This window comes from Acinetobacter sp. YH12218 (genome assembly GCF_013417925.1).
Classification (GTDB): domain Bacteria; phylum Pseudomonadota; class Gammaproteobacteria; order Pseudomonadales; family Moraxellaceae; genus Acinetobacter; species Acinetobacter amyesii.
On sequence record NZ_VPDB01000013.1, the window covers coordinates 1 to 57,671 of the forward strand.

At 40.3% G+C, this 57,671-nt stretch carries 50 protein-coding genes, 1 tRNA gene, 1 other RNA gene and 2 pseudogenes (1 of these 54 running past the window's edge); 21 read left to right on the plus strand and 33 right to left on the minus strand.

Going from position 1 to position 57,671, the window contains the following annotated elements:
* On the plus strand, window positions 1-122 hold a 122-nt coding region (locus FTV03_RS05615; protein WP_180005585.1), incomplete at its 5' end, for a zinc ribbon domain-containing protein.
* A gap of 242 nt (window positions 123-364) precedes the next feature.
* On the opposite strand, the gene prpF is transcribed toward FTV03_RS05615, so the two are convergent.
* Complete coding sequence (gene prpF / locus FTV03_RS05620; protein WP_180040408.1) at window positions 365-1,555, minus strand: 2-methylaconitate cis-trans isomerase PrpF; 1,191 nt, start codon at window positions 1,553-1,555, stop codon at window positions 365-367.
* A gap of 329 nt (window positions 1,556-1,884) precedes the next feature.
* Between prpF and FTV03_RS05625 the strand changes: the two genes are divergently transcribed.
* From FTV03_RS05625 to FTV03_RS05640, 4 genes are all read left to right on the plus strand, one after another.
* Window positions 1,885-3,273, plus strand: coding sequence for an amino acid permease (locus FTV03_RS05625; protein ID WP_078189974.1), 1,389 nt, complete (start codon window positions 1,885-1,887; stop codon window positions 3,271-3,273).
* Window positions 3,274-3,346: 73 nt separating this feature from the next.
* A tRNA-Arg gene (locus FTV03_RS05630) sits at window positions 3,347-3,419 on the plus strand.
* 538 nt (window positions 3,420-3,957) lie between these two features.
* Window positions 3,958-5,499 carry an outer membrane protein transport protein gene (locus FTV03_RS05635; protein WP_180040410.1) on the plus strand — a complete coding sequence of 514 codons (1,542 nt, stop codon included), beginning with the start codon at window positions 3,958-3,960 and terminating at the stop codon, window positions 5,497-5,499.
* A gap of 305 nt (window positions 5,500-5,804) precedes the next feature.
* The gene (locus tag FTV03_RS05640; RefSeq protein ID WP_180004312.1) at window positions 5,805-6,956 is read left to right on the plus strand and encodes an OmpP1/FadL family transporter; all 1,152 of its coding nucleotides are present in this window, start codon (window positions 5,805-5,807) and stop codon (window positions 6,954-6,956) included.
* Window positions 6,957-7,028: 72 nt separating this feature from the next.
* Here the strand turns inward: FTV03_RS05640 and thrH are convergent, their stop codons facing one another.
* Window positions 7,029-7,646 (minus strand): bifunctional phosphoserine phosphatase/homoserine phosphotransferase ThrH, encoded by a 618-nt coding sequence (gene thrH / locus FTV03_RS05645; RefSeq protein ID WP_078189978.1) that lies wholly within the window; start codon window positions 7,644-7,646, stop codon window positions 7,029-7,031.
* Window positions 7,647-7,846: 200 nt separating this feature from the next.
* On the opposite strand from thrH, the gene FTV03_RS05650 reads away from it, so the two are divergent.
* Window positions 7,847-8,581 (plus strand): phosphoadenylyl-sulfate reductase, encoded by a 735-nt coding sequence (locus tag FTV03_RS05650; protein WP_168379034.1) that lies wholly within the window; start codon window positions 7,847-7,849, stop codon window positions 8,579-8,581.
* A 167-nt stretch (window positions 8,582-8,748) separates the two neighbouring features.
* Window positions 8,749-10,128, plus strand: a complete 1,380-nt coding sequence (locus FTV03_RS05655; RefSeq protein WP_168379035.1) for a wax ester/triacylglycerol synthase family O-acyltransferase — start codon at window positions 8,749-8,751, stop codon at window positions 10,126-10,128.
* Between the two features lie 311 nt (window positions 10,129-10,439).
* On the opposite strand, the gene FTV03_RS05660 is transcribed toward FTV03_RS05655, so the two are convergent.
* From FTV03_RS05660 to FTV03_RS05685, 6 genes are all read right to left on the minus strand, one after another.
* Entirely contained in the window at window positions 10,440-10,613 is a 174-nt protein-coding gene (locus tag FTV03_RS05660; protein WP_168379036.1) for a PA1571 family protein, read from the minus strand.
* Window positions 10,614-10,755: 142 nt separating this feature from the next.
* A complete protein-coding gene (rng, locus tag FTV03_RS05665) occupies window positions 10,756-12,210 on the minus strand; it encodes a ribonuclease G (RefSeq protein ID WP_111885603.1) in 1,455 nt (484 codons plus the stop codon).
* Between the two features lie 42 nt (window positions 12,211-12,252).
* A complete protein-coding gene (locus FTV03_RS05670) occupies window positions 12,253-12,819 on the minus strand; it encodes a Maf-like protein (protein ID WP_180040412.1) in 567 nt (188 codons plus the stop codon).
* Window positions 12,807-13,298, minus strand: coding sequence for a rod shape-determining protein MreD (gene mreD / locus FTV03_RS05675; protein ID WP_180040414.1), 492 nt, complete (start codon window positions 13,296-13,298; stop codon window positions 12,807-12,809). The genes FTV03_RS05670 and mreD overlap by 13 nt, the downstream gene beginning before the upstream one ends.
* Window positions 13,285-14,142, minus strand: a complete 858-nt coding sequence (mreC, locus tag FTV03_RS05680; protein WP_078189984.1) for a rod shape-determining protein MreC — start codon at window positions 14,140-14,142, stop codon at window positions 13,285-13,287. Before mreC ends, mreD begins: the two co-directional genes overlap by 14 nt.
* Before the next feature lie 16 nt (window positions 14,143-14,158).
* A complete protein-coding gene (locus FTV03_RS05685) occupies window positions 14,159-15,205 on the minus strand; it encodes a rod shape-determining protein (RefSeq protein WP_180004320.1) in 1,047 nt (348 codons plus the stop codon).
* Between the two features lie 133 nt (window positions 15,206-15,338).
* Between FTV03_RS05685 and gatC the strand changes: the two genes are divergently transcribed.
* Genes gatC through gatB form a run of 3 tightly spaced genes read left to right on the plus strand, consistent with a single transcriptional unit; the run spans window position 15,339 to window position 18,658 of the window.
* The gene (gatC, locus tag FTV03_RS05690) at window positions 15,339-15,653 is read left to right on the plus strand and encodes an Asp-tRNA(Asn)/Glu-tRNA(Gln) amidotransferase subunit GatC (protein ID WP_078189985.1); all 315 of its coding nucleotides are present in this window, start codon (window positions 15,339-15,341) and stop codon (window positions 15,651-15,653) included.
* A 51-nt stretch (window positions 15,654-15,704) separates the two neighbouring features.
* A complete protein-coding gene (gatA, locus tag FTV03_RS05695; RefSeq protein ID WP_180040416.1) occupies window positions 15,705-17,183 on the plus strand; it encodes an Asp-tRNA(Asn)/Glu-tRNA(Gln) amidotransferase subunit GatA in 1,479 nt (492 codons plus the stop codon).
* Window positions 17,183-18,658: an Asp-tRNA(Asn)/Glu-tRNA(Gln) amidotransferase subunit GatB gene (gene gatB, locus FTV03_RS05700; RefSeq protein ID WP_180040418.1), complete on the plus strand. Its 1,476-nt coding sequence runs from the start codon at window positions 17,183-17,185 to the stop codon at window positions 18,656-18,658. Before gatA ends, gatB begins: the two co-directional genes overlap by 1 nt.
* A 102-nt stretch (window positions 18,659-18,760) precedes the next feature.
* On the opposite strand, the gene FTV03_RS05705 is transcribed toward gatB, so the two are convergent.
* Together FTV03_RS05705 and FTV03_RS05710 are read right to left on the minus strand one after the other, a co-directional pair.
* Window positions 18,761-19,315 carry a hypothetical protein gene (locus FTV03_RS05705; protein ID WP_180040420.1) on the minus strand — a complete coding sequence of 185 codons (555 nt, stop codon included), beginning with the start codon at window positions 19,313-19,315 and terminating at the stop codon, window positions 18,761-18,763.
* A 448-nt stretch (window positions 19,316-19,763) separates the two neighbouring features.
* Window positions 19,764-20,156 (minus strand): lysozyme inhibitor LprI family protein, encoded by a 393-nt coding sequence (locus FTV03_RS05710; RefSeq protein ID WP_180040422.1) that lies wholly within the window; start codon window positions 20,154-20,156, stop codon window positions 19,764-19,766.
* Window positions 20,157-20,393: 237 nt separating this feature from the next.
* Between FTV03_RS05710 and FTV03_RS05715 the strand changes: the two genes are divergently transcribed.
* The gene (locus FTV03_RS05715) at window positions 20,394-21,296 is read left to right on the plus strand and encodes an NADP-dependent oxidoreductase (RefSeq protein WP_180040424.1); all 903 of its coding nucleotides are present in this window, start codon (window positions 20,394-20,396) and stop codon (window positions 21,294-21,296) included.
* 92 nt (window positions 21,297-21,388) lie between these two features.
* Here the strand turns inward: FTV03_RS05715 and FTV03_RS05720 are convergent, their stop codons facing one another.
* The 4 genes from FTV03_RS05720 to sbmA all read right to left on the minus strand — a co-directional run bounded on the left by FTV03_RS05720 (window position 21,389) and on the right by sbmA (window position 25,565).
* The gene (locus FTV03_RS05720) at window positions 21,389-21,835 is read right to left on the minus strand and encodes a hypothetical protein (RefSeq protein WP_180040460.1); all 447 of its coding nucleotides are present in this window, start codon (window positions 21,833-21,835) and stop codon (window positions 21,389-21,391) included.
* Between the two features lie 147 nt (window positions 21,836-21,982).
* Entirely contained in the window at window positions 21,983-22,828 is an 846-nt protein-coding gene (locus FTV03_RS05725) for a hypothetical protein (protein WP_180040426.1), read from the minus strand.
* A 96-nt stretch (window positions 22,829-22,924) separates the two neighbouring features.
* Window positions 22,925-23,902 carry a hypothetical protein gene (locus FTV03_RS05730; RefSeq protein ID WP_180040428.1) on the minus strand — a complete coding sequence of 326 codons (978 nt, stop codon included), beginning with the start codon at window positions 23,900-23,902 and terminating at the stop codon, window positions 22,925-22,927.
* 466 nt (window positions 23,903-24,368) lie between these two features.
* Window positions 24,369-25,565, minus strand: a complete 1,197-nt coding sequence (sbmA, locus tag FTV03_RS05735; RefSeq protein ID WP_180040430.1) for a peptide antibiotic transporter SbmA — start codon at window positions 25,563-25,565, stop codon at window positions 24,369-24,371.
* Between the two features lie 459 nt (window positions 25,566-26,024).
* On the opposite strand from sbmA, the gene FTV03_RS05740 reads away from it, so the two are divergent.
* Window positions 26,025-26,219, plus strand: coding sequence for a hypothetical protein (locus FTV03_RS05740; RefSeq protein ID WP_180004283.1), 195 nt, complete (start codon window positions 26,025-26,027; stop codon window positions 26,217-26,219).
* A 151-nt stretch (window positions 26,220-26,370) separates the two neighbouring features.
* Here the strand turns inward: FTV03_RS05740 and FTV03_RS05745 are convergent, their stop codons facing one another.
* The 5 genes and pseudogenes from FTV03_RS05745 to ssrA all read right to left on the minus strand — a co-directional run bounded on the left by FTV03_RS05745 (window position 26,371) and on the right by ssrA (window position 32,697).
* On the minus strand, window positions 26,371-29,334 hold the full coding sequence (locus tag FTV03_RS05745; RefSeq protein WP_180040432.1) for a type I restriction endonuclease subunit R: 2,964 nt from the start codon (window positions 29,332-29,334) through the stop codon (window positions 26,371-26,373).
* Window positions 29,335-29,547: 213 nt separating this feature from the next.
* Window positions 29,548-30,168, minus strand: a pseudogene (locus FTV03_RS18155) (restriction endonuclease subunit S); the annotation flags it as partial.
* Between the two features lie 30 nt (window positions 30,169-30,198).
* Window positions 30,199-30,699, minus strand: a pseudogene (locus FTV03_RS18160) (restriction endonuclease subunit S); the annotation flags it as partial.
* Window positions 30,699-32,267, minus strand: a complete 1,569-nt coding sequence (locus FTV03_RS05755) for a type I restriction-modification system subunit M (RefSeq protein WP_180040436.1) — start codon at window positions 32,265-32,267, stop codon at window positions 30,699-30,701. The pseudogene FTV03_RS18160 and the gene FTV03_RS05755, both read right to left, overlap by 1 nt.
* A gap of 70 nt (window positions 32,268-32,337) precedes the next feature.
* Window positions 32,338-32,697, minus strand: a transfer-messenger RNA (tmRNA) gene (gene ssrA, locus FTV03_RS05760).
* A 128-nt stretch (window positions 32,698-32,825) separates the two neighbouring features.
* On the opposite strand from ssrA, the gene glpK reads away from it, so the two are divergent.
* On the plus strand, window positions 32,826-34,310 hold the full coding sequence (gene glpK, locus FTV03_RS05765) for a glycerol kinase GlpK (RefSeq protein ID WP_180040438.1): 1,485 nt from the start codon (window positions 32,826-32,828) through the stop codon (window positions 34,308-34,310).
* 72 nt (window positions 34,311-34,382) lie between these two features.
* Here glpK and FTV03_RS05770 read toward each other — a convergent pair whose 3' ends face one another.
* The 3 genes from FTV03_RS05770 to FTV03_RS05780 form a co-directional block, all read right to left on the minus strand.
* Window positions 34,383-35,909 (minus strand): DHA2 family efflux MFS transporter permease subunit, encoded by a 1,527-nt coding sequence (locus tag FTV03_RS05770; RefSeq protein ID WP_180040440.1) that lies wholly within the window; start codon window positions 35,907-35,909, stop codon window positions 34,383-34,385.
* Between the two features lie 6 nt (window positions 35,910-35,915).
* Window positions 35,916-37,067, minus strand: coding sequence for an efflux RND transporter periplasmic adaptor subunit (locus tag FTV03_RS05775; protein ID WP_180040442.1), 1,152 nt, complete (start codon window positions 37,065-37,067; stop codon window positions 35,916-35,918).
* Window positions 37,068-37,329: 262 nt separating this feature from the next.
* The gene (locus FTV03_RS05780) at window positions 37,330-37,827 is read right to left on the minus strand and encodes a thioesterase family protein (RefSeq protein WP_168379053.1); all 498 of its coding nucleotides are present in this window, start codon (window positions 37,825-37,827) and stop codon (window positions 37,330-37,332) included.
* A 107-nt stretch (window positions 37,828-37,934) separates the two neighbouring features.
* On the opposite strand from FTV03_RS05780, the gene hemB reads away from it, so the two are divergent.
* On the plus strand, window positions 37,935-38,948 hold the full coding sequence (gene hemB, locus FTV03_RS05785; protein WP_180010032.1) for a porphobilinogen synthase: 1,014 nt from the start codon (window positions 37,935-37,937) through the stop codon (window positions 38,946-38,948).
* A gap of 137 nt (window positions 38,949-39,085) precedes the next feature.
* Window positions 39,086-40,210, plus strand: a complete 1,125-nt coding sequence (gene thiO, locus FTV03_RS05790) for a glycine oxidase ThiO (RefSeq protein WP_180040444.1) — start codon at window positions 39,086-39,088, stop codon at window positions 40,208-40,210.
* 21 nt (window positions 40,211-40,231) lie between these two features.
* Here thiO and FTV03_RS05795 read toward each other — a convergent pair whose 3' ends face one another.
* The 3 genes from FTV03_RS05795 to FTV03_RS05805 all read right to left on the minus strand — a co-directional run bounded on the left by FTV03_RS05795 (window position 40,232) and on the right by FTV03_RS05805 (window position 43,022).
* A complete protein-coding gene (locus FTV03_RS05795) occupies window positions 40,232-41,167 on the minus strand; it encodes a TIGR01777 family oxidoreductase (RefSeq protein WP_180040446.1) in 936 nt (311 codons plus the stop codon).
* Between the two features lie 66 nt (window positions 41,168-41,233).
* Window positions 41,234-41,683, minus strand: a complete 450-nt coding sequence (locus tag FTV03_RS05800; protein WP_180040448.1) for an ABZJ_00895 family protein — start codon at window positions 41,681-41,683, stop codon at window positions 41,234-41,236.
* Window positions 41,684-42,077: 394 nt separating this feature from the next.
* A complete protein-coding gene (locus FTV03_RS05805; protein WP_180040450.1) occupies window positions 42,078-43,022 on the minus strand; it encodes a GGDEF domain-containing protein in 945 nt (314 codons plus the stop codon).
* Between the two features lie 169 nt (window positions 43,023-43,191).
* On the opposite strand from FTV03_RS05805, the gene FTV03_RS05810 reads away from it, so the two are divergent.
* The 3 genes from FTV03_RS05810 (at window position 43,192) to FTV03_RS05820 (ending at window position 48,558) form a co-directional block, all read left to right on the plus strand.
* On the plus strand, window positions 43,192-43,569 hold the full coding sequence (locus FTV03_RS05810; protein ID WP_180008234.1) for a VOC family protein: 378 nt from the start codon (window positions 43,192-43,194) through the stop codon (window positions 43,567-43,569).
* Between the two features lie 132 nt (window positions 43,570-43,701).
* Window positions 43,702-44,955 (plus strand): exonuclease SbcCD subunit D C-terminal domain-containing protein, encoded by a 1,254-nt coding sequence (locus FTV03_RS05815; RefSeq protein WP_180040452.1) that lies wholly within the window; start codon window positions 43,702-43,704, stop codon window positions 44,953-44,955.
* A gap of 9 nt (window positions 44,956-44,964) precedes the next feature.
* Window positions 44,965-48,558, plus strand: coding sequence for an AAA family ATPase (locus tag FTV03_RS05820; RefSeq protein ID WP_180040454.1), 3,594 nt, complete (start codon window positions 44,965-44,967; stop codon window positions 48,556-48,558).
* Between the two features lie 48 nt (window positions 48,559-48,606).
* Here FTV03_RS05820 and FTV03_RS05825 read toward each other — a convergent pair whose 3' ends face one another.
* Together FTV03_RS05825 and FTV03_RS05830 are read right to left on the minus strand one after the other, a co-directional pair.
* Window positions 48,607-49,407, minus strand: coding sequence for a thioesterase family protein (locus FTV03_RS05825; RefSeq protein ID WP_078193098.1), 801 nt, complete (start codon window positions 49,405-49,407; stop codon window positions 48,607-48,609).
* 193 nt (window positions 49,408-49,600) lie between these two features.
* Window positions 49,601-50,287, minus strand: coding sequence for a YggS family pyridoxal phosphate-dependent enzyme (locus FTV03_RS05830; RefSeq protein WP_180040456.1), 687 nt, complete (start codon window positions 50,285-50,287; stop codon window positions 49,601-49,603).
* 125 nt (window positions 50,288-50,412) lie between these two features.
* Here FTV03_RS05830 and FTV03_RS05835 point away from each other — a divergent pair, with 125 nt between their 5' ends.
* Window positions 50,413-51,450 carry a type IV pilus twitching motility protein PilT gene (locus FTV03_RS05835; protein WP_078190026.1) on the plus strand — a complete coding sequence of 346 codons (1,038 nt, stop codon included), beginning with the start codon at window positions 50,413-50,415 and terminating at the stop codon, window positions 51,448-51,450.
* Between the two features lie 27 nt (window positions 51,451-51,477).
* Window positions 51,478-52,599, plus strand: a complete 1,122-nt coding sequence (locus FTV03_RS05840) for a PilT/PilU family type 4a pilus ATPase (RefSeq protein WP_168379063.1) — start codon at window positions 51,478-51,480, stop codon at window positions 52,597-52,599.
* A 77-nt stretch (window positions 52,600-52,676) separates the two neighbouring features.
* On the opposite strand, the gene fur is transcribed toward FTV03_RS05840, so the two are convergent.
* Window positions 52,677-53,114 carry a ferric iron uptake transcriptional regulator gene (fur, locus tag FTV03_RS05845; protein WP_078193101.1) on the minus strand — a complete coding sequence of 146 codons (438 nt, stop codon included), beginning with the start codon at window positions 53,112-53,114 and terminating at the stop codon, window positions 52,677-52,679.
* 112 nt (window positions 53,115-53,226) lie between these two features.
* On the opposite strand from fur, the gene FTV03_RS05850 reads away from it, so the two are divergent.
* Complete coding sequence (locus tag FTV03_RS05850) at window positions 53,227-53,625, plus strand: outer membrane protein assembly factor BamE (RefSeq protein WP_078193102.1); 399 nt, start codon at window positions 53,227-53,229, stop codon at window positions 53,623-53,625.
* A gap of 43 nt (window positions 53,626-53,668) precedes the next feature.
* Here FTV03_RS05850 and FTV03_RS05855 read toward each other — a convergent pair whose 3' ends face one another.
* The 5 genes from FTV03_RS05855 to argB form a co-directional block, all read right to left on the minus strand.
* The gene (locus FTV03_RS05855; RefSeq protein ID WP_180004252.1) at window positions 53,669-53,995 is read right to left on the minus strand and encodes an RnfH family protein; all 327 of its coding nucleotides are present in this window, start codon (window positions 53,993-53,995) and stop codon (window positions 53,669-53,671) included.
* Window positions 53,995-55,077, minus strand: a complete 1,083-nt coding sequence (locus FTV03_RS05860) for a hypothetical protein (RefSeq protein WP_180004250.1) — start codon at window positions 55,075-55,077, stop codon at window positions 53,995-53,997. Before FTV03_RS05860 ends, FTV03_RS05855 begins: the two co-directional genes overlap by 1 nt.
* Before the next feature lie 142 nt (window positions 55,078-55,219).
* Window positions 55,220-55,675 carry a bacteriohemerythrin gene (locus FTV03_RS05865; RefSeq protein WP_078190032.1) on the minus strand — a complete coding sequence of 152 codons (456 nt, stop codon included), beginning with the start codon at window positions 55,673-55,675 and terminating at the stop codon, window positions 55,220-55,222.
* A 263-nt stretch (window positions 55,676-55,938) separates the two neighbouring features.
* Window positions 55,939-56,787 carry a class II glutamine amidotransferase gene (locus tag FTV03_RS05870; protein ID WP_111885279.1) on the minus strand — a complete coding sequence of 283 codons (849 nt, stop codon included), beginning with the start codon at window positions 56,785-56,787 and terminating at the stop codon, window positions 55,939-55,941.
* Window positions 56,788-56,996: 209 nt separating this feature from the next.
* On the minus strand, window positions 56,997-57,671 hold the 3' portion of the coding sequence (gene argB, locus FTV03_RS05875) for an acetylglutamate kinase (RefSeq protein ID WP_078190033.1). Its footprint extends 234 nt past the window's final position; the window shows 675 of its 909 coding nt (coding positions 235-909); its start codon lies off the right edge, out of view; its stop codon occupies window positions 56,997-56,999.

Here is a 57,671-nt window from a genome sequence, read left to right on the forward strand (position 1 = left end):
TTGGAATAAGAGAATGGGAGTGCATGAGCTGTGGTACAGCTCATGATCGAGATATAAACTCAGCTCTAAACATTCTTGCGCTTGGGCATAAGCGTCTAGCTGTAGGAATCACCCTCTTTTAAGGGGGTGAGGATGTCAATAAGTCTTTTTTAAGCATGGTTTCGCTACTTTTTTTCAGGGTAAAGCTACGCAAAATGCTAACAAAATTAATCTGACATAAATCACAGAAACTTTCTAATATTAAATGCAGTTCATATTATATAAAAAGATATACCAATTCATGATTTGCTTATTCATATAAAAGATAAAGGCAAAAAAAAGCCCCTGCAAAGCAGAGGCTGATTTCAAATGAGATGTTAAATGCTTAATCCAAACTATCCGCAGGAATACGCACCCAGCCTTCCATTAAGACACGCGCACTTCGGCTCATCACGGCTTTTTTAACGACCCACTGACCATTTTCATAAATTGCTTGCGCACCTACACGTAGCGTCCCAGACGGATGTCCGAAACGCACAGCTTCTCGCTCCCCACCACCCGCGGCTAAGTTCACAAGCGTTCCCGGTATCGCCGCAGCTGTACCAATGGCAACTGCCGCTGTGCCCATCATGGCATGATGCAGTTTCCCCATCGACAAGGCACGAACCAATAAGTCCGTATCTTGTTCTGAAATTTGTTTAGAACTCGAAGATGTATAGGCTTTCGGTTTTGAAACAAATGCAATCTTTGGGGTATGTTGACGCTGTTCTGCTTCAGCAATATCTGAAATCAAACCCATTTGCTGCGCACCATAAGCACGGATTTTTTCAAAACGGGCCAATGCCTTGGCATCACCATTGATTGCATCTTGCAGTTCAGTGCCGACATAACCAATATCTTCTGCATTTAAGAAAATCGTTGGAATACCTGCATTAATGAATGTTGCAGGGAAACTGCCTTCATCGGGTACGGTTAAAGTATCGACCAAGTTCCCTGTAGGGAACATAGCGCCGCCATCTTCACCATCATCTGCGGGGTCTAAAAATTCAATTTGAACTTCAGCTGCTGGGAAGGTCACACCATCTAGTTCAAAATCACCGGTTTCTTGTACTGCACCATCAGTAATAGGTACATGCGCAATAATGGTTTTTTGAATATTGGCTTGCCAAATACGAACCGTACACAAGCCATTTTCAGGAATACGTGATGCATCAACCAGACCATTTGCAATGGCAAATGCACCAACAGCTGCCGTTAAGTTTCCGCAGTTACCGCTCCAGTCTACAAATGCTTTATCAATCGACACTTGTCCAAATAGGTAGTCGACATCATGCTCAGGCTGTGAACTTTTTGCCAAAATAACGGTTTTACTGGTACTTGATGTTGCTCCACCCATCCCATCAATTTGTTTGCCATAAGGATCTGGACTGCCAATCACACGTAATAAAAGTTGGTCGCGAACTTTTCCAGCTTGTTGTGCTGCAAGCGGCAAATCATCTAGCTTGAAAAATACACCTTTACTAGTACCACCACGCATATAAGTCGCTGCAATTTTAATTTGGGGAGCAAAACTCATTTTTATTGAATCCTTAATCTTTATCATTGTGTTTTGGCAGAGCGTTTTTTCTGCGCTTTTGCATCATACAATGTTTAATTGAAGTTTTAACAATCACATGACTTAAGTATAAAAAAACAACATTCGATACCTTTTCCATATAAAGCCAAGTATAAGAATTTCAATTAAAATAAAATTAATCTATTGATTCATAAATTTTTAATTCAGCATTTAAAACCAAAAATAGGTTATCAAACCTATAAATATTTTTCATAAATTTTGAGCTACTAGGCTATTCATTCTCTATACATTACAATTACCAAAATTAAACCATTCTCGGGAAGAGTAACTTGACTACCAATTCCTCCGAACTCAAGCGTGGCTTAAAGAATCGTCATATTCAATTGATTGCCATGGGTGGTGCAATTGGTACAGGCTTATTCTTGGGCTCAGCGCATGTGATTCAATCTGCTGGACCATCCATTATTCTTGGCTACGCCATTGGCGGTTTGATCGCCTTTCTAATTATGCGTCAGTTGGGTGAAATGATCGTCCATGAACCTGTAGCGGGTTCATTTAGCCATTTTGCATATAAATATTGGGGGAAATTTCCAGGTTTCTTAACAGGTTGGAACTACTGGATTCTCTATATTTTAGTGGCAATGACAGAACTCACCGCTGTTGCGAAATACATCAATTACTGGTGGCCTCATATTCCAGCATGGGCATCTGTACTGTTCTTCTTCGTGATCATTACTTTAGTAAACTTAGGTAATGTGAAGTTTTATGGTGAATCTGAGTTTTGGCTGTCGATTATTAAAGTCACTGCAGTTATTTCGATGATCGTATTTGGTTTGTATTTGCTACTTACAGCAGATGCCAACTCTACAGCATCATTTACCAACTTATGGAGTCAGGGCGGCTTCTTCCCAAATGGTTTTGAAGGCTTATTCTTCATGCTAGCTTTCTTGATGTTCGCCTTCGGTGGTATTGAACTGATTGGTATGGCGGCAGCGGAAGCTGAAAATCCAAAAGAAACTATTCCTAAAGCGATTAACCAAGTTGTTTTTCGTATTTTGATTTTCTACGTGGGTTCTTTGACTATTCTATTATCACTTGTGCCATGGAATCAGCTTGAACTAGGTGGTTTAGACAAAAGTCCATTTGTGATGATCTTTAGCCAACTGGGTATTGATTGGGCTGCACATTTACTGAACTTCATTATTTTAACTGCAGCACTGTCTGTTTATAACAGCGGTATGTATGCCAATAGCCGTATGCTTTACAGCTTGGCGAAGCAAGGTAATGCACCAAAAGTTTTCGCAAAAACCAACAAAAGTGGCGTGCCAATTCCAGCAGTATTACTTTCTGCAGTACTGATTTTCGGTTGCGTACTCTTAAACTACTTCGTACCTGAAGATGCGCTAGGTCACTTAATGTATGTGGTGGTTGGTGCGCTTGTTCTGAACTGGGCGATGATTACCATGACTCACTTACAGTTCCGTCGTGCAAAACGTATTTTGAATTTTACAACGTCTTATCCTGCACTTTGGGCGCCAGTCAGCAACTACATCGTTCTGATCTTTATTGCATTAGTTCTCTTTATTATGTGGACTCAGGGCTTTATGGAATCTGTTCTGATGATCCCTGTTTGGATTACAGTCATGTTATTAATGTTTAACTATCTTAATCCTAAAGATTTGAGCGACATTGACCCCAATGAAGTTCATAAAGATTAAGTAATTTAAAAAGTTATTGTTTCGGCAATAACTTTTTTTTTAGCTAAAATAGGAGTACATTAGCCTCCGTCTTGCGCTCTTAGCTTAACTGGATAGAGCAGTTGCCTCCTAAGCGACCGACGTGGGTTCGAGTCCCGCAGAGCGCACAATTTCTGAGATATCCCTCCTCCCTGTATTTGTAATCCCCCATATACCAATAAATATAAAGAAAGAACCTTTCACACTAAAAACCCATCAATTACAGTTTTTAACTTAGTTATTGTTTTTACAAAGATTACTATTCAAAGACTATTTTTAAGAACAGTTAAATAGCGCTTTAAAATGTGCTAACCACCTACCTCTCAATGCAAAAAACGACACATAGTATGGTCCATAAGGCCAAAAAATCAATTTATGACTGCTCATATCAAAATTTTTTCAATTTTTTTCTAGGTTTAGAAAATAATGCGCTAAATAAAAATATTAAATAATAATCAAAATGTTATATATACTAATTAGTACTTTTACTCTAAAAATAGCAACTTTTAGCCATATTTTTCAATCTAGAGCATTTACTCTTATTTTAATTGTGCTATTTTTGTCACATGGAGTAACAATTAAGCCTAAGAGTATTAAGAAGTTTTCCATAACGAATATATGCAGTAACCATAAAAATCAAATTCGTATCTCAAGGAATGACGAAGAATGAAATTAAAAACTTTAGCTACAGCCATGATTCTTGCTTCAGTTCCAATGACAGGTGCTTTTGCTGCAGCAATGGACCGTTCAGGACAATCTATTTCTGCATTTTTACAACCAGGGAACTATTTTGAAGCAGGTATTTCAGTTCTAGATCCTACAGTTTCTGGTAAAGAAGCTGGTGAAACAGCTACACGTCGTAATATTGAAGACATGGGTGATGATTATTACTTCCCTTCAGCCGCATTAAAACTACAATTAACAGATAAATTTTCATTCGGTCTTCTATATGACCAACCATTTGGTGCCGCTGCTGAATATAAAGGTAATAATGCTTTTGTTTCACAAGTTTCTGACACGATATTACCTCAACCACTATTAGACAGCATGGTTCGAAATGAAGTTACTCAAACTTTAAATCAACTTACAAGTACACAAATTGTAGGTTTAGCAGCGCAAGGCTTGCTTACACAACAAGGTATGTCTCCAACAAACCCAGCTTATAATGCTACTTTACAAGCAACCGTGACAGGTATAATCACTCAAGCAGGTGGTAATGTTGATACAGCTGCTGCTGCAGTACGTCCACAAGTTGAAGCTGGGGCATTTACTCAAGGTCAACAGCAATTACAACAACGTTTAGATAATGCAGGTGTTGCTCTAGGCCAAGGAAATACAAAAGTTTCTGTAGACACTCAGAACTTAGCTTTTGTTTTTGGCTTCCAACCTACGCCAAATTGGAACATCTATGCTGGTCCTGTTTATCAAACAGTTAAAGGTAGCGTAAGCCTACGTGGTCAAGGCTATAGCATTTTTAATGGCTATGACTCAAACATTAAAGAAACTGGTGATCTTGGTTGGTTGGCAGGTGTTGCTTACCAAATTCCAGAAATTGCACTTAAAGCTTCTTTAACATATCGTTCTGAAATTGACCATGAAACGACAATTCGCGAAACAATTCCAACTGCTGGCGCGTTAACGCTACTTGGTCAAAACCCTGCAGATGTAGTTGGAGCTAAGGGCACTTCAACGATTACTACACCTCAGTCTGTAAACCTTGATTTCCAATCCGGTATCATGGCTGACACCGTTGCATTTGCAAACGTGCGTTGGGTTGAATGGTCAAATTTCGCAATTCGTCCATACCAATTCGGTTTAATGTCTGAAGCAGTTGGACAATTACCAGCAGTTAACCGTCCGAACGGCTTTAACTTAGTTGAATATTCTGAAGACCAAATTTCTGCAACAGTTGGTGTTGGTCGCAAACTTAGCGAACAATGGGCTGGTAACGTATCTGTAGGTTGGGACTCAGGTGCTGGCAACCCTGTATCAACACTTGGCCCTACTGAAGGTTACTGGAATGTCGGCTTAGGTTTACAATTTAGTCCTGCACCGAATTACTTCATTGCTGGTGGCGTGAAATACTTCATGCTCGGTGATGCAAAATCTCAAACAGCTGCTCAATTTGGTGAAGATAGCCGTATTGTTGGTGAATTTGAAGATAACGATGCTTGGGCATACGGTTTAAAAATCGGTTACCGCTTCTAATTTAAATATGATTCGGGCCATAGTTCGCTATGGCCCTAACTTTTTATTCTTTCCCTATCTTGTTTGATCAAACAATAAACATTTAAATTTACTAAAACATTTATCAAAAACTAAGCTTTTTACTCTAATTTTTCATTTAAAAATCATAAAGATAATTATCAAGCACTAGAATAAACACTCTAGTCATGCTCATTTTTTAACTTCCCTAGTTCAATTTTAGAGTAGCAACTCTTATTTACTGTTTTTCTATTTATGTTACTTTCCACACATTGAAATAACATCAAAAGTTACAAACAGGGAAAAGTATGCGCTTAAATCACCTTAGCTACGCAATTTTACTTACCGCTTTACCAACAGCATCATTATTTGCAGCGGGTCTAGATCGTTCAGGTCAGTCTATTTCAGCATTCTTACAACCTGGTAACTATGCAGAAGCAGGTATCACTGTTCTAGATGCAGAAGTAAAGTCAAATGAACTTAATGTCGATGACATGGCGAAGTCATATTACTTCCCTTCCGCTGCTGTCAAAGTACAAGCGACTGACAAAATTTCACTAGGTTTAATTTACGACCAACCATACGGTGCAGAAGCTGAATATGATGCTGCATCGCAAGTATTTGGTAATGGTGCTCAAGGTACATCTGTAGATGTTAAAACTGAAAGCTTAACTGCCCTAATTGGTTACCAACCAAACGAAAATTGGAACTTTTATGCAGGTCCAGTTTGGCAAACTGTAGAAGCCAATATCAAACTACGTGGTGCTGCTTATGGTGGTAATGCCAAACTTGGTACTTATAACATCGAAATGGAACGTGAAGAAGCTTATGGCTGGTTAGCAGGTGTTGCTTATTCGATTCCTGAAATTGCATTAAAAGCGGCTATTACCTACCGCTCTGAAATTGAACATAATACAAAATCCAATGAAACTACGCTTCTACCGTATCCATCTTTAAGTGCGCTGACATCATCTGTTGATGCAACAACACCTCAATCAGTTAACTTAGATTTCCAAACAGGTATTGCTAAAGATACGCTAGCATTTGCCAATGTTCGTTGGGTACATTGGAGCCAGTTTGCGGTTAAACCAACTTTACTTGGTAACGTAAGTTCAATTCCAGCACCTCATGTCCGTCAAAATCTTATTGATTACTCAGACGACCAATGGTCAGCTAATGTTGGTGTAGGCCATAAATTTAACAGCAAATGGTCTGGTTCTGCATCTGTAGGTTACGATTCGGGTGCTGGCAACCCTATTACGACTTTAGGCCCTGTTGAAGGGAATTGGAATGTTGGTCTAGGTGGTCAATATAGTCCTGCTGAAAACTATTTCATCCAAGCAGGTGTTAAATACTTCTGGTTAGGTGATGCTACTGCTCAAACTGGTGGTAATCCAGTAGGTGAATTTGAAGATAACCATGCGCTTGGCTATGGTTTGAAAATAGGCTATCGCTTCTAAGTTGTTAGAACAGCTTTGCATTAAACAAGAAAGGGCGCATAAGCGCCCTTTTCTATAACCAGCTATACAGAATTAAGCTGGAATATCACGAACTGAAGCATTACGAATCGCTTCTTTTAATGCAGCATAGCCATGAATTGGTGGGAATTGTGGAAATTCTGCAATCACATTGTCAGGCGCATCAAATAAGAAACCCGCATCTGCTTCACCAAGCATCGTCGTATCGTTATAAGAATCACCTGCTGCAATCACCCGGAAGTTTAACCCATGCAATGCTTGAACGGCTTTACGCTTTTGATCAGGTTGACGAAGCTTATAAGCTGAGATCATACCATTTTCATCAGTTTCTAATTTGTGGCAGAAAATCGTTGGCCAACCAAGTTGCTGCATTAATGGATGTGCAAACTCATAGAAAGTATCTGAAAGAATAATCAATTGAAAATGAGTACGCACCCACTCTACAAACTCTTTTGCACCTTCAAATGGCCCCATATCTGCGATTACGTCTTGAATATCGTTTAAACCCAAACCGTGTTGTTTTAGGATATTTAAACGCTGAGTCATCAACACATCGTAATCTGGAATGTCACGAGTCGTTGCTTCAAGTTCTTTAATGCCTGTTTTTTTCGCAAAATTAATCCAAATTTCAGGTACTAAAACCCCTTCTAGATCTAAACAAACGACTTCCATGCACTCTACCCTCTGTTATGTGAAAAAAATTTTTCAATATCATAGCGGAAGAATAAAAAAATGCATTGTTCTTTTTTAAATCTATTTTTTTCATAAGTATCTATTTTTTAGTGATAAGTGTGTTTTAGCATTTCCATTAAAATAGTTCTGAAATAAATTAATATAGGTTTTAACGTTCCAAGCCTATAGCCAGGACATTCATGACTACCATCCCTACTATTGACCTTGTCGATGCACTTGCATCTGAATATGCAGATAAATCACCTTCTGAGATTATGAAACTTGCGCTTAGCCAGCAAGGTGAAGTTGCGATTTCCTTTTCTGGTGCAGAAGATGTTGTACTGATTGATCTTGCATCGAACTTAGGGATTCCTTTTCGTGTATTTAGTTTAGATACCGGTCGCTTACACCCTGAAACTTACCAATTTTTAGATACTGTCCGTAAACATTATAAAATTGATATTGAAATCTGTTTCCCAGAAAGTGATGCCGTACAAAAACTGGTAACAGAAAAGGGCTTTTTTAGCTTCTATCAAGATGAACATAAAGAATGCTGTGGTATCCGTAAAGTACAACCTTTGCGTAAAAAACTAGCCACTTTAGATGGCTGGATCACAGGTCAACGTAAAGACCAAAGCCCAGGCACACGTAATGAAATTCCTGTGGTACAAGCAGACCCCGGTTTTTCAGGTCCGGGCAAGCAATTGATTAAATATAATCCTTTGGCAAACTGGTCTAGCGCTGATGTCTGGAACTATATCCGTCTAATGGAAATTCCATATAATCCACTACACGAACGAGGCTTTATCTCGATTGGCTGTGAACCATGTACTCGACCTGTTTTACCGAATCAACACGAACGAGAAGGTCGCTGGTGGTGGGAAGATGCAACCCATAAAGAATGCGGCTTACACGCAGGCAACATGAAAAAATAAAGATCACAAAACCACTGCATAGCAGTGGTTTTTTTCAACGCATCGATACACATAATTCCGTATCATTTCAACGTAAAAACGCTATACTGCAAATGACAATTTAATAATTCTAACAATGCTACTCATACATGAGCAGCTGTAGAAATTGCAGTGAGGCAATCAACGCTATGCGTCCATTACATCCTATTGATTTCATATTCTTAAATTTAGAGAAACGGCAACAACCGATGCACGTAGGTGGTCTATTTTTATTTCAGATCCCTGACAATGCACCAGATACTTTTATTCAAGATTTAGTCGCAGATATTCGTAATTCAAAATCCATTCCCATTCCTCCTTTTAACAATAAACTCAACGGCTTCTTTTGGGATGAAGACGAAGAGTTTGATTTAGATCATCACTTCCGCCATATCGCACTGCCGCATCCCGGTCGTATCCGTGAACTTTTGACTTATATTTCACAGGAACACAGTGCGCTGATTGACCGTGCAAAACCGCTTTGGACCTGCCATATTATTGAAGGCATTGAAGGCAATCGTTTTGCCATGTACTTCAAAATCCACCACGCGATGGTCGATGGCATTGCAGGTATGCGTTTAGTTGAAAAATCACTTTCGCATGACCCAGATGCTAAAAGAATTGTGCCACCATGGTGTGTAGAAGGCCCTCGTGCAAAACGCCTGAAACAGCCTAAATCCAGTCGTATGAAAGGTCTGTTATCGACCATTAAGGGACAACTTGACTCAACTCCACGAGTTTTGTACGAACTGTCACAAACAGTAATGAAAGATATGGGGCGTAACCCAGATTATGTGTCTAGTTTCCAAGCGCCGAGTTCAATATTAAACCAACGGGTTAGTTCTTCTCGTCGTTTCGCTGCTCAGTCTTTTGAATTTTCACGTTTGTCACATATTGCCAAGTCACTCGGCGTAACAATTAACGATATTGTGCTCGCAATTTGTTCAGGCGCATTACGTGAATATTTAATTACACAAAATGCTTTACCTAAAAAGCCATTGATTGCCATGGTGCCTGCATCTGTGCGTACCGATGATTCAGATATGTCTAACCGTATTACCATGATTTTGGCCAATCTTGGAACCCATAAAGAAGATCCGCTAGAACGGTTGAAGATTGTGCGTCGTAGTGTGCTCAATGCCAAAGAGCGCTTTAAGCGTATGAACTCGAATCAAATTTTAAACTACAGTGCTTTTGTCTACAGTGCAGCAGGTTTAAATATTGCATCAGGCTTCATGCCAAAACGTCAGGCCTTTAACTTGGTCATTTCGAATGTTCCCGGCCCACAAGAGCCGTTATATTGGAATGGTGCACGTTTAGAAGCGCTCTACCCTGCGTCTATTGTTTTGGATGGTCAAGCGCTTAATATCACCATGACCAGCTATTTAGATAAGCTTGAAGTTGGTTTAACCGCATGTCGTAATGCGCTGCCAAAAATGCAAAATTTACTGACGCATTTGGAAGAAGAAATTCAACGATTTGAAACTATTGTGAACCAAGATTCCCCAAAGTTACAGGCGGTTAGCTAACCGCCTGTTTCTAGATTTGGTATCAATTCATCAGCATCTTGAACCATACATAATGATAAAAACCCGTCTAAATTGAACAATCTAGACGGGTTTTTAGTATTTGAACTTTGATTGATTTTTTGGAGCAATTTATGTGTATAAGCTAAAATTTAGGTGAACAAATCCGTTGCTATTGTTTAATTATGACTTGTAGATACGAACTGATAATTAAGTTTATTTTCCATTATTTATAAAATTTTAGCGCATTAAATATTTTAGAATTGCGCGTTAGCACTTTAACCCTCTGGATTACATTATTTATATTTCAATATTTAAGCTTTAATTGCTCGGCACTGTTTAAGTAACTGATGACAAGCAGAACGAATCATAGACGCTGTAATTTGAACCTCATTACCACGCTCATCCACGATATAACCTGAATGGATCGCTTTTGCTTCAACAACAGTTTTAAGACCACTTTTCATTACTGTTTTACTAACACCCATAGTACACCTCTTTTTGCTAAGCCATTTTCAAGTCCAATGCAGGAAAATGGCTTTGGCTATTTGATGTGTCTAGTATTCAAAATAACAGTTCAAAAGTAAAATCTCAGTTGTAACAAGTGTTTAACGATATTCTGTTACAATTTCAGCTCAGAATGATATCGTATTGCTCTTGCGTATATAAATTTTCCACTTGGAACTTGATCACACGGCTAATAAAGTGCTCTAAATCAGCTACCGCAGGTGCTTCAGCAGTTAACAATCGGTCAATCACCGACGGATGTGCCACCACGGTAAAACCACTTTGTGACTCATAAGCACGTGCATATCTCAAGATTTCACGGAAAATTTCATAGCAAACTGTTTCAGCCGTTTTCACATAACCACGCCCCTGACAGGTCGGGCAAGAATCACAAAGGAGATGCTCTAAAGATTCACGGGTGCGTTTCCGAGTCATTTCCACCAAACCCAGCTCAGACACTTGAGTGATCTTGGTTTTAGCATGATCGCGCTCAAGCATTTTCTCAAACTGGCTCATCACTTCTTCACGATGATGTGCTTCTTGCATATCAATGAAGTCAATAATGATAATCCCGCCCAAGTTACGTAGTCGGAGCTGACGTGCAATGACCTGTGTGGCTTCCATATTGGTTTTAAACACAGTGTCTTCAAGCGAACGACCACCAACGTAGGAGCCAGTATTGACATCAATCGTGGTCATCGCTTCAGTTTGATCGATCATCAGGTAGCCGCCAGACTTAAGTGCTACACGTGTCTGTAAGGCTTTCTGAATATCCTCTTCGACATTGTACAAGTCAAAAATTGGACGCTCACCTGGATAATGCAGTAAGCGATTTTGCATACTCGGTACAAATTCTTGGACAAACTCTTGCAATTTGCCATGTACTTCGCGTGAGTCGACCTGAATTTTAGACGTTTCTTCGTTGGCTAAATCACGGATGACGCGTTGTGGTAAAGGTAGCTCTTCAAAAATCAAAGATGGTACGACAATACTGCGTTGTTTACGTTGTATGTATTCCCACAGTTTTGCTAAATAGGCCATGTCCTGCGCAATTTCACATTCAGGAATACCTTCGGCAGCAGTACGAACGATGACTGAACCCGGTAAGTTGTGTTCCTTTTGAATGCGTTCAATCATGCTACGCAAGCGATCACGTTCTTCTTCAGACTCAATGCGCTGTGAAACACCGGTATGACTGCCATATGGCATTAAAACAAGGTAACGAGAAGGAATAGAAAGATCAGTTGATAGTCGTGCACCTTTGGTACCCAACATATCTTTCATGACTTGTACGGTGAGTACTTGCCCTGGTTGTAACAGCTCAAAAACATTCGGGGTTGGTTGATTGCGCTGCCAGACCATATCATTGATATGTAAAAAAGCCGTTCTCGACAATCCAATATCAATAAAAGCAGCCTGCATACCCGGAAGCACGCGAACAACTTTCCCTTTATAAATATTGCCCACTAACCCACGCTTCACGGTGCGTTCAACAAATAATTCATTGACCGTACCGTTTTGAATCAACGCCACACGACATTCCATCGGTGTGACATTAATCAACAACTCGTCAGACATATCAAAACTCAAAACATTATAAAAATTCTTGTGTTGCAGCAGTTAATTTAATGCCTTAACTGTCTGTAATAACTGTACGGTTTCATGCAAAGGCAGCCCAACAACATTGCTGTAGCTCCCTTCAATACAAGGAATATAGCGCGCAGCAATTCCTTGAATAGCATAGGCTCCCGCCTTGCCGATTGGTTCACCTGTTGCCCAATAGCTTTCCATGTCAGCTAGACTTAGCGTTTGAAATTCAACCTGTGTACGCACTACTATACTGTATATTTGATCTTTTGTACTGACACAAACACCTGAAAACACATCATGTTTTCGTCCAGAGATCATTTCCCACATAGAAAAAGCATGTGCTTTCGACGCTGGTTTTCCTAAAATGTGCTCATCAACGCCTAAACTGGTATCGGCGGCAATAACGATAGCATCAGGGAATTGTTGTTGTACTGCGCAAGCTTTGGCACGTGCTAAACGCTCTACATAATCCGCTACAGGTTCTCCTTCCAACACGGACTCATCAATATCTGGACTGAAAATGTCAAATTCCAGACCCAATTGTTGCAAAAGTTCGCGTCGTCGAGGAGAACTCGAAGCTAAAATTATATGCGCCATTTTCTCAGGAAGTAATAAATGATTGGCCAAATGAGTAAGCTAGTAACAATTGGCTGCCAATGGCGAGCAAATGAAAACTGTGCCCCACCCATCACTTGAACAATCCACACAAACAGTAAATGCGCGAAAATTGCCATTGCAGCAATAATCCATAAATTACCAAATGTGAGGATACGACGTTCACGGGTTAAAAAGCGTGTCACAAATGCAATGACCACAAAACTCAGTGCGTTCATGCCAAAAGGCGCATCAGTTAATAAGTCGGTAAATAGACCTGTGGCAAATGCAAACCAAACACCGCACCATGTCGGCTGACAGAGTACCCAAAATAGCATGATCATCATCATGAATAATGGGCGCCAACCCGATAGGTCATAAGAAAGCGGATACACCATCAGCACGGATGCCAAAATGATGGAAAAGATAATCGGAAATAATGGGTCGCGCTCTGTATGACGACTAAGCTTAGCGAGTGACATGCGGTTGCTCCATCGCTAAAGAATCGGAAAATAGCACAACCACATGATGACCACCTGCCAATTGGGCAGCAGGATTGATATCAATTTGGGCAAATTCACCGCTATTGTGACGACTGACTTTCGAGACTGTCCCTACCAAATAACCCGCTGGGAAATGTGCCCCTAACCCTGAGCTATAGACTTTTTCACCGACTTTGATATTGGCACTGGTTGGCACGTATTCCATCTTAAGTCGACCTAAGTCACCTGTACCCGTAACGATTGCGCGCATACCGGTATGCTCCATCCGCACGGATAAAGAGTGCTCTTTGTCTGAGAGCAACATGACACGGCTACTATGCGGGTAAACATTGATAATTTGCCCCATAATGCCCTTGTCATCGAGTACAGTTTGTCCCACTTTAAGCTGACTGCTGGCTCCACGGTTAATCACAATAATATGACGTAAGGGATCAGCATCGGTACCAATGACTTCGGCAATCTCCATACGACCATCAATAATGAGTGGTGTATCGAGCAGTCCACGCAGTCGAGTATTTTCAGCAGAAAGTTCAGAAAGTTTCTGTAAACGGACTTGAGCCTGAATTAACTCTGCTTGCATCGCGGTATTTTCACGACGTAATTGAGCTTCAGACTTGGTTTGTTGATTCAGCCATTCTCGCGATAACACTGGATAGCTTGCAAGGGCATAAATTGGATTATATGCCGCATACAAGACGTCTCTGGCCGGTTGAATTACATGCGGCATGCGCCAATCAAAGAAAAGCACCACCAAGCATGTAATCACCGCAATGATAAATGAGCGAAAAGATGGCGGTTGTCTTGAAAACAGTTGCGTTTGCACCCGCCGAGTCCTTTTCTTAGCCTACAAATAACATGTCATGATTTGGGTTATCGAAGAATTCGAGAACCTTACCACCACCACGTGTAACACATGATAGTGGATCTTCTGCAACCACGACAGGAAGACCTGTTTCTTTTGCAAGAAGCTTATCAAGATTGCGAAGTAATGCACCGCCACCAGTCAACACAATACCGCGTTCTGCGATGTCTGAAGACAACTCAGGTGGCGTTTGCTCTAGTGCAGATTTAACCGCAGCCACAATGTTTTGCAGTGGATCAGAAATCGCTTGAGTCACTTCATCAGAAGTTACGGTAATCGCACGAGGTACACCTTCAGCCAAGTTACGACCACGGACTTCGATTTCCAAAGGTTTTGCACCTTCTTCTGGAAGCGCCATACCAACTTCTTTTTTGATGTTTTCTGCAGTGGTTTCACCAATCACACAACCATGTGCTTTACGCACGTAGTTAATGATTTGTTCATCAAATACATCACCACCGATACGTAGTGAGTCTGCATAGACACAACCTTGAAGTGAAATGATTGCGATTTCAGTTGTACCACCACCAACATCGACAACCATCGAACCACAAGCTTGCTCAACAGGCATACCTGCACCAATTGCAGCAGCCATCGGCTCTTCAATTAAGCGAACTTCACGTGCACCTGCATTGTATACAGCTTCACGGATTGCACGGCGTTCCACCAACGTCGATTTACATGGCACACACACCACGACACGTGGTGCAGGTTGGAATAAACGCTTTTCATACCCTTTGGTAATAAAACGATTCAACATGGTTTCAGTGACTTCAAAGTCTGCAATCACCCCATCTTTCATCGGACGGATGGCAGAAATATTGGCTGGTGTACGGCCCAACATTTGTTTTGCATCAAGACCGACCGCAGCAACGATTTTTTCTGAGCCACTATGACGGATCGCCACAACCGTCGGCTCATTTAAAATGATGCCTCGTCCTGGCGCATAAATAAGTGTATTTGCAGTGCCTAAATCAATGGCAAGATCCGGCGAAAACAAGCCAATTAGTCGTTTTAGAATCACGGGGACGTTCTCAGTTAAACTTTTATATGGACGCAAGGTGGCAACTTTAACTAAATGTGATGATTTGAACAAGTCAATCGCTTATTATAAGCCACGATATTTTGAATTTTTTTAATACTGATTAGGTAATGTTATGTCTACATCGGATGCACAGCATTCTGCAGATCTAAATGCACAAACAGTTTCAGCGATTGCCCATCTGGCTCGATTGTCGCTAGATGAAGCGCAATCTGCTGACTATGCTCAAAGTTTAAATAAAATTTTAGGCATGATGGAAACCCTGAAAGGCATCGATACTGACGGTGTTGAACCACTAAAAAGTCCATTCGACAATCCACAGCCCTTACGTGAAGACGTGGTATCTGAGACCAATCATCGCGAAGCATATCAAGCAGTTGCTCCTGCCGTACAGGATGGCTTGTACCTTGTTCCGCGTGTGATTGAATAGTTTTTATTCAGATCAACATTTTTTCAAATTAAACGTAAAGAAATATTTCTCATGACAGATTTACATCGCTTATCAATTCGTGAATTGTCTGAAGGTTTGGCTGGCGCTAAATTTTCTTCACGCGAATTGACTGAACACTATTTAAAACGCATTGAAAAAATCGATGCTCAAGTCAAGTCATACGTGACCGTGACAGCTGAACAAGCACTTGCGCAAGCAGATGCGGCTGATGCTGCAATTAAATCAGGCAATGCAAGTGCGTTGACTGGTGTACCAATTGCACATAAAGATATTTTCTGTACCCAAGGCATTAAAACCACTGCTGGTTCTAAAATGCTGGACAATTTTATCTCTCCTTACGACGCGACCGTTGTAGCGAAAGGTAAAGCTGCGGGCCTTGTCACTTTAGGTAAAGTGAACATGGATGAATTCGCCATGGGTTCAACCTCTGAAAATTCATTTTATGGCGCTACGGCTAACCCTTGGAACTTAAACCATGTTCCGGGTGGTTCTTCAGGCGGTTCTGCTGCGGCTGTAGCAGCTGATCTTGCTCCATTTGCAACAGGTACAGATACAGGCGGTTCAATCCGTCAGCCTGCGTCTTTCTGTGGTTTGACTGGTCTTAAACCGACTTACGGTCGTGTTTCTCGTTTCGGTATGATCGCGTATGCATCATCTTTAGACCAAGGCGGCCCAATGGCACGTTCGGCTGAAGACTGTGCTTACCTCATGAACGTGATGGCAGGTCATGATGCGAAAGATTCAACTTCTGTTGAAAAAGACGTAGATAACTACGTAGCAAACTTAAACGGCACTTCTGTAAAAGGTTTACGCATTGGTATTCCTAAGCAGTACTTTAATGTTGCTGGTTTAGATGCAAACGTCAAAGCACGCGTTGAAGAATCACTGAAAAAGTTAGAAGAAATGGGCGCAACATTGGTTGAGATTGATCTCACCATGACGGATGCTTATGTTCCAACTTACTACCTGATTGCTCCTGCTGAAGCATCTTCAAACTTACAGCGTTTTGATGGTGTACGTTATGGTTATCGCTGTGAAAATCCTGTGGACTTAATGGACTTGTACAAACGTTCACGTTCTGAAGGTTTTGGTAAAGAAGTTCAGCAACGTATCTTGATTGGTACATACGCGCTTTCTGCGGGTTACTACGATGCTTATTATGTGAAAGCACAAAAAGTACGTCGTTTAATTCAACAAGACTTCTTAAAAGCATTTGAATCTGTAGACGTGATTGCTGCCCCTGCTGCACCGACAACTGCATATAAGATTGGTGCAAACCTGTCTCCTGTAGAAATGTACTTAGGTGACATCTACACCATCGCAGTGAACTTGGCAGGTCTGCCTGCGATTAACGCGCCTGTTGGTTTTGACAAAGACAATTTGCCTGTTGGCTTACAGCTGATTGGTAATTACTGGTCAGAGTCTCAATTGTTGTCTGTGGTGCATCAGTACCAACAAGCAACCGATTGGCATACACAACGCGCTGCAATTGCTGAGGAGAATGCATAATGGCTAAAAACGCTGCGAAACCAAAATCTAACCTGATTGATGGTTGGGAAGTGGTGATTGGTATCGAGATTCACACTCAGCTTGCAACCAATACCAAAATTTTCTCAGGTTCATCGACTACGTTTGGTCAAGACCCAAATACGCAAGCGAGCCTAGTTGACCTTGCAATGCCGGGCGTATTGCCTGTACTCAACAAAGAAGTGGTTGATCTTGCAATTCGCTTTGGTTTGGGTATCGATGCTTACATCGACCAAGCTTCTGTATTTGCACGTAAAAACTATTTCTACCCTGACTCTCCAAAAGGCTACCAAATCAGCCAAATGGACAACCCGATTGTGGGCTTGGGTCATATCGACATTCAACTTGAAGATGGTACGGTTAAGCGCATTGGCGTAACACGTGCGCACCTTGAAGAAGATGCTGGTAAATCGATCCATGACCAATTTGAAGGTCAATCTGGTATCGATTTAAACCGTGCAGGCACACCTTTACTTGAGATTGTCTCTGAACCCGATATGCGTTCGGTTGAAGAGGCGGTTGCCTACATTAAAGCGATTCACACGCTTGTTCGTTGGTTAGGCATTTCTGACGGTAACATGGCTGAAGGTTCATTCCGTGCGGACTGTAACGTGTCTTTACGCCGTCCGGGTCAACCGTTTGGTACACGTTGCGAGCTTAAAAACCTCAACTCATTCCGTTTCATTGAACAAGCGATTAACGTTGAAATTGAACGTCAAATGGAAATCTTGGAATGGGATGGCACCATCGACCAAGAAACACGTTTATTCGACCCTGTGAAAATGGAAACGCGTTCAATGCGTTCGAAAGAAGAAGCGAACGATTACCGCTACTTCCCTGACCCTGACTTGTTGCCTGTTGTGATTGCAGATGCACAAATTGAAGCAGCTCGTGCTGCCCTTCCTGAGCTGCCTGCTGCACGTCGTGAGCGTTTTGTAGCTGACTTTGGTGTGACTGAGTACGATGCTCATGTGCTTACACTTACTCGTGAAATGTCTGAGTTTTATGAAGACGTGGTAAAAGCTGCTGGCGGTGCTGCGCAAGGTAAAGTGGCTGCTAACTGGGTCATGGGCGAATTCTCAGGGGCTTTAAACAAAGCGAGCCTAGAACTTGCTGACTCTCCTGTAACAGCAGAAAAACTTGGTGGCATGATTGCACGTATTGTGGACAACACGATTAACGGTAAGATTGCGAAGCAAGTATTCGGCTTTATGTGGGAAGAAGGCAAAACTGCGGACGAAATTATTGCTGAAAAAGGCTTGAAACAGGAAACTGATACAGGTGCGATTGAAGCAATTATTAAAGACGTGCTTGCTGCTAACGAGAAGATGGTTGAAGAGTTTAAATCTGGAAAAGAGAAAGCCTTTAACGGTCTTGTTGGTCAAGTGATGAAAGCAGCAAAAGGTAAAGCAAACCCTGCGCAAGTAAATGAATTGATGAAGAAATTGATTGGTTAAGGCTGATCTTTCTTTAGAAGAAAAACCCGCGAAAGCGGGTTTTTATTTAATATGCAACCATACATATAATTTCAATAATTCAGTTTCTATCACTTATTTAGCTTAGCATTCATCAGCTCTTATTTGGTATTCAAATAGGAATTCTCCTGCCACATCATAATACATAAATTTCTCAATCATGTTATTAACTTTATAATGGACATGTTTTTTTACTTGATTACAGAATATTGATTTCAAATTGTGTTTGTTATTATTAAAATACTCTACACTTTGATCTGAAAGATTATTTTTTTCGATTGAAAGAGAATAACTATAAGCAGACATACCTTTTAATTTTAAAGCTTGAGTCATTAGCACACCATCACCCATGTCTATCGGAGTGTGCCTATTAAGTTCTTTTGTTGTAGATCTATATAATTCATAGACAATGGGCTTATTTGTATACCTAAAATTTTTATCTAGAACCCCCTCTTTTTGCAAATTTAAATCATATTCGCTGGGTGATAATGATGGGATAGAGTTTAAATTTTTATCTAAAAAAAATTCATAAGCTTTTACACTTCCTCCAACTAACCCCATAATTCCAATTAATATAAGTCCATATTTTTCAAAGTTACTTTCTTTACTCATAATTCCTCTTTTATCAAATAATTGCATTAATTATTCTTAAACTAAATTTTCTTATGATTTTAAAATACAGCTAAACCACATCTAAGATATCGATTTTTCCATGCTAATAATTTTTTTAAATATAACCAAGCTTCATATTCCAATCAAAGTATTACAATTGCATGATTTAAACCTACAATCAATCCAATACTTCACACCAAAAACAACATGACCATCAAAAAAGTATCGTCTATCGCTAAACTCGAAGACTTAGGACGTGTTCAACTTTCAAAGTCTTTCTTTATGCGTGACTTCTGATACCCTCATCCCCCGCCTTCTCCCAATGGGAGAAGGAGCTTTCATTACGAATCATATAACAACATGAATTTAATATTGAAAGTCCCCTCTCCTTCAAGGAGAGGGCTAGGGAGAGGTTTTAGAAAATTATTAATGTGAGCGAGTTTTAAATTCCTATCCCGCAAAGGAGAGCTAATCATTAATACTTTAAAAAATTCTCCAACTCATTCGCCCTTTCTGCTGTCATATCCATGAAACAGCCAGCACTGGTTACACGTACAATTGAACCGCCATTCGGATCATAATAAAAGTTACAGTTCGCATCCCGATACTTCATCCATAAACGCTGTGTATTTTGCAGTTCTTTTTTACGTGTTGCGCTTAAGGTGTTCATCAAATTTTTATAAGCTTCATTTAAACGTATATCCTGACGTTTTGTTTCCGCTGCTGTGCACTCCACCATGCTTGCAGTCACACCGCCAGCTTTGTCCATACACGCTGTAAAATGCTTACTCAACGATCGGTCTTCTGCCTGTGCCATTTGTATAAAACCCAAAACAACCATCAGCGCGCATATAAATTGCTTAATCATAACTATCCCTTTATAAATTTATAGATACAAATGTCTTTACTAGGAATACCATTTTTATTTTTCCATTCATTTCCACACTAAAATAAAATAACAAAAACAGTGCACATATCCATACTAATTTTAAGCACTGTTCTATTTATAGAAAAATCTAATGCAAATTTCGCTCTGTAATCCATAAACACCACCTGCCTATAATTCAACCATGATTTAAAAAACCAGATATGAATAGGCACAAAAATGAAATCAACCATCTTAGCAGCACACCAATACGGCCAACCTGAAGTGCTCGAATTTGCACAATACGAACTGCCTCCACTAGCTGCAGGCATGGCACGCATTCACGTTAAAGCCTCTGGTATTAACCCCATTGACGCACGTCGCATGACAGGTGAATTTAAACATGCGGCCCTACCGCAAACCTTTGGTACAGAATATGCAGGCATCATTGCAGAAGTAGACAGCTCTCAAAATGAATGGACTGTTGGCGATGAAGTGCTCGGTTCAGGCGGTGCTTTTACCCATGCAACCGTGATTGATGTACCACTAGCAAATTTGATCCGTAAACCCCAAAATATTGATTGGTCTATTGCGGGAACAATTGCAGGCGCAGCACAAACGGCCATGACCATTTTAGATGAAACGGGCCCTGCTCAATCTTTACTGGTACATGGCGGCTCAGGCGGAGTCGGTTCAATTGTGGTACAGCTCGCAGTAGAAAAAGGCATTGAGGTTGTCGCAACAGCATCAGCAGCCAATCAAGACTATATTCGCAAACTAGTCGCTACACCTGTCACTTATGGAGAAGGTTTAGTTGAACGTCTAAAAGCAGTACATCCAACACCTTTTGATGTCTCTATTGATATGATCGGCTCGGAAGAAGCAACTCAATCCTCTCTTGCTGTGGTCAAAGTTGGCGGATTTATGGGAAGTATTGCAGCTAGAAAATTATCTTCAAATAAAATTCAGCCAGTATGGGTTAAACGTAACACTAAAAACTTACAACATGTCGTCGATGGAATTGCTGAAGGTCGTTTCACATGGACAGTCAGCCGTGAATATGAATTTAAGAATGCACAGCAAGCCTATGGCGATATTATAGAAGGTCATACCAAAGGTAAAAGTGTGCTGGTTTTTGAATAATTATTAGCTAATCCATAATGTAAATGAGCGCTAAACAGCGCTCATTTACATCATTATTTAACTTAAAAATATGTATTTCAAATTTAAAAACCTTATCGGGTAATACCCAATTTATTCCAAATTTCTGGGGTTAAAAATTTGGTCACCAATTTATTCAAATCGACATAACGGAGTACGCCTTGTAGTTGTTGTTTAATTTCAGGCGTCTTTAAAATTTCATCCCCAGTGATACTACCAAGCTCTTGAAAACTATCACCTACAGCCTGTAGACCATCAGCTTTAATCACGGCCTGCGTTTGTGTAGAACATTGCTCAACCAAGATTCGCTGCATCACTTGAGCCAGATTTTTATCGAGTTGCGTTTTTTGCGCATCACTGACATTACTGTATTGTTTTAAATCTGGATGCGCTGCCAATGCTGAAAAAGTCCATTGTAAAACTGCTGTTTTATCCGCCGCAGTGGTCGATTTCACTAAACATTGACTGAGCTGATCGACCGTCGGACTCGCCAAACTCACCTGAGTCGTCCCGAGCATCATGAGCGTCAATAAAGCCAAACCTGCTGGTCGGGAAAAACGTAGATGTATTTTTTTAGATAAACCGTAAGCCATAGACCAAACTCCCAAAACTTAAGTCACCTTTGTATCATGAAGTGCTGTATTTGCTGTTTGGTCTGTGTAACTCAACTATTCATTTTTGCTAGTCGGTGCATAGATGAGAGGATGAATCGTTGGCCTTCTATTCCAATACCAATAAAAATGTCCATGGGTATCGAGCAAACTATGGGTGGTCAATGTCGATTTATTGCTATCCCCTCGCCAACATGCAAGTGCTGCATTACGGTTATTATGTAGGTCAATAAACTCAGGATTCAAATATTTTGGTTTCGCAGGAATGTATAAAGCATCTCCCGGATTGACCCATAAATCTGCCAAGTAGATCTTGCCTAGATTTGGAAAATAGCGTCCTACTGAGATGACGAGTGGCAATTGATCCCGATCGGTCGCGCTAAATATATGCGGAAAATCATGGTGTTCTAAATCAGTAATGACAAATGGCGTTAAAGTTTTACAGCCATTTAAATTTGATGTTGCATTTTCATAAGGCAAATAATGCCCTGCCATCATGCCGTATTCATAATGAATTTCTGACAGTAGTTTTTGATTTGAATGAATCTGAATCGCTTCACCTGCATGGATTAGGGTGATGCCAAAAGCTGCCGCGGTTTCTCTGGTTGCCACCAATGGCATAAACTCGAAGTGTTGCTCTTCAAAATCAAGCTCCGTTTGCTCGCCCCAATCGGTAATTATCGTCGAAATTTCGGAAGGAACCGTGTAGGGATTTCCCATCGTCATTTGCGCATTGGTTGGTGACTCGGTAATTAAATGAATCCCTGCCCCAAGTGATGCTAAATATGTTGGATGCCCTCGATCATTCAAAAAGAAGGGTGTTTGCTCGATATTGACTGTAATCTCTGTTAATTCTCGGTCAAATAATGGTGCATTAAAATAAGTTTCATTTACTGAACTCATGGTTTTTCCTTATTATTTTGTAAAAACTTTGTCTGAGTACATGAATGGATCAGGATAAAAGCTTATTTCCCCAAATGGCTTTTATCCTGTTGAAGTTTATTTCATACGATTCAACATATTTTTTGCCCCTGCGTGGTTATAGTTGGTCGCTAAGTTTTGTAGGATGCCTTTTGCTCTTGCATTGGCGTTTGGATAACTTTTGCTATATGCAGGCACTGAGGTTAAGCATTTTGCAACGAGCATACCTGATTCAGCATAGGCTCTATTGGCATTTGCACCATTTAATTTGCCATAGCTATAAGCGCGCTGTGCATTATTACAAGCGGTGACTTGGTTTTTTCCGGCATTCAGATCGCGTCGTGCATTCACATATAAGCGCATTTGTATCTGCTGAGATGTTTCAGCAACTGGTTTCACTATAGGTTTGTTTTCAGGCTCTTTGGCTTTGGTTTCTTTTTTAGTCTCTACTTCTTTTTTTGCTTCATCTTTCGCATTGCTTTTTGTTGTCGTTGCTTTTGCTTTTGCTTTGCTTGGTGTGGCTTTTTTAGCTACAGTTTCTTCTTGTTTATTATAGTTTTTGCGACGTTCTTCGGGTCCAATAATTGCTGTATACAAACTCACTAAGCGGGTTTCAGAACGGTCATTTGATTTACGCTCTGAAACGGGTTCAATTGCAACCATCCAGCGTTGTCCATCTGCCTGACTACACTGAAATACGCCTGTGCCCTGTTTTATACTGCTATAGGTCGCTAATAATTTACGACTCCATGCATTTTTGACTTGGTTCAAATTGCTTTTATTCAGTTGAATAAATTTGCCATTTTTGGCTTGGCAGTAACTGCTCATATTTTGCTTGGGTATAACTGATTCTGCTTCCATATTTTTCTTTTGTGGCCCCCAATCATAGACGTATTCTTTCGCCTTCCCATTTGAGCTATTTAGCCCTTTTTGATTAATCACTTCTTGTGGTGATGCATAATGATTAAATGAATTTGGGTTTAAACTCTGCATGGTTGTACAACCATGTAATGCAAATCCAATACTCCCCACCCATAAAATTGCCTTTAAATTCACAGCAAAAATCTCAAAAAATTCACCCTTAAAAAATAGCGTAATTTAGTGCCTTTCACAATTTTATAATCTTGATTTTATTTATTATTTTTATAAATTTAATCACTAAAATCGTACACGTTTGAGATGTGTGCATATGTTGTTAATTTTAATTTGATGAATTTCACATTTTATTTAAGTGTATTTGTTTATCCTTGGTGAACGGTCATCATCGTTCCCTTTTAGGTTATTTCGCAAGCATTTATGTATCGCTATGTGCTTATCAAATCTGCCATCAGAACAAGCCTCTATTATTAATCATGATATAAAACTAGGCTTATCTAGGATTCGAGCGACAATATGGAATCGAGTAAAAAAAACAGCTCATCTAAAAATGTTAATCTATTGATTTTATTTGAATATATTAACTTAAAATTAATGTCATAAAAAAACCTGCATTTTATTGCAGGTTTTTTTTAAATTTATAAACTCAATTGTTAATTTTTTCTTCAAATGCTCTTAAACGCTTATAAATAGACATTAATTCGATAATGGTTGTCCATGAGGAAATCAGGTATTGGAAGGAATCACGTACACGCCCAAAGACATTTAAAATTTGCATTAATATACCGAGCGTAATTGTTCCCGCAGCAATACTTGGAAACAAAATAAAATATCCATAAATATTATCCAGTTGCATGTACCAAATACGAACCAGATTGAAATAAGCGTAGTGGAAATACAGTCTAAAATAATTAAAACGAACTTTAGTAAATAATTCTTTTAATGTGAAAGGGTCTGCTCGATCTGCATGATCTTCACCATAAACTAACTCTTTACGATATGCCGCTTCGACTTTTTGATTATTAAACTCCAAACCCGGTAGTTTATAACCCACCAGCATTAAAATAACCGTCCCTAAAACCGCCCAAAGGACTGCCGCCCAAACCAATGCATAGGCGATTTCCCCCACGACAGGTAATTTCTTTACATGTGTTGATAAAGTTAGCAGCACAGGTAGAAATGCAATTAAGGTCATCACCGATTCAACTAAGCTAACCCCAAGTCCTTCTGTGGTTCTCGCAAAACGCATCGTGTCTTCTTGAATACGCTGTGAGGCACCTTCGATGGTTCTCAGTTTTTCCCAATGCGCAGTATAAAAGTCATTCATTGCGGTACGCCAACGAAAAACATAATGACTGACGAAAAACAGGTTCAATACCGCCAGTGTGACATACACCATGGCCACATAGAGAAAAGTCAGTATCTCAGAATATAGCATCGTCACTTCGCCCCCACCACCTGAAAGCATTTTCTGGATCAGGTCATAGAATGGGTTATACCAAGCATTGATCACGACATTACATTCCACACTAAACCAAACATTAAATAGAATAAGTGCGGTTCCCCACACTGACCATCGCTGCCAAGGATTATCTGATTTGATCTTCCAAAAGGCTGCAAAAAGCGCCGTTGCTACAAAAAACCAAACATAGAACCATAAAAATTTGGGACTCCAAAATCGGCTAATACCAATAGGCAGCTCTGCTTGATGATAATTTGCAGGTAAACCAAAAATCGTACCCCAACTATTGCCACCGCTATACCACAAGACAATATTGATCACGAACCATATAAGGAATGATCCAAAAAACCATTTTGGATTTGGAAAAAAAGATTTAAACATTAGTCCTACATTTCCCTGAATCTTTGTTTTTAGTTTGAGTTGCTGATGATAAGTTTTATTTCATTAATTTTCTTGTTCAGATTGAATATTTAACGCTGTTTAATCTGAAATTTAACAATCAAATACAAGACGACACATCATTCTGTTAGCTTAAGCATGAAAACTGAAGTTCACCTTAAATTCATTATTAATCATGCCCTTTTGATGATCTGGTCATTGTTTGTGGAACAAAAGACGCATCTTAGGACATATAATTACAGTTAAAAAGATTGTCATATTTTAAAATTATTTTTGATATCAATAGATTAAAAAACCATAATTTATTTAACCATTATTTAAACTTAAGTTATGGAATTCTCTAAAATATTTTCTGCGATGTAGCTCACGTCATTTACAAAACATGTTTCTTCACCAATAATATGCTAAGTTCAATTAACAACCTATGCTTGGGGAAGTAAAATGGAAAGTGCAATTGTTGAATTACTCAAACCAATTACATTAAATAAAGAAAATTGCAGTCCTTTGGTTTTTGAAACTGGTACCGTTCTAAAAGTGATTATGCAAACGCCAGAAGGCCTTTTGGTAAGTAATGATGACAAATTTAACTTTGTGATTTCATTGAAAGATAAGAATGAAGTTTGGCGCGAAATTTAATTTTCGCCTCACTTTGTGATTTGTTTTTAAATCATATTTATTCTAAGAAATTTAATCATACAATTATTGAATAAACAGGATAAGGTTCTTAAATTCCATAAAAAAAGAATCCTCCTTTTAAGCAAATATTTTTCATAACTTAGCTTAACGTTTAAATCCGTAAATCATATTTTTCTAAAATCGCATTGGTTTTCTGATGCAATCCCTCAAAATAGACTTTACTCACCAGTGCTGAAGGCTTATTTTTGGGCAATGGACGAATTTCATGTGCGTGCGGAAAACGTTCAGTAAAATCAAATCGTTGAACCACTTTTTTAAATTCATCAATCACAAGATTTTCATCTTTACAAAAGACATCATAGGCTTGCTGTTTTTCTGCATCCCAAAACTGCTTAAATGCATCTTGAACACTTTGGCCATTCAGCATTCGTGGTATTTGTTCATCAATAAATTTCTGAATCAAATCCATTTTTTTATACATTTTTCGGTCATTACTGAGTAAAGATTGGAGTTGTTGCTGCTGTTTCGCTCTTTGAATCGAGGACGGTGGCGCAGCAGCAATCATATTTAATAATGTATAAATATAATCCTGATTTACATAATCACTAATAATAAAATCTAAAGCAAAATTCACGTCACGTAGCACTGAATCTTTTTCAACTGCTGTACCTTTATTTATTCTGTCATATAAATCTTTATATTTAGATTTATAGTCTTCAAGTTCTTGCGGCACTATAACTGCGTTATCAACATCAAAGTCTGTATACATTTTCAGTTGTGAATGTAGACGAATCACATCACGAAAAGCTTGAATAAACTGCAACTGCTGACTTTCGAGTTTTAGATCATCTACTGACTGACACTCAGGTGTTATTTTTCTTAATTCACTAACACACTTATTAAATTCTGCTAATTGTTGATCCAATGGTGGCACAATCACTGGTTCAAAATTTTGGTCGTCTGCAAAAGTAGAAAGAGCTTTATCTGTTGCCTGCTTTAAATTTCTAAAACACACGACATTACCAAAAGCTTTAGTTGGTTTGTAAATACGGTTTGTACGCGAAAAAGCCTGAATTAATCCGTGATATTTTAAGTTCTTGTCGACATAAATCGTATTGAGTGGCAATGAGTCAAAACCTGTCAGGAACATATTCACCACCAACAGCAAGTCAATTGGTGGCCCTTTCAGCTCCCCAACTTCTTTAGGTGGTTTAGGTACTTTGAAGTACTTAACGCGATCACCTAGATTTTTATAATATTCATAAAATCCTTCGTCACAGTTATAGCTAGTCAGATGGCGCATATTGAATTCTGCAATGATCCGTTCAAGTTGCGCTTTACGCCCCATATCAACTTGACTCGGCTGTTCTAGTTCTTCTTCAGAAATCGTACCTGTTGTGGAGTCATTGGCGTCGTTTGTCGTGTCCTGCGCTCCAAAAGAAAAAATCGTACCAATCACTAAAGGGGTATAAATTTCTTCCTTCTTGTCCGCTTCTGCAACCAACTCTGCTTGGACTTTGGCAAATATTGCATAATATTGAAGCAGGACATCTACTGAGCTGACACAAAACATTGAACAAAATTCGCGTTTTGCCGTTTTTTTGTCATGATTTTTTAAAATATAACGTACAATTTTTTCTAAGCGCTCAGGGTTGTCATACAGTTCTTTAGTATCGATACCTTGTATTTTTTCATCACCAGCATTCACCTGATGAGCGGTAAATTGCCCCACATAATCAATTTGAAAAGGTAAAACATTTTTATCTGCTATCGCATCGACAATCACATATTTATGCAGCCGTTTAGGAAATAGAAATTCTGTGGTGTATTTCACCCCACCAATGCTTTGACAGTTCACAGGAAAAATAGGCGTGCCTGTAAAACCGAACATTTGCGCCTGTTTAAAGAAGCGTTTGATATTTTGGTGAGTATCACCAAATTGACTGCGGTGGCATTCATCAAAAATAAATACGACTTTTTTATCTGCCAAATCAGCGATCAATTCTCTGAATTTAGGGAGTGTAATTGCGTTATTCAGCTTTTGAATGGTCGTCACGACCAATTTATCTGTAAGTAAATTGCTTTCATTTTTTCGTGAGTTCAGCCGTTTACCGATGAGCTGTTCGACCAATGTTTTGGTGTTGGTCGTTTGGTCTACGCAGTCGGGAACAAAGGCATTGAACTCTTTAGTGGTTTGATTATCGAGGTCTTTGCGGTCCACAACAAAAATTACTTTTTCTATTTCTGGCAACTGACGCATGATTTCACTGGCTTTAAATGCCGTGAGTGTTTTACCCGAACCCGTTGTATGCCAAATATAGGCATGATCGGTTGAGGTTTTTACATGCTGAATCATGTTTTCAACTGCATAGACTTGATAAGGTCGTAGCACCATTAAGCATTCATTGGTTTGATGCTGAACGATGTATTTACTGATCATTTTCGTAATATGTGCGGCGTTTAAAAATGCTTCGGTAAATTTACTCAAATCATTAATTGCTTTGTTGTTTTCATCGGCCCACGGAAATGTAAAATCAAACAGCGGCGTACCGTGTGAATAATATAAGCAATTTACACGGTTACTAATGACAAAGAGCTGGATGTATCCAAACAGACCTTGTCCAGATGTATAGGCATTTTTACTGTAGTTATGCACTTGGTGAAACGCCTGTGCGATTTCTACGCCACTGCGTTTAAGTTCAACTTGTACTAATGGAAAACCGTTGATCAATAGCGTGACATCAAAACGGCTGGTTTCTGTACCGCTCTCACCGTATTGAACCGTCACTTGGTTGGTCACTTGAAAAATATTTTTTTCTGCATCATCACTTAAAAATCGCAGTGTTTGGGTCGTACCATCATCATGTTTAAGCTGGTATGAACCACGCAAAAGTTTGGCTTTGCCGAAAATCGTATGTTCACTGCTCAGGTAATTCCATACCTGTTCCCATTGCTCATGTGTAAGTGGCGCAGTCAGTGCGTTAAATTTCTCTATTTGATTTTTTAAGTTTAGGAGTAAAGCTGTTTCGTTTCTGTACTGAACACGTTCGTACCCTAAAGTTGTTAAATGCGCTATAAATTGGTTTTCGAGTTCGAGTTCTTTTTGGGTCGACATTTATAATACTGCTCAGTTTTTAACTATTGGTATGCATATCTATTGATTCTAATAGATTTATTATATTTTTCAATCTTTTAAATTCATCAAACAAACATCTAAACTGATGATACAGATCACTGTTTTTTCTTTTAGGAATCCTTCAGTACTTTCTTAAATAAAAAAATTCCCGCATTTGAATAAATGCAGGAATTTTATAAAACCATATAACAATCACACAAACATCTGCTGTAACAAGCCTTTTTTCCACTGTTTAGTTTGTGCAATTTGCTGTGCAACGACTTCAATTTTTTGATCAATGGCTGATAGGAAATTAGCGATTTTGGTTTGTTCTTCAAAAGTAGGGATTTGGAATGGCATTTCATTTAATGTAGACAATACTATATATGGAGTATTTCCTTCTTTCTTTTCACTATTTATCCTAATTTTCAAATATTTATCTAAATAATATTTTACATATTGAATATTATGTTCCCAGCCATCTAAAACATATGTCCGTTGATATGCATTAAATTTTCCTTTGTAATAGTGAATATAACCAACGTGAGCACCATTTCCTGAAATAAGTAATGCTTCGGTATCAAATGCAAAGTTATCAATATAAAAATAATTTTTAGCGCAAGTATAGAATCTATATTTACCATTTGCATTCATTGCATTTGCATCAAGTTTCCCCGTGGTAATGTGACAGTTTTGTCCTAATAAAGATTGTTTCCACTCTCCAAACTCGCTTCCATCCTCAGCTTTAAAACGTATCTGCTGACTAAACAGCTTTTGCATCATGCCCTGTTTATATTGGCTCAGTAGTTCATGCTTTTGGGTCAGTAAATTAATTTTTTCATCCACAGCGGAAAGAAAAGAAGCGATTTTAGTTTGTTCTTCTTTGGATGGAATACTTATTGAAATATCTTTAATAATTCCAGCACTTAGATTTTTTTGACCACCGTCATTACTCAAATCACGTATTTCATCATAACGATTCATTAAGTTCTGAAAAATAAATTGCGTATTAAAACCATCTTTTAATTTAATTGCACAGCAAGCTTGGTTTGTAGTTGCTTCAATACCTAAAATGGCAACCTTCCCACGGGTAATCCCTTGTCCATACATAGCCATCAAAATAGTATCTTTAGGAAACAACTTAGCTGATGAATTATTTATTCCTTCTTTCGTAATAAATTCCTCTGCTGAATGAATCACGTTGAAATCAACTAAACTTGTTGTTACCCAAGGAATATAACCATCCCAGTATTCTGGATTTGCTCTACTCGGTGTACCACCTGAACTCACTAATGCAATTGTATCTATTTTTGATGTAGACCAATCACCATCAAATTCTTTAAACCGTAACTTAGGTGAAGCCATTACTTCACCTCCGCAAAAGGTGAATCAATGCCGAGTTCTGCACAAAACTTAGAAATTTCTGCATCAGTTTTTAGACTTTCAACCTCTAAGGCTTGAAGCTGTTTCGCTATTGCATCTAAATCAATTTCTTCTTCTGCTTCAAAAGTATCTACATAACGCGGAATATTCAGATTGTAATCATTATCAGCAATTTCTTGCAGACTCGCTACATATGCATATTTTTCAATATTCTGACGGTTTTCAAATGCACCAACGATATTATCTAAATGCTCTGGCAAAAGCTTGTTTTGATTCTTTTGCTTATCAAACTCGTTGCTCGCATCAATAAATAAAATATTGTCGCTATGCTCACGGTTTTTCTTCAACACCAACACACAGGTTGGAATAGTCGTGCCATAGAAAATATTGGCAGGCAAACCAATAATCGTATCAATCACATTTAACTTTTCAATTAGATGCTTACGAATGTGCCCTTCACTCGAACCACGGAACAAAACCCCATGCGGCAGTACAATCGCCAAAGTCCCATTTTCATCTAACTGATAAAGCATGTGCTGTAAAAACGCCATATCTGCCTTAGAACTTGGAGCTAACTTGCCAAAATCACGGAAACGCGGATCGCTTAAGTATGACTCACTCGCAGACCACTTTGCCGAAAATGGTGGATTCGCTACAATCGCATCAAATTTCAGTTCCATATGCTGTGGACGTTTTAAAGTATCTTCCTGCTTAATTTCAAACTTTGAATAATGCACATCATGCAAAATCATGTTCATGCGCGCCAAGTTATAGGTCGTACGATTCATTTCTTGACCGTAAATCGCATCCACATCGCCGACTTCACGCTTTACACGTAGCAATAAAGATCCTGAACCACAAGTCGGGTCATATACACTGCGTAGACGTTCTTTACCTAAGGTGACAAGTTTTGCAAGCAAAGTCGAAACCATTTGCGGTGTATAAAACTCACCTGCTTTTTTACCAGCACCTGAAGCAAATTCACCAATGAGAAACTCATAAGCATCGCCTAAAATATCAGACTCAGTATTCGATAGATCAAAATTAATATCGTCCAAATGTACGATCACACGGCTAATCAGCTCATTGCGGTCATCAGGCGTATTTCCTAACTTGGTCGAACTTAAATCCATGTCTTCAAACAAATGCGAAAAATCATCTGCCGCATCTGTACGCAGCGTACTTTGCTCAATTGCCTTAAGGGTTTTAATTACATCATCCAAAATGTATTTTTTTGCTCGAGCCAATGTTGCCATACTATGGAACAATTCTTGTGGCGCTAAGAAATAGCCCATACTGGCAAGACATTCTTCACGCACAGCACTCAAATATGCATGATTATTTGCAGTATCTTCGACCAATTCTGCAAACTTAATTTGATCAGGCGCCAAAATGTCGTTGGCATTATTTTGAATTTTTTCAGACAAATATTTGTAGAAGATCAAGCCCAAAATGTAATCACGGAATTCATCTGCCCCCATTTTACCGCGCAAAGTATTGGCAATATTCCAGAGTTGTTTTTGCAGTTCTTGAAGCTGGACTTGAGTCATTGTTGTACCAAAAAATGTTTTTAATTAATCATAAAAAAGCCGAACCCGAAGGTTCGACTTTTTTGAATTTTGGTGGAGATGGCGGGAGTTGAACCCGCGTCCGCCAGCACTACGCTCGAGAATACTACATGCTTAGATATCGTCTATTGATTTAGCTCTTTGTGACCCGACGAACAGGGTACAAATCGCGATCCTTTAAGATTTAGTATAAGACCCCAAGGCTTGATCTTATACGGACTTGTGTGCGTTCGCTTCAGTCGGGACCCCTAACCACAAGTATTCAGGGATGCGGACAAGCTGCCCTTAGGCAGCTAGAGCGTAAGTTTCGTCGTTTGCGACTAAAATATGCAAATTTGATTTACGAGAGAAAATGCGCTCTCGACATGCATCTATGAGTTTCATCACCAGCGTCGAAGCCAGAAACATCCCCAAAGTAGCGTCATCATAGCATAACTTCAAAAAATTGCGATGCAATTTCGAAACAATTACACATTGATCTGCGCTTAATTACATAATTGCGTTAATATTTTATTTTTCAAGACCACAAAAGAAAAATATATGAGCTTTTTATTGGCACTCGATCAAGGAACGACTTCAAGTCGTGCGATCATTTTCAACGAACATGGACAAGTTCAAGCTACAGCTCAACGGGAAACCCATATTCAAACTCCTCATTCGGGCTGGGTGGAGCAAGATGCTCAAGAAATTTGGAGTACACAAATTGCCGTCGTGCAACAAGCCCTCGCATCTGCTCGTATCCTCGCCAAAGACATCAAAGCCATTGGCCTGACCAATCAGCGTGAAACCACTGTGGTTTGGGATAAACGCACAGGTCAACCACTTGCTCCTGCAATTGTTTGGCAAGACCGCCGTGCAACCGAGTGGTGTGGGCAACTAACTCAACAAAACCTCAATGACCTCATTCACAAAAAGACCGGTTTACGCATTGACCCCTATTTTAGTGCTGGGAAATTGGTCTGGTTATTGGAACACACTCAAGGTCTACGTGAACTCGCTGAGCAAGGTCATGTGGCTTTCGGCACGATTGACAGTTGGTTGGTGTGGAACCTGACACAAGGTGCAGAGCATGTGATTGAAGCAAGCAATGCCTCACGAACCATGCTAATGAACTTGCAGCAACAAGCTTGGGATGAAGAACTCTTAGAATTATTTGATATTCCCCTTTCGGTCCTTCCTAAAATCATCAGTTCAGATGAATATATTGCAGATACCGCTACAGGTTTACTTGGCGCAAACATTCCCATTACCGGCATTTTAGGTGATCAGCAATCTGCGCTATTTGGACAGTCATGCTTTGAAGCAGGAACAGCAAAAAACACCTATGGTACAGGCTGTTTCATGCTCTTTAATACCGGCACTGAAGTTCAATATAGCCATAATAAATTACTCTCAACACTTGCATGGCAAGCTCAAGGTCAAACCCATTATGCACTTGAAGGTAGTGTGTTTATGGCTGGCGCAATCGTGCAATGGCTAAGAGATGGTTTAGGGATTATTCAAAAAAGCAGTGATGTTGAAAAACTCGCGTGCCAAGTGGAGCATACCGATGGCGTGGTTTTGGTTCCAGCCTTTACTGGACTAGGTGCTCCGCATTGGGACAGTGATGCCCGCGCCCTCCTCTGTGGAATGTCACGTGGTACAAATAAATCCCACATTGCTCGAGCCGCCCTAGAGGCCATTGCCTTTCAAGTGTCGGATGTATTGACCGCCATGCAGTCAGACCTGTCTAGTCCACTTAAAGAACTCCGAGTCGATGGCGGTGCCAGTAGCAATGATATGCTGATGCAATTTCAGGCCGATATTTTAAATGTGCCTGTACTGCGTCCTAAACTTTTAGAATCAACAGCATGGGGCGCTGCCGCAATGGCTGGACTCAAAGCGGGTGTGTTTTCAAATCTTGATGAAATTGCCGCATCATGGCAATTAGAACGTGCTTTTGAACCAAAAATGAATGCTGATCAACGTGAATTTCATTTGGCTCAGTGGCAGTCTGCACTCAAACGGGCGCGCTCGGACCTTTAATTTTTTTCAATCAACACCGTATGCAATAAAAAAAACCGCTCATTTGAGCGGTTTTTTTATACTTGATAATATTTAATGTGCATGACCACCACCCACACCTGCTTTAGGTCGTGGACAGAGCCAAATGATCAGTGCAGCGAATATAAAGACACCTGCCAAGACTAAGAACACATGATTGGCTGAAAGCGTTAAGGCTTCTTTATCCACCAAACTGGAGATATATCCCAAAGCAGCTTCTGAACTCATTCCATGATTCACCAAGGTATTTTGTACCTCAGTAACATGTAAATTACTGACCATTTCACTGCGTGCGACTTTGGTGTGATCATCCCAAATGGTTACTGCAATCGAGGCTCCAATTGCCCCTGCCATGGTTCTTAAGAAGTTCATCAAACCTGCTGCAGATGCCATGTCTTGTGGCAGTACAGATGCTAAGGCCATATTTGACAAGGGAATGAAGAAAAATGGCACGGCAAAACCTTGTAATATTTGCGGTAAAGCCAAAGCCATAAAGTCCGCATCCGTGGTCCAAAAGGCGCGCATAAGGGTTACACCGCCCAAAATACTTAAACCAAAACTCGCCAAAGCACGTTGGTCGTATTTGGTTGCAAGCTTCGCAACAATTGGCGACATGGTCAGACTACCGACGCCCATCGTTGCGGTGAGATAGCCTGCCCACGTTGCGGTATAGCCCAAGTTTATCTGTAACCACTGCGGAATCAGGACAATACTGCCGAAGAAGGCACCAAAACCAAAGGCCAAAGCCAAGACCGAAATGGTAAAACTTCGGTACTTAAACAGCAGTATATTCACCACTGGATGCCGTTCAGTCAACTCCCAAATCGTGAAAACGATCACCCCGACAAATGCCGTCAGTGCCAACACCACGATAAATGGATGATTAAACCAATCTCGCTCATGGCCTAAGTCCAACATCAATTGCAAGGCACCGATCCACAACACCAACAGCAGTAAGCCACCGCGGTCTATTTTCAATTTCTGCGTTGGAGTTTCAGCCGTTTTCAGTAAGCGCATCGCTGCGATAGCACAACCGATCCCGACAGGAATATTGATAAAGAAAATCCAATGCCAAGATAAATTATCACTGATCGTACCACCCAAAATTGGACCTAAAATGGGACCAACGACGGTAGTCATTGCCCACATCCCCATGGCTTGGGATTGCTTTTCAGGAGGGAAAATACGCATTAACAACGTTTGGCTCAGTGGCATAATCGGGCCACCAAACAAACCTTGCCCAATTCGGCAAAACACCAACATTTCCAAACTGGTCGATAAACCACACAGTATCGAAAATACCGTAAAGCCAAACAGGCTGATCACAAAAACCCGTACAGAACCAAAGCGCCCAGCGAGCCAACCGGTTAATGGCACACAAATCGCTTCTGCCACAGCATAGGAGGTAATGACCCATGTCCCTTGGGATGCCGATACTGCAAGGCTACCGGTAATATGCGGCACTGAAACATTGGCAATGGTCATATCGAGCACAACCATAAAGTTCGCCAATGCCAAGACCAAGGCAGCGAGAATCAGACGACCACCTTTCAGGTCAGTCATTTGCATTTGCTGATTCATAGGCAATTACTTCGATTTCAAGTCAATCGTCGCTTCCATAGACAGCCCCACACGTAGTGGGTGTTCTGCCAACTCTTTTGGATCTAAACGTATCCTCACAGGTAAACGCTGAACCACTTTAATCCAGTTTCCTGTGGCATTTTGTGCTGGAATCAAGGCAAATGCTGAACCTGTGCCACCAGAAAAACCAGTGACTATGCCATTAAATTTAACTTTGTCACCATACAGATCAGACGTCAGTTCAACTTTTTGACCCGCTTGCACCCCTGCCAATTGGCTTTCTTTAAAGTTGGCATCGACATATAACTGAGAGACAGGCACCACCATCATTAATGACGTTCCCGGTGCAATGCGTTGCCCAACTTGAATATTGCGACGTGTCACTACACCATCAAAGGGTGCTTTAATTTGTGTACGTTCTAAGTCCAACTGAGCTTGTTGTAGACGTGCTTGTGCAATTAAAACATCTGGGGTTGAATTTTCATTGCTGTCTTGAATTAATGCATCATTTGCCGCTTTATTACTTTGTGCCGCTTTTTGACTAGATTTGGCTTGAGCAAGTCCTGCTTGAGCCACATCAAAACTGGCTTTAGCCGTATTCACAGCACTCTGCGCTGTGCTTAATTCTTCTTTAGAAATCGCACCTGAAGCTGCCAATTGTTGACGACGTTGTAATTCATCTTGTGCTTTATTCAGATCGGCTTGTGCCTTCGCCACTTGTGCGCTTGCACTATGAATTGCATCATCACTGACAAAAATTTGTGAGTTTAAAGAACTACTATTCGCCGCAGTTTGTTTGTATTGGCGTTTTGCTTTAAGTAATTCAGCCTGTGCCTGAGCTAAGGCAATTTCAGCATCGCGCGCATCAATGCGAACAAGCACATCGCCTTTTTTCACTTGCTGCGTATCACTCACCAAAACATCTGCCACTTGCCCCGTGACCATCGAGGTAATCGACGCTGTTTCTGCACCGACATAGGCATTATCGGTACTGACGGAATGATTTAGAAATATTGACCAAATCAAATACATCACCAAAGCAATCACGATCAATACAGCCACTATACCAAGGCCTTTTTTTCTGCGTGCTTTTAATTCCTGATCGGTGGGCTGCTTTGTAGATGGGGTTTCTGGCAGGTTACTAACGGTATCTGTCATAGATTTGTCCTAAATCTAGCAGACTTGGTCATGGCATCATGAGCTTTGCAAAGCATGTCAACTTTGCTGTCAGATAATGGTGTCGTGAGAAAGTCTATCTTCTTCAATTTTCCGGCATTTTAAAGCTAAAAAATCATATCCTGAGAATAGAAAATGTAACTCGTCAGTCTTTTTTTCGTCGGCAACAGGATAAAATCATGCCCTGCTGCCAATACTGGACTTTATTTTTTCATTATTTTGAATGTGTTAACTTAAGAATGGCTTAATAAGCATACGATGCAATCGCCGTTGCAATCACTTTACCTTCATCATTGACCATGGTCATACGCATAGTGCAACCCTTACGGCCTAAACGTAAGGTTTCAGCTCGTGCAACGAAATACTGTCCACGTCCTGGCGCCAAATAATCCACACGCATATCGACGGTCGCTAAGCGAGATACCTTTTTACTCGTTTCTGCTAGATCTTCAGCTGTGGCCTTTTTATACAATTCAGCCATCGCTGAAATACCACCGATACTGTCGAGTAAAGTTGCCGCAACACCACCATGTAAAATTTGGAATGCGACATTTCCAATTAAATTACTGGCCATATCCACACGTGCTTCGATCTGACCATCAATCACCGTCATTTTCATGGCATTGTGTACAAAAAATGGGGAGCTGTTAAATGCTTGAGCAATGTTATTTAATAAAGTATCGATTTCAATCTTCGAGTTTAGGTCAATATTACCGGTCCAACTCTTATTTACATCTGTCATAGCCTACTCGAATCGCTGTCATTGAATAAAAAAATAATACGGGGTGCGCCAAACCCTCATTATGCGTCTACAATAGTCAAAGTTTAATACTGATCAATGAGATTGTTATGACCTATACGTTCAATCGTCCAGCTTTTCCTGCTACCCGCATGCGTCGCATTCGTAAAAATGACCAGCTTCGTGCCATGGTGCGTGAAACTCAACTGACGACTGATCATCTCATTTATCCAGTATTTGTGTTGCCAGGCCAGCAACAAACTCAAGACATTCCAAGCATGCCAAACGTACAGCGTCTATCTGCTGACTTGTTACTAAAAAAGGCAGAACGTTTACTCGAATTGGGTGTTTCAAAATTAGCTTTGTTCCCAGTTACACCACAGGAAGACAAAAGCTTAACGGCTGAAGCAGCTTGGCATGAAGATGGCTTAGTCCAAAGCACCATCCGCTTATTAAAAAAAGAACTACCAGAAATGGTTCTCATCACTGATGGTGCACTCGACCCATATACCACACATGGTCAAGACGGGATTATTGATGATACCGGCTATGTACTGAATGATGAAACCGTTGAATGCTTAATTAAACAAGCGCTCAGCCATGCCGAAGCGGGTGCAGATGTAGTTGCACCAAGTGACATGATGGATGGTCGTATCGGTGCAATCCGCCAAGCGCTTGAAGCCAATGGTCATATCTATACCAACATCATGGCTTATTCTGCAAAATATGCGTCTAGCTTTTACGGGCCATTCCGTGATGCGGTAGGTTCTTCAAGCAACCTCAAAGGTGGCAATAAATATAACTATCAAATGGACATCGGTAACCGTGCAGAAGCTTTACATGAAATCGCACTCGATATCCAAGAAGGCGCCGACATGGTGATTGTAAAACCGGGTATGCCGTATTTAGATATCGTCCGTGAAGTCAAAGATAATTTCGGTGTTCCAACATTTGTCTATCAAGTGAGTGGCGAATACGCCATGTTGGCAGGTGCCATTCAAAATGGTTGGCTGTCTGAAAACGTGATTATCGAATCGCTGATGAGCTGCCGCCGTGCAGGTGCAGATGGGATCTGGACTTACTTTGCTGAAGATGCAGCACTCATGTTGAAAGACATGAAATAACCTGCAAAGCCTTCCTGAAATGGTAACGTTCAGGAAGGCTTTTTTATCTCTGTAAAATTCAAAAAACAGTCATGGAAGAAAAACTTCGGCATTGCTGAAGTTTAGATCAAACTTATACATTCATCGGTTAAAAGAACATGAATATTGCCATTATTGGGGCGGGTGTTAGTGGTTTACTCACCGCATTGGAATTGGTTGAACGTGGTTGTACGGTGACAATTTTCGACCAACAACGCACAGGTTCCGCTGCATCATGGGCCGGTGGTGGCATCCTCTCCCCGATGTATCCGTGGCGATATCCCAATGAAGTCAATGCGCTCGCACGTTATGGCAAGCAGAGCTACCAAAAATGGAATGAAAAATTAAAACCTATGACTGGGATTGATTTTGAAATTCATGAAACTGGCATGTTGATTTTTGATGAAGATGATTTTGAAATTGGCTTAGATTATGCCCGTTTGCACCAAGACCCAATGCAACACGCTGATTATTTACAATCCGATCAAATTGAGCAGATTAATCCTCACATTTCAGCACGCTTTGCACATGGCATTTATTTTTCGCAATTAGCCAACATCCGTAATCCACGACTTTTGCAGTCATTAACGGCTTATTTACAGCAGCATCCCAAAGTTCAGATTTATGAACATTGCCCGATCCGCCAATTAAACCGTTCGGACAATCGTATCCAGTCCATCACCACCGCAGATGGTACGCAACATACAGCAGATCAATTCGTTATTGCCACGGGCGCTTGGTCAGCCGCATGGAGTGAACAACTAGACATTGAGATACCCGTACAACCCGTGCAGGGACAAATGCTTCTCTTTAAAACTCCGCAGAACTGGTTGCCGACCATGTGCATGAATAAGGTCATGTACTTAATTCCACGCCAAGACGGTCATGTGGTTTGCGGCTCAAGTATGCGCCAATGTGGCTTTGATACTCAGACCACAGATGCAACCTTGCGGCATATTCAAGAATCCTGCTTTGACATGGTACCAGAGCTTGCCAACTTTCCGATTGTGAAGTCTTGGGCTGGCCTGCGTCCATCTTCCCCTGAAGGGATTCCGTATATTGGGCAGATGCCAAATTACGACAATCTATGGGCAAATTTTGGGCATTTTAGAAATGGTTTATGCATGGGACCAGCTTCAGCTCAGTTATTGGCTGAACTGATGACTGGGGAAACGCCTTCATTCAATGCAGACCACTATAGTCCGACTCGCCTGTTTCAAGATGCGTTATTAAGCGTCGACTAATGGTCAATAGGCCAATTTCAATTAAGCCAATAAATCCTGTAAGGCTTCTTTTAACGTCGGAAATTTAAACTCAAAGCCTTGCTGTAATAATGCGGCTGGCTGAACCAATTGACCATTTAAAATTAATTGCGATTGCTCACCCAATAAAATTTTAAAGATAGTTGCAGGCACATTGAGCCACGGCTTTTTGGCTAATTGACGTGCTGCAATCTGCGCAAACTGAGCCTGCGTCGTTTTTTCCGGCGCAACTAAATTAAAAATATGCGGATCAATTGGCGTAGGTTCAAGCAACCCATATTTTTTCTCTGCTTGTTTCATTAAAAACAGCATACTTCGGATCACATCTTGTATATGTATCCACACAAAAGGCTGCCGACCGGAACCTATTTTGTTGACCAAATTGAGCTGAATCGGTCGCAGCATTTGCGGTAAGATTCCGCCACCTTCAGCCAAGACCACACCTAGTCGTGTGATAATGGTATTTTGTTCAGGAAATTGGCGTGTGACTTGCTCCCAACTTTGGCATAGCTCTGACATAAAAATGGCTTGTGGTGCAGCATTTTCATCGCACACTTTTGTCCATTGTTCTTCAATATCAATACCATAATAGCCAACAGCCGAACCTGAAATAATGCATTTCGGAAAAATTTTACGTTTACGTAAATATTGATACAGCGCTTCCGTGGTTTTGACCCGACTTTCTAATAATTGCTGTTTACGCGTCTCTGTCCAGCGACCTTTGCCGATACTTTCACCTGCAAGATTAATCACATAATCAATTCTGTCATGAGGAATTTGATCGAGCTGCTGTACCCAAGTTAAATGTGGCGATGTAGAAATACGCCCAGCCTTACGACTGAGCCCAATCACTTTATAATCCGCAGCTAAAAGTGCCTTGATGAGATGTGTGCCAATAAAACCGCTGCCACCCGTCAGCAGTACTGTGGGCTGATGCATAATTTGTTCTTATCTATATGAAATAATACTATTATCTATAGAACAAGATCACCAAACGATCAAGCTTTATGCACCAAACTTTTGAGCAGCCATCCGCTGTGCTTGCGGACCATAAAACCAATAGGTGATTAAATACAAAGGGATAGCCATCAGCAACAACATGATCACCATTAAACTCATAAACTGAGGATGTTGAATATAGAGCATTAAATTTTGCCAAATTTCAGGATCTTTTCTTGAAAAAATTACGATACCCAAAAGTACAAAACCAAAATTATATAACCAAAAAATCAGGCTAAAACCTAGGGTAAATTTTTTACGTTCTGCCTGTGTCGGTGCTCTCTGATTTTTATTTAAAAACCGAAATAACACCACGATCATGGCAATCAGGTAGGGTATGACCGTTAAAATACCACCCACACCCTGTGGCAATAATGCTGCGATCACACCGCAAATACAGGTCATGATTAAACAAATGAAAAAAAACAAGAAAAAATAACGTGTTAAAGACACCATGACCCTAACCCAAGAAGAAGTTGACACCTAGTATAAAAAAAAATGCATTTTTTTTCATTTTCATGTCAACCAATCTGTAATCAGCTACGTTATATAGGGTACAAGGTCTGTAGCAACCGATGATTTGGACGGCATCCACAATGTTTCGGTGACCTTTTTAAAAGCAATAAGTTTCATTTTGAATTTAAGTATGAACAGCAGCCATCACTTAAATTTGAAATCGATTTTTTGACCGACGATTTCATCATCACTCGAATCGTCGGTCTTTTATTTTGTGCCTTATGTATTCAGCATTTAATTTTTATATTCTACACCCAAAAAAATCAGCCGATAAAATATCGACTGACTAAAAACTTGCTGCAACTTTAAAATAAGTCACAACAGCAAAGCCATGTTATGCAGCACAATAGCGATTACGCCCCTGTCTTTTCGCTACATAGAGGTTTTTATCGACCTGATCCAAAAATTGCATTCGATTATCTAGATCTGATGGAATAATGGTTTTTACCCCCATGCTGAGTGTGACGAGTTCAGACACCGCTGAAGCTTTATGCGGTAATCGTGCAGCACGCACGGCCTCCATAATTCTATCGGCCATCACTGCTGCTGCTGCCTCATTGGTTTCTGGTAAAATCCAAGCAAATTCCTCACCACCAAAACGCGCGACTAAATCACGAGGTCGTGTACAACAAGATTCCAAACTTTTCGCAATTTGACGCAGACAGGTATCCCCAATCACATGACCATTCAAGTCGTTGTATTGTTTAAAATAATCCAAATCGATCAGAATTAAACTCAGTGGCTTTTGTGTGCGTATCGCGTTCAACCATTCGCGTTGATAAAAGTCATCAAACAAACGTCGATTGGCAATACCGGTTAAGCCATCTTTATATGAATATTCTTCGAGCTGACGTTGCAATTTTTGTAACTGTTCTTCTTGTTTTTTACGTTCGGAAATATCAAACATAAATCCTACGAGGCAATCTACATCACCATTTGGTTTACGCACGACATGCACAACATCACGTATCCAAAGATATGAACCATCCTCTTTAAGTGCGCGATAATCTACCTCATGATCTATACCAGCCATCGACTGCGAAACACAATAATTCAGCACAAAATCACGGTCTTCCTCATGCATACGTGATGCCCAGTCCTGAACGGTGCGCCAAGTATTTTGCTTCCAACCGAGCAACTTTTCAATTTGCGGTCCAATATAGCTGAATGTTTTACTGTCCCAATCAATACACCAAGGAATGGCTAATGTAGACTCTAATAAAGTCTTATACACCATACTATTTGCAAGTTTTTCTTCATCAAAAGGATTATTTGGCATGTTGCATCTCCTGCTACCCCAAATGCAGGTAATACACCTGCTGTACAACAATTGATCTATATACAGGATTAGAACAACATTTTATATTCCTAGTTCTTGGTATTTTTTAGCCTAATTTCAAATCTCTGCTATTTGAAATGTGCAATCCATCAAACAAAGAGTAATAACAATGAACCAGCTCTGCTATTTTGAAATTCAAAGCTCCGATCCAAAGCGTGAAGTGGCCTTTTATTCTGCGGTTTTCGGTTGGTCATTTATCCCAGTTGAAGGGCTACCGATTCAATACTTCCGTATTGAAACTCAAGGCATTCATGGTGGCCTGTTAGAACGCCCTGCTCAGACTCCACCAACGCACTGCGGCACCAATGCATTTACCTGTAGTTTTGAAGTTGAAGATTTCGACCATATCGCTGAGAAAATTTTGGCGCAGGGTGGTCAAATTGCCATGGAAAAATTTGCGATTCCTGGTCAATGTTGGCAAGGCTATTTCTTAGACCCAGACCACAATACCTTTGGCCTCGTACAAGTCGATCCAAATGCACAGTAACAGCTTAGATTGATGACCTTGTAACTGTCGAGAACGACTTAGTTTGACGTATGAATGATTAATCACCCTCGAAAATGTGAACATCTGTGATACTTTAGACCCCAATCAATTTTTTTGATTTTTGGGGCTTGCATGACTGTTCGTTTTTTTCATACTTCTGATTGGCATTTAGGACAATTTTTCTATAACCACTCACGTGACTACGAACATGAACAGTTTCTCAATTGGCTGCTTGAACAAATAGCACAAAAACAGCCACATGCCCTGCTCATTGCAGGCGATGTTTTTGATGTGATCAACCCCGCTTCCAGAGCGCAAAAACAGTTGTATCAGTTTCTAGCAGATGCACATGAGCGGGCTCCGCACATGCAAACCCTGATGATCGCAGGCAACCATGACTCAGGCTACCGTATTGAACAAGTTGAGCCTTTATTAGAAAAATACCATGCCAAAGCTGTAGGCGTGGTCCATAAAAATACCGAAGGTCAGCTCGATTTAGACCGACTGCTGGTACCTATTTATGATGAACACAAAAATGTAGTGGCATGGTGCCTGACTTTACCTTTTCTACGTGCTGCCGAGATCACCGGTTTCAATGATCAAACCACCAATAGTCAAAATGCCATTGCCTATGTACATCAACAATTAATTGCGGAAGCCAATGCACGTAAAACTCCAGATCAAGCCTTAATTTTAATGTCCCATGCCCACATGCAAGGCGGTGAAACGTCAGACTCAGAGCGCCCGATTATTATGGGCAATGAAGAAGCAATTTCAACCGCCCTGTTTGATGATGTAATTGACTACGTGGCTCTTGGGCATTTGCATAAACCGCAAAAAGTTGGACAAACTCATATCCGTTATAGCGGCTCACCGATTCCCCTGTCATTTAGTGAAATTAATTATAAGCACCAAGTGCTTGAGATCAGTATTGATCCAACTCAAACAGATGAATCACGCTTTCAAATGGGGTCCTTAGCAATTCCGCGCAGTGTGCAATTGCATCGCATCAAAGGCACAATTCCAGAAGTTTTGGCACAATTATCTGCTTTGGCGAGCGGTGAAATTGAAGATATTGATCAGCGTGAATATGTCGAAATTGAATACCATACCGACACCCCGCCTGCACCGAATTTACGACAGCAGTTTGAAGAGGCTTTAGCGCCGAACCGTTATCGGTTGGTGCGCATCAGCCGCCGTTATTTAAACTCAGATCAAAATAATCAGCAACAAGCCGCAATCAACCTTGATCCACCTACGCCTGAAAAATTATTCCAAAACCTTTGGGAAAAACAAGGCTATGGTGCTGATGACACCGTAATGAAAGATTTTTTAAGTTTGGTCGATGAAGCACAAAAATCACTTGAAGATGATGCGAACACTTAAGGAATTGCCATGAAAATTTTATCTATACGTATTAAAAACTTGGCATCTTTAGCGGGTGAACATTTTATTGATTTTGAATCTGAGCCTTTAGCCAGTGCAGGCTTAGTAGCAATTATTGGTAAAACAGGTGCAGGTAAATCAACCATTTTAGATGCCATGTGTTTGGCGCTGTTTAACCGTGTGCCGCGCTTAAAAGACAGCGATGGCAAACTCATCGATGTAGATGGTTCAGAGCTGCCGACCAACTCACCGCAAACAGTCTTGCGCCGTGGTACAGGCCAAGGCTTTGCCGAGCTCAGTTTTATTGCTCAAGACCAAAAAGTCTATTCTGCACGTTGGGAAATTAAACGTGCCCGTGAAAACCCAAACGGTAAATTGCAAAGCGTACAGCGCTCACTGAAATGCTTAACAGATGGCACTGTTGTTGCGGATAAAACCAAAGCGGTTGAGAGCCAAATTTTACGCATTACTCAACTCAGTTTTGAACAGTTCACCCGTGCCGTTTTACTGGCTCAGTCAGAAGTGACCGCTTTTTTAAAAGCGCGTGATAATGAACGTGGCGAGCTATTGGAATATCTGACCAATTCCAGTATTTTCGGAAAAATTGGTCAATTGGCCTTTGAAAAAACTAAACAAATTGCCAATCAGCGTAAAGAGCTGGAAAATGTTTTAGGACATATTGAAATATTGTCTGATGAAGATCTAATAACAACCACGAATCAATTCAATACGGTTTCTACAGAATATAAAAAGCTGGAAATAGAAAAATCAGCGTTCGAAAAAAATCAACAGTGGTATGAACAAAAGCAAAAATACGAAACTGATGTGCAAGCACGTCAGCAACAACTACAAAATCAGCAACAACAACTTGATGCACTTGCGCCTGAAAAGCTACAACTGCAACAACTTGAACGCTTTTCATCTATACGCCCAAGTGTAATTCAACAAAAAAATATCAAGCTTGAAATTGCACAATTACAGCCGCAATTGACACATGCACAACAGCATTTTTCAGAGATTGAACAACAATTCAATGCTGAAAAAACCATCTTTGAAAAAATAGATACAGAACAAAAACAACAGCATCAATTTGAGATTCAACATCAAGACAAAATTAAACTGGTGCGTGACCGGATTGCTGAACGTCTTGTATTGGTAGATCAATTACGCAAAGCGCAAGGTGATTTTAAAGAGATTGAAAACCAACTTGTTCCGCATATCAACAATGAAAAACAGATGAAGGAACAGCTTGAGCAACTGCAAACCAATATTGCTCAACACACGGCACAGCTAGAAAGTTCAAATCACTTTGCCTCACTCGATGATGCACTTTCAGCGCATATCACACAGACTCAACGATTTATTCAAAGTTATGCACAATTTGAAAAAAATTATGGCAATGTGCAACAAGCCAATACACAATTACAGACACAACAAAAACAACTTGAAAAATTAACGCAAACATTTGGGCAAGAAGATGCGCTCAATCAGAAAATTTCATCACTACGTTACGAACGTGACCAGCTTTTACAAAAATTAAATCAGCTCAATGTTGTTCAGCAACAATGGCAAAGCTTCCAAAATATTGATGCTGAAAACAACAATCTCATGACGGTGAAACGTACACTAACTCAGCAAATTAAACAAAGTCATACGCAGCTAAAAACGGCCGAACTTACCTATCAAACGCAGAAAAATGAGCGTGAAAAACTGCAACACATGTTGCAACAACAGCGCTTACTGAATACGGAAAATATTGAAAAATTGCGTGCAGATTTGGTCGATGGCGAAGCGTGTTTAGTCTGTGGAAGTACCCATCATCCTTATTCAGAAAAAGAAGCTTTTTCTGATGAATTACTGAAACTACAAACGCAACAAGAACAACAAGCACTTGCATTGGAAAAAGTGGCTTTCGAAGCTTGGCAAAAATTACAAACCACCTCCACTCAGCAAACCGCGTTAATGGATGCCAATGCGCAACAGCTAGCGACCTTAAAAATACAACTAGATCAGGCAAAAAATGCGCTTCAACAACAATTAAATATTCTAAATATTTCTTTTGATTTTTCACATCAGCATGAAGCCTTGGCGCAACTGATTCAGACAAGAATCAATGAATCACAACAAGCGCAAAAACAAACTGAAGATGCCTTAATTTCACATGAAAATGCTCAAAAACAAAGTCATGCACTCATAACTTCAATTCAACAAACCACACAGCACTTATCCAGTGTGCAACAAGCTGAAATCAATATTCAGCATATTCTCATTGTGTTGAATGACGTAGAAAAAAAATTATGGGAACAGTCGACTTTAAGCGCGGCTGAACAGATTTATCACACACTACAACAACGTCAAAATTACTTAAAGCAACGCCACGAGTTAAATACTCAATATAATCAAACTTCACAACAGCTTGAGCACTATCAGCAACAAATTAAATTTAGTCAGGAAAAAATTCAAACGGCTCAAAATCTAATTGAAAATTTAACAATTGAGGGCAAAAAAAATAGTGATATTGCGATTCAAACTATTTTTGAGATGACCCAAACACAAGTTGAAAAACCACATGATTGGTTAAATGATTTTGACCAAAACAGACAACTGTTACAGACGAGATTCAATCAGGCTCGTCAAACATTCGATCAAGTACGTCAAGCCTTTGAAACCAGTCAAAGTCGCTTAAAAGAATACCTCACCCAGCAAACACAATTAGTCACTCAAATGAGGCATGTTGAAAATACGCTTCAACAATGGATGAGCCAAAATTCAGAATTTAGTGAAACGCTGTTAGCGCAACTTAGTGCAATTTCATATGAACAAGAACAGCAGCTTAAACAGCGTGTTTTAAATGCAGAACGTGCCTATTCAGATGCTCAAGCAGGTATTCAGGCTATTCAAGAAACGTTGAAACAGCATTTAAAAACACAGCCTGAAATACAAATTTTACAAATCGAGCGTGTCATTGCACTAAATCTTAAAGCCCTTGCAGAACAGCAAGAACTTAGAGATCAACTTAAAAGTAAGTTAGATGTTCATTTTTCTAACCTCAGCAAACAAAAACAATTTGCCGATCAGATTCAACAGATCCAATCTGAAGAACATCGTTGGAATAAAATTTCGAGCTTAATGGGCGATGCAACGGGCAAGAAGTTCCGTGATTTGGCGCAGCAATATAACCTTGATATTTTAATCGAGTATGCTAACCAGCAATTGGCGATACTTTCACAGCGCTATACCTTAAAGCGCCTTGAAAATTCCTTAAGTCTAGCCATTATCGATCATGACATGGATGGCGAAACTCGCTCTGTCTCTTCGCTTTCAGGTGGTGAGTCGTTCTTAACAGCACTCGCTTTATCCTTAGCCATTGCAAGCATGGCATCAGGAACAACGAAAATCGAAAGCCTATTTATTGACGAAGGATTTGGCACGCTAGATGCCTCAAGTCTACACATGGTCATGAATGCTCTAGATCAGTTGCAAAACCAAGGCCGTAAAGTAGTATTGATCTCGCATATTCAAGAAATGCACGAACGAATCCCTGTGCAAATTCAGGTCAATCCTGTCGGAGCAGGTGCAAGCACCATCCAAATCGTATCTTAAAAAAAGCCTGCTTAAAGCAGGCTTTATAATTTTTGATTCTCTAGATCATTACGTCCCGAGTGGACGTAGCGTTAAAATCTGTTCACTACGCCCAAATGGGCCATGGACATCATGCAATACAGAACTACTCAAACCAACACCATCCGCTCCATACTGCTGCACGGTTTCCAGACCTAACCACTGTCCCTGTGGTAAACGGTGCAAATGGATTTGTAGATCCAGATTTGGAAAGCCCCAGCCAAATGGCCAATCCTGACGCGGAACAATACCATTGGCGGTATCAACCATGCCCATTAAACGGACAAAATCAGCAGTCGGCTCACCTTCAACCATGTCATGCTGTGTTCTCAGCCACACAATGCCTTGACCTGCACGGCGCCCATGGCTTCTTGCTTCAATCGACTGAATATATCCCCCCGGCCACTGACGGATACCGTCCCAAATCGGCGCAGTTTCTGGCCCAGTCACATCAGCATCCTCCAAACCTTTCACGGACTGGCTATTTTGCGTCATCATGCGCCAAGTGCGTGCCACAATGCAGGTTTTGCCCTGAGCCCGCATTTCAGATTCAATCAGTTCAATGGTTTTTCCCGGACGAATCACTTGCGTGATTATTTCAAACTCGCCAGCAGGAATTAAGCCCAAAATATCGAGGCTAATGCGCCCGATACGCATATCATGACGTGGTGAAAAACGGTCTAATTCAGCACAAATAATGCCTGTAGCTGGTGCCATGTGTTGCTCATGTGCATTCCATGCACCTTGTGCTAAATTGGTCGAATGGTAATGTGCCGTGACACAGCCTTGCGCATCTACGTCGCGTTGAATCAACTGATAATATGCCGTCATGAACTTCCCTATTTGTCCAAGTGTGAATTACTTCAATATCAAAAACATCCTGATTATTTTGTACTCAACTTTAATGGAAAGTTCAAATTAAAAGGCTCACTTTGAACCCATAGGTTTCATCTATTGTGAAAATTTATCTGCTGTGCTTACACTTTATAAGCCTAGTTTTTGAAAGCAGGCTGAATCTTCTGTCCTATTTTGAATAATCACGTGCGCCAAACAATGCTGTCCCCACGCGAACCATCGTTGAACCCGCAGCAATCGCATCAGTCATATCGCCTGACATCCCCATACTTAATGTATCCCAATCTTCAGGTTTCGCATGCTGTGCTTTGACGTGTTCAAAGAGCATTTTGGCATCAGCAAACGCTTGCGGATTGTTTGGAGCAGGAATCACCATCAGTCCACGTAAGCGTAAATTCGGTAGCGTAGAAATCTGTGCGACCAAACCTGCTACTTCATTCGGCTGACAGCCATCCTTCGTATCTTGCGCATCAATATTGACTTGTAGGCAAATATTCAAAGGTGCTTGCGTCGCTTCTCGCTGGCTTGATAAACGCTCCGCAATAATCAAACGGTCTACCCCATGCACCCAAGCAAAGTTTGAAGCCAAATGTTTGGTTTTATTGCGCTGTACATGACCAATGAAATGCCAATCAATCTCTAAATCTGCCAAAGCCTCAATTTTTTCAAGCGCTTCTTGCAGATAATTTTCACCAAATGAGCGTTGCCCCGTTGCATACATTTCTCTTAGCATTTCAGCAGGATGCGTCTTAGATACAGCCAACAATTCAACCGATTGCTGTGGTCGACCCGCAAGTTGGCAAGCCTGCTCAATTTGCTGCAAGACTTGATTTCGTGCTTCTTGAAGTTTATTCATTGACGGGGTTCTCATTTCATTCATCTTTTTTTGCATTGCCCTGCAACTAAGTGTTGGTTAAGCTGTGGGAAAGCCTTATTATTCTATCAAAATAATTAAGATTTAATTTTTATCTCGGGGATTTTATGGACATTACAGAACTATTGGCCTTTGCTGCCAAAAATAACGCTTCGGATTTACATTTATCTTCTGGTATGCCACCAATGATTCGTGTGGATGGTGAAGTTCGTCGTATCAACCTTCCTGCTCTTGAACACAAAGAAGTGCACAAATTGGTTTACGACATCATGAACGATAAACAGCGTCGTGATTACGAAGAAAAATTAGAAACTGACTTTTCATTTGAAGTACCTGGTGTGGCTCGTTTCCGTGTGAACGCATTTAACCAAAACCGTGGTGCTGGTGCCGTATTCCGTACCATTCCTTCAAAAGTACTAACCATTGAAGATCTTGGCATGGGCCAAATATTCAAGGATATTTGTGAATATCCACGTGGCATCGTATTGGTGACCGGTCCAACAGGTTCGGGTAAATCAACCACGCTTGCTGCGATGGTTGATTACATTAACGACAACCGTTATGACCATATTTTAACGGTCGAAGACCCGATCGAATTTGTACACGAATCAAAAAAATGCTTGGTCAACCAACGTGAAGTACACCGTGATACGCACGGCTTTAACGAAGCACTTCGTTCCGCACTGCGTGAAGACCCGGATATTATCTTAGTCGGTGAGATGCGTGACCTTGAAACCATTCGTTTGGCGCTGACAGCTGCTGAAACCGGTCACTTGGTCTTCGGTACACTCCATACAACCTCTGCCGCAAAAACCATTGACCGTGTGATTGACGTATTCCCTGCTGAAGAAAAAGACATGGTTCGTGCCATGTTATCTGAATCACTTCAAGCCGTAATTTCACAAACCCTACTCAAGAAAAATGGTGGCGGTCGTGTGGCTGCGCATGAAATCATGATCGGTATTCCTGCGATCCGTAACTTGATTCGTGAAAACAAAGTCGCGCAAATGTATTCTGCGATTCAAACGGGTGCCAACTACGGTATGACCACACTCGATCAAAGCTTAAAAAACCTTGTCGCAAAAGGCATTATTAGTACGCAAACTGCACGGACTGCAGCGAAACAACCCGAATCTTTCTTGTAATTTTTTTATTTTTCTGGGGCGATCGTTATGGATTTTAACGGCTTACTTGATTATATGGTGGAGAAAAAGGCATCGGATTTGTTTATTACAGCCGATGTTGAACCCTCGATTAAGATCAATGGGCAAATTTTGCCAATTGGCTCGACTAAGTTACCGGGCCCGACTGTCGGTCAAATCTTACATTCGATTATGTCTGACAAACAGCGTAAGGAATTTGCCGATACGCGCGAATGTAACTTTGCCATTAGCAATACCAGTAAATCTGCTCGTTTTCGTGTCAGCGCCTTTCAACAACGTGACCAGCCAGGTATGGTGCTGCGTCGTATCGAAACCGTTATTCCAACGATGGATGAGTTGAAATTACCGCCGATTTTAAAAGAATTAGCGATGACCAAGCGTGGCATTATCATTTTCGTAGGTGCAACGGGTACAGGTAAATCAACCTCTTTGGCATCTTTGATTGGCTATCGTAATGAAAATAGCAAAGGTCATATCATTACAATTGAAGACCCGATTGAATTTGTACACCAACACCGAGGCTGTATCATTACCCAACGTGAAGTGGGTATTGATACCGACTCTTTCGAAGTTGCCTTAAAGAATACGCTACGTCAGGCACCTGACGTGATTCTGATTGGTGAGATTCGTTCACGTGAAACCATGGACTATGCGATTGCCTTTGCTGAAACCGGTCACTTGGTTTTTGCAACACTGCATGCCAACAACGCCAACCAGGCCATCGATCGTATCATTCACTTCTTTGAAGCAGATCGTCATAGTCAGCTATTCATGGACTTATCTTTGAACTTAAAAGCAATGGTTGCGCAGCAGTTGATTCCAACCATTGATGGTAATTCACGTCGTGCTGCCATTGAGATTTTGATCAACTCACCTTTAATTTCAGACTTAATCCGTAAGGGTGAAGTGCACGAAATTAAAGACCTGATGAAGCGCTCTCGTGAACTAGGTATGCAAACCTTTGACCAAGCCTTATATGACCTTTATAAAGCCAAGCAAATTAGCTACAAAGATGCGCTAAAACATGCCGACTCACCGAACGACCTGCGTCTACAAATTAAATTGTCTGAAGAAGGCGGTGAGCATTTACTGCGTGCAAATTCAAATATTACCTTTGATGGTCAACATTAATTCTGCATGATGCTTTCGGAAATAAAAAACAGACTTCATATGAAGTCTGTTTTTTATTCATTCTCATCCGCATCGGATTATTTTTTACGATATGCTTCTTGGCATTCAGGCGCATCACAATAGCCATAAAGATTTAATGAGTGACCTGTAAGTTGGAAACCAAATTTTTCTGCCACTTGATGTTGCTCATGCTCAATCACATCATTAGTAAATTCCACCACTTTATTGCAGTTTTGACACACAATATGGTCATGGTGATCTTCTTGCATAATCTCAAAAACAGAATGATTGTTTTCAAAATGATGGCGTTGAATAATACCTGCAGCTTCAAACTGTGTTAACACGCGATACACAGTTGCTAAACCCACATCTTCACCCTGTTCAAGTAAAGTCTTATAAATATCTTCTGCGCTTAAGTGATGTTGTCTTGAATTTTCAAGCAATTCCAATATTTTAATTCGTGGAAGTGTAACTTTAAGTCCAGCTTTACGTAAATCTTGATTTGAAATAGGCATGAAAAAAGGTCTCTCAACAAAATTAAAGTTGGAATATGCAACAAAGTTTAGATGCAGTATGATCTATCCTTGGATCAAATGCATCATAATTAATTTGGGATAGTTTAGCAAAATGCAAAAAATCATGCTGACGTTATTCGTCACTTCATTGCTCGTAGGCTGTTCAACCTTGGGCGTTTATAAAGTTGATATTCCACAAGGTACACCTTTAACTCAAGCACAAGCGGCTAAAATTCAAGTGGGAATGAGCCACCAACAAGTTCGCTTTTTGCTAGGTAGTCCAACTGTTGCCGATCCAATGAATCCGTTACGTTGGGACTACATTTATAAGTATACCCCAGGAACATATGCTAAAAAAGCCAAGATTCCTGCTGCACATGGTCAACACTTAAAAATCTTCTTTGACCAAAACGGTATCGTTCAAAAAATTGAAGGCTTAGAAACCATTCCAGAGTCTCAACCTGGCTTACCAGGTTCTAAAGAAGCGATTTTAACTGCGCCACCACTATAGTCGCTTTCAGATAAAAATAAACCCCTAAATTTAGGGGTTTTTTTTATAAGTACAATTGCTTGAAACGATTGCCTCGACAATAACGACCAACGGGATTTTTCTTGGCGCGATTACGACGAATATCTTTCGGATTAATGGTTAATGCACGATAGATTTCGACACGATCACCTGCTTCAAGTAACTGAGATGAATCGCTTACACGCGCCCCGAAGATTCCTAGTGTTAATACTTCTGGTAAATCTACTTGTTTTCGAATGCCACTTTGCACAATAGCATCTTCAACCGTCATACCGGGATTAAAGATTAGAGGAATTAATATCTGCTGTTCCACGCTCGCATAAGCCACCCACACTTGTAACTGAGCTGTCATTAGAATAACTGCCCAATCACAGCCACCAATGCCAATATTATTGACAAGGGCACTACGATACGTACAGCAATACGCCAAATATTATAAAAGGTTTCATGACTGAAGTTCATTGACTTACGTAGATGACTAATCTTCATAATCCAACCTGCGAAAATCGCATAAATCAGACAAATAATTAAGCCCCAAATCAACAAGGCAATATTAAATACTGGAACAACAGTGCTCAGTGCCCATACAAAAACCGCAACCAATAAAATCGCCCATTGCACCACTATGGCCAATTGGCGTTGTTGTAATTGTTCACGTGCCATTTGAATCAGCAATGCTGAAGCTGCGACTAAACCCACAACCAGTGCTAAAGCAGATACTTGTGCTTTTGCTGCGAAAAAGGCAAAAGCAACCACTGCCAAAAGTTGAGCGATCCAAATCGGAAATACCGTTTTGCTTGCAATCTCTTGTTGCTTCACGGCTGGTAAACTTGACTGCCAATACAAGCCCATCCCCAAACCACTTGCTACGAGCGCCAAGACAGTTGCATTGCCCCACTCACTAAATTCGAGCGCAGTCATTTTCCACTCTGGTAAGGCAGTTCCCATAACATTCGCTAAAACTACTGCAGCAATCACACCAATAGCGGTCAAAATCACTAAAAATTGGCGTGGTACAAACGACAATGCAAATGCAATGACCGCAAGGACAGCCAAAATAATGCTATAGGCAAAGCCATTAGCTGTAAAAATTGCCACATATTGCGACGCGGCTGAAAGCATGGCACCTGCTAAAAATGGAATAAATACTACGGCAAGCCAACCGACTATACGCCATTTGGGTGAAGCATCCGCATCACGTGTTAGCGAAGACAGTGCTTGAACTGCTGTAATTTTTGAACGTTTTGCTAAAGCAATTTCCAAATAACATAGCGGTAAAGCTAAAATAAGCATTGTACCTAGCCACAACAGCCAGAAATCTAGCTGACGTTCAATTTGAATACCTGTTACCGGTGCTAAAGTTGCAATAATGATAAAAGATAAACAGAACGCCATCAGTGGCGATAACCATTTCGACATCGCATTGTCCTGCATGACAAATTCCTTTGAAAATTCTAGCGCTATTTTGCCTTGCTGTGCCTTGAAAATCAAAAACAAAAAGCAAATCACCTTAAAGGTGATTTGCTGCGCAAATGATATTATTAGAATTTAATTGTTTTTATTTCATTTTTTGAGGTTATGAAAAGAAACGTGCAAACCAATTTTTGCCTTTTTTCTTTTCTTTTTCTTTGATGATACCCATCATATTTTCTTTAACCGCACCGACATAATCAGCATCATCGTGCTGAATATGGTTAATCAGCCATTTTGAAAGCACTTCATGTAATTCATTTTCAATCGCATGCCCCATTTCAAAACGGTCACGGTAAGATTCAATTTTTTTAATAAATAAATCATGTACGCGTTTATGTGGCACACGATATTTATAACCCGCTTCTTCTTGTAAAGATTCTTCGAAGGTAAAATGTGATTGCGTGTAATCAATAATGTTTTCCAGAATTTGTTTTACACGATCACGATCTGTATTTGCGTCAATGCCATCAATTTCATTGATGTAGTCAAGAATCCGTTTGTGTTGATCGTCAATCACATCGATACCAGTATTGTATTCTGGAACCCATTTCATTTTCATTACGACCACCTATAAATATGAAGGACTTATCACGTAAATTTCATCATATAATTAAAGAACTTAAATAAAAATGAAGTAAAAAGGTTGGTTTTAATTGAAATACTGCCATTTATATTGTAATCAATTGTTTTTATTATGTTAATTTATTTAATCCCGAGTATAAAGCTAAGATATTTTTTAATCAATTCAATATCTTAGAAAACACCCTTAATTCAATAAAGTGTAAGATATTCATTTTTATAATGAATATCTTTCATTCAAAATTAATACTGATCTGCACGTGTGACACGTTTTAAAGATGGGTCCAGCCGCTCACGTTCTAAACGTTCAACAACCGTCTTTGCAGCACGAATTGGACGACCATGTTGAAATAAAATCATTTCACCCGGCTCAAATGCTGTCCAAACTTCGTTTTGCGTTAGGGGTTCAGTGGTAATCACGGCAACACGGTCTTCAGGCGTAGTGACTTCACTAAAATCGACTTCAACATCAATATCAATCAACTGTGCAGGCTGAAATGGAAACTCTCGAACCAGCCAATGCAGCTTGGTAATCGCATAACTAAATAGCGCCTGCCCATTAGACAAACAAAAATTAAAGGTGCCATGTTCTGCAATTTTAGGAGAAATTTCTAATAACAGATCAAACACCTGATCGAGTGTAGGTTCGGTATAACCAAAACGTTTCACCATTTGCTCGAGCAAATAGCAAAAGGCCAATTCACTGTCGGTATTGCCGACGGGGCTGAAGCGCCCTGTGAGCTCAGGCTGAAAGCCATGTAGGTCGCCATTATGTGCAAAAATCCACTGTCTGCCCCACAATTCACGACTAAATGGATGTGAGTTTTCAAGATTAATTTTGCCTTGTGTCGCTTTACGAATGTGTGCAATCACATTGCGAGATTTAATCGGGTAGTTTCGGATCAGCTCAGCAATCGGAGACTCTACAGCAGATTGATTGTCGACAAATAAACGACATGCTTTATCTTCAAAAAAAGCGATACCAAAGCCATCACAATGATCTGAGGTAATTCCTGCTCGCTGCGAAAATCCCCGAAACGAAAAAGTTATATCGGTAGGAGTCGCACAATTCATTCCGAGCAGCTGGCACATATCGATCATTTCAGCAGTAAATCTATGATTTCTCTATTGTGCATGACAGTTTTAGTTGTTGTAAATCTAAAATCGGCGCCATTGTAAGAGTTTTTATAATCCAACAGGGCAAATACTTTATTTGATCTATACAAATCTCACTTAGCCAACTGATAAATAATAAAAAAGCCTCAAAAGAGGCTTTTTTATATCAAAAAATGCTAAGTATCTTAAGCTTTTTTCACATTGGTTCGATTGGTGATTAATGTACCCACACCATGATCCGTAAAGATTTCAAGTAATGTTGCATGAGGTACACGACCATCAACAATATGCGCGCTGATTACGCCACCTTTGACTGCATCTAATGCACAGCCAACTTTCGGAATCATGCCGCCATAAATCACGCCAGTTTCAATCAAACGATCGACTTCTTGGGTGGTTAACCCAGTCAACAGATTTTTATTTTCGTCTAAAACACCCGTGATATTGGTCAATAGAATTAGCTTTTCCGCACCCAATGCTTCCGCCACTTTACCTGCAACCAAGTCAGCATTGATGTTATAGGTATTGCCGTCTTCGTCTACACCTAATGGTGCAATCACAGGAATAAAATCGCTTTGGGTAAACATTTCAAGTACGTCAGTTTTCACACCAACCACTTCGCCAACTAGACCTAAATCAATCTGTTTTACTGAACCATCTTCGGCTGTTTTTTCCATCAATAATTTTTGCGCACGGATCAAATTACCATCTTTACCCGTTAAACCAATGGCACGGCCACCGTGTTTATTGATTAAGTTCACAATCGATTTGTTCACGCTGCCGCCCAAGACCATCTCGACAACTTCCATCGTTGCAGGATCAGTCACGCGCATACCGTCAATACGATCAGACTCACGGCC

What these genes read in the sequence shown, in the direction of transcription:
- FTV03_RS05640 (WP_180004312.1), top strand. Translation starts at nt 5,805, where the DNA reads ATGCGCTTAAATCACCTTAGCTACGCAATTTTACTTACCGCTTTACCA.
- FTV03_RS05810 (WP_180008234.1), top strand. Translation starts at nt 43,192, where the DNA reads ATGAACCAGCTCTGCTATTTTGAAATTCAAAGCTCCGATCCAAAGCGT.
- FTV03_RS05670 (WP_180040412.1), bottom strand. Translation starts at nt 12,819, where the DNA reads ATGGCGCATATAATTTTAGCTTCGAGTTCTCCTCGACGACGCGAACTT.
- FTV03_RS05710 (WP_180040422.1), bottom strand. Translation starts at nt 20,156, where the DNA reads ATGATTAAGCAATTTATATGCGCGCTGATGGTTGTTTTGGGTTTTATA.
- thrH (WP_078189978.1), bottom strand. Translation starts at nt 7,646, where the DNA reads ATGGAAGTCGTTTGTTTAGATCTAGAAGGGGTTTTAGTACCTGAAATT.
- FTV03_RS05860 (WP_180004250.1), bottom strand. Translation starts at nt 55,077, where the DNA reads ATGCAGGACAATGCGATGTCGAAATGGTTATCGCCACTGATGGCGTTC.
- FTV03_RS05840 (WP_168379063.1), top strand. Translation starts at nt 51,478, where the DNA reads ATGGATTTTAACGGCTTACTTGATTATATGGTGGAGAAAAAGGCATCG.
- hemB (WP_180010032.1), top strand. Translation starts at nt 37,935, where the DNA reads ATGACCTATACGTTCAATCGTCCAGCTTTTCCTGCTACCCGCATGCGT.
- glpK (WP_180040438.1), top strand. Translation starts at nt 32,826, where the DNA reads ATGAGCTTTTTATTGGCACTCGATCAAGGAACGACTTCAAGTCGTGCG.
- FTV03_RS05745 (WP_180040432.1), bottom strand. Translation starts at nt 29,334, where the DNA reads ATGTCGACCCAAAAAGAACTCGAACTCGAAAACCAATTTATAGCGCAT.
- FTV03_RS05830 (WP_180040456.1), bottom strand. Translation starts at nt 50,287, where the DNA reads ATGAATAAACTTCAAGAAGCACGAAATCAAGTCTTGCAGCAAATTGAG.
- FTV03_RS05870 (WP_111885279.1), bottom strand. Translation starts at nt 56,787, where the DNA reads ATGTGCCAGCTGCTCGGAATGAATTGTGCGACTCCTACCGATATAACT.
- mreD (WP_180040414.1), bottom strand. Translation starts at nt 13,298, where the DNA reads ATGTCACTCGCTAAGCTTAGTCGTCATACAGAGCGCGACCCATTATTT.
- FTV03_RS05855 (WP_180004252.1), bottom strand. Translation starts at nt 53,995, where the DNA reads ATGACAGCTCAGTTACAAGTGTGGGTGGCTTATGCGAGCGTGGAACAG.
- gatB (WP_180040418.1), top strand. Translation starts at nt 17,183, where the DNA reads ATGGCTAAAAACGCTGCGAAACCAAAATCTAACCTGATTGATGGTTGG.
- FTV03_RS05770 (WP_180040440.1), bottom strand. Translation starts at nt 35,909, where the DNA reads ATGAATCAGCAAATGCAAATGACTGACCTGAAAGGTGGTCGTCTGATT.
- FTV03_RS05865 (WP_078190032.1), bottom strand. Translation starts at nt 55,675, where the DNA reads ATGAAAATGAAATGGGTTCCAGAATACAATACTGGTATCGATGTGATT.
- FTV03_RS05795 (WP_180040446.1), bottom strand. Translation starts at nt 41,167, where the DNA reads ATGCATCAGCCCACAGTACTGCTGACGGGTGGCAGCGGTTTTATTGGC.
- gatA (WP_180040416.1), top strand. Translation starts at nt 15,705, where the DNA reads ATGACAGATTTACATCGCTTATCAATTCGTGAATTGTCTGAAGGTTTG.
- FTV03_RS05825 (WP_078193098.1), bottom strand. Translation starts at nt 49,407, where the DNA reads ATGACGGCATATTATCAGTTGATTCAACGCGACGTAGATGCGCAAGGC.
- FTV03_RS05775 (WP_180040442.1), bottom strand. Translation starts at nt 37,067, where the DNA reads ATGACAGATACCGTTAGTAACCTGCCAGAAACCCCATCTACAAAGCAG.
- FTV03_RS05655 (WP_168379035.1), top strand. Translation starts at nt 8,749, where the DNA reads ATGCGTCCATTACATCCTATTGATTTCATATTCTTAAATTTAGAGAAA.
- FTV03_RS05835 (WP_078190026.1), top strand. Translation starts at nt 50,413, where the DNA reads ATGGACATTACAGAACTATTGGCCTTTGCTGCCAAAAATAACGCTTCG.
- FTV03_RS05650 (WP_168379034.1), top strand. Translation starts at nt 7,847, where the DNA reads ATGACTACCATCCCTACTATTGACCTTGTCGATGCACTTGCATCTGAA.
- FTV03_RS05805 (WP_180040450.1), bottom strand. Translation starts at nt 43,022, where the DNA reads ATGCCAAATAATCCTTTTGATGAAGAAAAACTTGCAAATAGTATGGTG.
- FTV03_RS05820 (WP_180040454.1), top strand. Translation starts at nt 44,965, where the DNA reads ATGAAAATTTTATCTATACGTATTAAAAACTTGGCATCTTTAGCGGGT.
- sbmA (WP_180040430.1), bottom strand. Translation starts at nt 25,565, where the DNA reads ATGTTTAAATCTTTTTTTCCAAATCCAAAATGGTTTTTTGGATCATTC.
- FTV03_RS05850 (WP_078193102.1), top strand. Translation starts at nt 53,227, where the DNA reads ATGCAAAAAATCATGCTGACGTTATTCGTCACTTCATTGCTCGTAGGC.
- FTV03_RS05755 (WP_180040436.1), bottom strand. Translation starts at nt 32,267, where the DNA reads ATGACTCAAGTCCAGCTTCAAGAACTGCAAAAACAACTCTGGAATATT.
- gatC (WP_078189985.1), top strand. Translation starts at nt 15,339, where the DNA reads ATGTCTACATCGGATGCACAGCATTCTGCAGATCTAAATGCACAAACA.
- thiO (WP_180040444.1), top strand. Translation starts at nt 39,086, where the DNA reads ATGAATATTGCCATTATTGGGGCGGGTGTTAGTGGTTTACTCACCGCA.
- FTV03_RS05720 (WP_180040460.1), bottom strand. Translation starts at nt 21,835, where the DNA reads ATGATGCTCGGGACGACTCAGGTGAGTTTGGCGAGTCCGACGGTCGAT.
- FTV03_RS05635 (WP_180040410.1), top strand. Translation starts at nt 3,958, where the DNA reads ATGAAATTAAAAACTTTAGCTACAGCCATGATTCTTGCTTCAGTTCCA.
- FTV03_RS05660 (WP_168379036.1), bottom strand. Translation starts at nt 10,613, where the DNA reads ATGGGTGTTAGTAAAACAGTAATGAAAAGTGGTCTTAAAACTGTTGTT.
- rng (WP_111885603.1), bottom strand. Translation starts at nt 12,210, where the DNA reads ATGTCTGACGAGTTGTTGATTAATGTCACACCGATGGAATGTCGTGTG.
- FTV03_RS05815 (WP_180040452.1), top strand. Translation starts at nt 43,702, where the DNA reads ATGACTGTTCGTTTTTTTCATACTTCTGATTGGCATTTAGGACAATTT.
- FTV03_RS05780 (WP_168379053.1), bottom strand. Translation starts at nt 37,827, where the DNA reads ATGACAGATGTAAATAAGAGTTGGACCGGTAATATTGACCTAAACTCG.
- FTV03_RS05800 (WP_180040448.1), bottom strand. Translation starts at nt 41,683, where the DNA reads ATGGTGTCTTTAACACGTTATTTTTTCTTGTTTTTTTTCATTTGTTTA.
- FTV03_RS05715 (WP_180040424.1), top strand. Translation starts at nt 20,394, where the DNA reads ATGAAATCAACCATCTTAGCAGCACACCAATACGGCCAACCTGAAGTG.
- prpF (WP_180040408.1), bottom strand. Translation starts at nt 1,555, where the DNA reads ATGAGTTTTGCTCCCCAAATTAAAATTGCAGCGACTTATATGCGTGGT.
- FTV03_RS05725 (WP_180040426.1), bottom strand. Translation starts at nt 22,828, where the DNA reads ATGAGTTCAGTAAATGAAACTTATTTTAATGCACCATTATTTGACCGA.
- FTV03_RS05740 (WP_180004283.1), top strand. Translation starts at nt 26,025, where the DNA reads ATGGAAAGTGCAATTGTTGAATTACTCAAACCAATTACATTAAATAAA.
- fur (WP_078193101.1), bottom strand. Translation starts at nt 53,114, where the DNA reads ATGCCTATTTCAAATCAAGATTTACGTAAAGCTGGACTTAAAGTTACA.
- FTV03_RS05705 (WP_180040420.1), bottom strand. Translation starts at nt 19,315, where the DNA reads ATGCAATTATTTGATAAAAGAGGAATTATGAGTAAAGAAAGTAACTTT.